56 protein-coding genes (1 of these 56 only partly in view) are annotated in these 54,429 nt (G+C 72.0%); 30 read left to right on the top strand and 26 right to left on the bottom strand.

What is annotated here, in order from left to right:
• Window positions 1-3,909: the 5' portion of a glutamate synthase large subunit gene (gltB, locus tag AMY39116_RS0332360; RefSeq protein ID WP_027936412.1), read on the bottom strand. It extends 621 nt beyond the left edge of the window; the window shows 3,909 of its 4,530 coding nt (coding positions 1-3,909); its start codon is at window positions 3,907-3,909; the stop codon falls past the left edge of the window.
• A 487-nt stretch (window positions 3,910-4,396) separates the two neighbouring features.
• On the opposite strand from gltB, the gene AMY39116_RS0332355 reads away from it, so the two are divergent.
• From AMY39116_RS0332355 to AMY39116_RS0332345, 3 genes are all read left to right on the top strand, one after another.
• On the top strand, window positions 4,397-5,182 hold the full coding sequence (locus tag AMY39116_RS0332355) for an MBL fold metallo-hydrolase (RefSeq protein WP_020421755.1): 786 nt from the start codon (window positions 4,397-4,399) through the stop codon (window positions 5,180-5,182).
• A 118-nt stretch (window positions 5,183-5,300) separates the two neighbouring features.
• Window positions 5,301-5,885, top strand: coding sequence for a DedA family protein (locus tag AMY39116_RS0332350; RefSeq protein WP_020421754.1), 585 nt, complete (start codon window positions 5,301-5,303; stop codon window positions 5,883-5,885).
• Window positions 5,882-7,888 (top strand): phage holin family protein, encoded by a 2,007-nt coding sequence (locus AMY39116_RS0332345; protein WP_020421753.1) that lies wholly within the window; start codon window positions 5,882-5,884, stop codon window positions 7,886-7,888. The genes AMY39116_RS0332350 and AMY39116_RS0332345 overlap by 4 nt, the downstream gene beginning before the upstream one ends.
• Before the next feature lie 173 nt (window positions 7,889-8,061).
• Here AMY39116_RS0332345 and AMY39116_RS0332340 read toward each other — a convergent pair whose 3' ends face one another.
• The 3 genes from AMY39116_RS0332340 to AMY39116_RS0332330 all read right to left on the bottom strand — a co-directional run bounded on the left by AMY39116_RS0332340 (window position 8,062) and on the right by AMY39116_RS0332330 (window position 10,235).
• A complete protein-coding gene (locus tag AMY39116_RS0332340; protein WP_020421752.1) occupies window positions 8,062-8,835 on the bottom strand; it encodes a 2-keto-4-pentenoate hydratase in 774 nt (257 codons plus the stop codon).
• Window positions 8,832-9,629 carry a 2-keto-4-pentenoate hydratase gene (locus AMY39116_RS0332335; protein WP_027936411.1) on the bottom strand — a complete coding sequence of 266 codons (798 nt, stop codon included), beginning with the start codon at window positions 9,627-9,629 and terminating at the stop codon, window positions 8,832-8,834. The genes AMY39116_RS0332340 and AMY39116_RS0332335 overlap by 4 nt, the downstream gene beginning before the upstream one ends.
• Before the next feature lie 63 nt (window positions 9,630-9,692).
• Window positions 9,693-10,235, bottom strand: a complete 543-nt coding sequence (locus AMY39116_RS0332330; protein ID WP_020421750.1) for a TetR/AcrR family transcriptional regulator — start codon at window positions 10,233-10,235, stop codon at window positions 9,693-9,695.
• 67 nt (window positions 10,236-10,302) lie between these two features.
• Here AMY39116_RS0332330 and AMY39116_RS0332325 point away from each other — a divergent pair, with 67 nt between their 5' ends.
• Both AMY39116_RS0332325 and AMY39116_RS0332320 read left to right on the top strand, forming a co-directional pair.
• Complete coding sequence (locus AMY39116_RS0332325; RefSeq protein WP_039791884.1) at window positions 10,303-11,061, top strand: ABC transporter ATP-binding protein; 759 nt, start codon at window positions 10,303-10,305, stop codon at window positions 11,059-11,061.
• Window positions 11,062-11,065: 4 nt separating this feature from the next.
• Window positions 11,066-12,382: an FtsX-like permease family protein gene (locus tag AMY39116_RS0332320; RefSeq protein ID WP_202961473.1), complete on the top strand. Its 1,317-nt coding sequence runs from the start codon at window positions 11,066-11,068 to the stop codon at window positions 12,380-12,382.
• 39 nt (window positions 12,383-12,421) lie between these two features.
• On the opposite strand, the gene AMY39116_RS0332315 is transcribed toward AMY39116_RS0332320, so the two are convergent.
• Genes AMY39116_RS0332315 through AMY39116_RS0332295 form a run of 5 tightly spaced genes read right to left on the bottom strand, consistent with a single transcriptional unit; the run spans window position 12,422 to window position 17,250 of the window.
• Window positions 12,422-13,672, bottom strand: coding sequence for an ABC transporter substrate-binding protein (locus AMY39116_RS0332315; protein ID WP_020421747.1), 1,251 nt, complete (start codon window positions 13,670-13,672; stop codon window positions 12,422-12,424).
• Window positions 13,669-14,808 (bottom strand): branched-chain amino acid ABC transporter permease, encoded by a 1,140-nt coding sequence (locus tag AMY39116_RS0332310; RefSeq protein WP_020421746.1) that lies wholly within the window; start codon window positions 14,806-14,808, stop codon window positions 13,669-13,671. The genes AMY39116_RS0332315 and AMY39116_RS0332310 overlap by 4 nt, the downstream gene beginning before the upstream one ends.
• 7 nt (window positions 14,809-14,815) lie before the next feature.
• Complete coding sequence (locus AMY39116_RS0332305) at window positions 14,816-15,694, bottom strand: branched-chain amino acid ABC transporter permease (RefSeq protein ID WP_020421745.1); 879 nt, start codon at window positions 15,692-15,694, stop codon at window positions 14,816-14,818.
• Window positions 15,695-16,465, bottom strand: coding sequence for an ABC transporter ATP-binding protein (locus tag AMY39116_RS0332300; RefSeq protein ID WP_020421744.1), 771 nt, complete (start codon window positions 16,463-16,465; stop codon window positions 15,695-15,697). It abuts the gene before it with no gap.
• A complete protein-coding gene (locus AMY39116_RS0332295) occupies window positions 16,462-17,250 on the bottom strand; it encodes an ABC transporter ATP-binding protein (RefSeq protein WP_020421743.1) in 789 nt (262 codons plus the stop codon). The genes AMY39116_RS0332300 and AMY39116_RS0332295 overlap by 4 nt, the downstream gene beginning before the upstream one ends.
• Window positions 17,251-17,408: 158 nt before the next feature.
• On the opposite strand from AMY39116_RS0332295, the gene AMY39116_RS0332290 reads away from it, so the two are divergent.
• Together AMY39116_RS0332290 and AMY39116_RS0332285 are read left to right on the top strand one after the other, a co-directional pair.
• The gene (locus AMY39116_RS0332290) at window positions 17,409-18,596 is read left to right on the top strand and encodes a GAF domain-containing protein (protein WP_369794372.1); all 1,188 of its coding nucleotides are present in this window, start codon (window positions 17,409-17,411) and stop codon (window positions 18,594-18,596) included.
• Window positions 18,593-19,213 carry a response regulator transcription factor gene (locus AMY39116_RS0332285; protein WP_020421741.1) on the top strand — a complete coding sequence of 207 codons (621 nt, stop codon included), beginning with the start codon at window positions 18,593-18,595 and terminating at the stop codon, window positions 19,211-19,213. Before AMY39116_RS0332290 ends, AMY39116_RS0332285 begins: the two co-directional genes overlap by 4 nt.
• On the opposite strand, the gene AMY39116_RS44885 is transcribed toward AMY39116_RS0332285, so the two are convergent.
• Entirely contained in the window at window positions 19,214-19,756 is a 543-nt protein-coding gene (locus tag AMY39116_RS44885) for a helix-turn-helix transcriptional regulator (RefSeq protein ID WP_020421740.1), read from the bottom strand.
• Window positions 19,757-19,859: 103 nt separating this feature from the next.
• Between AMY39116_RS44885 and AMY39116_RS0332275 the strand changes: the two genes are divergently transcribed.
• Complete coding sequence (locus tag AMY39116_RS0332275) at window positions 19,860-20,231, top strand: alpha/beta fold hydrolase (protein ID WP_157358772.1); 372 nt, start codon at window positions 19,860-19,862, stop codon at window positions 20,229-20,231.
• Here AMY39116_RS0332275 and AMY39116_RS43995 read toward each other — a convergent pair.
• The 3 genes from AMY39116_RS43995 to mtnA form a co-directional block, all read right to left on the bottom strand.
• Complete coding sequence (locus AMY39116_RS43995; protein WP_020421738.1) at window positions 20,191-21,120, bottom strand: phosphotransferase; 930 nt, start codon at window positions 21,118-21,120, stop codon at window positions 20,191-20,193. The two genes, AMY39116_RS0332275 and AMY39116_RS43995, sit on opposite strands and share 41 nt — an antisense overlap.
• Window positions 21,121-21,302: 182 nt before the next feature.
• Window positions 21,303-23,219 carry a protease pro-enzyme activation domain-containing protein gene (locus AMY39116_RS0332265; RefSeq protein WP_027936409.1) on the bottom strand — a complete coding sequence of 639 codons (1,917 nt, stop codon included), beginning with the start codon at window positions 23,217-23,219 and terminating at the stop codon, window positions 21,303-21,305.
• Between the two features lie 95 nt (window positions 23,220-23,314).
• The gene (gene mtnA, locus AMY39116_RS0332260; protein WP_020421736.1) at window positions 23,315-24,298 is read right to left on the bottom strand and encodes an S-methyl-5-thioribose-1-phosphate isomerase; all 984 of its coding nucleotides are present in this window, start codon (window positions 24,296-24,298) and stop codon (window positions 23,315-23,317) included.
• A 53-nt stretch (window positions 24,299-24,351) separates the two neighbouring features.
• On the opposite strand from mtnA, the gene AMY39116_RS0332255 reads away from it, so the two are divergent.
• Complete coding sequence (locus AMY39116_RS0332255; RefSeq protein WP_020421735.1) at window positions 24,352-25,704, top strand: TrpB-like pyridoxal phosphate-dependent enzyme; 1,353 nt, start codon at window positions 24,352-24,354, stop codon at window positions 25,702-25,704.
• Window positions 25,701-26,450 carry a tryptophan 2,3-dioxygenase gene (locus tag AMY39116_RS0332250; RefSeq protein WP_020421734.1) on the top strand — a complete coding sequence of 250 codons (750 nt, stop codon included), beginning with the start codon at window positions 25,701-25,703 and terminating at the stop codon, window positions 26,448-26,450. Before AMY39116_RS0332255 ends, AMY39116_RS0332250 begins: the two co-directional genes overlap by 4 nt.
• 133 nt (window positions 26,451-26,583) lie before the next feature.
• Here the strand turns inward: AMY39116_RS0332250 and AMY39116_RS0332245 are convergent, their stop codons facing one another.
• Window positions 26,584-27,381, bottom strand: a complete 798-nt coding sequence (locus tag AMY39116_RS0332245) for an alpha/beta fold hydrolase (RefSeq protein ID WP_020421733.1) — start codon at window positions 27,379-27,381, stop codon at window positions 26,584-26,586.
• A 154-nt stretch (window positions 27,382-27,535) separates the two neighbouring features.
• On the opposite strand from AMY39116_RS0332245, the gene AMY39116_RS0332240 reads away from it, so the two are divergent.
• Entirely contained in the window at window positions 27,536-28,609 is a 1,074-nt protein-coding gene (locus tag AMY39116_RS0332240; RefSeq protein WP_027936407.1) for a Glu/Leu/Phe/Val dehydrogenase, read from the top strand.
• Window positions 28,606-29,514 carry a serine hydrolase gene (locus tag AMY39116_RS0332235; RefSeq protein WP_020421731.1) on the top strand — a complete coding sequence of 303 codons (909 nt, stop codon included), beginning with the start codon at window positions 28,606-28,608 and terminating at the stop codon, window positions 29,512-29,514. The genes AMY39116_RS0332240 and AMY39116_RS0332235 overlap by 4 nt, the downstream gene beginning before the upstream one ends.
• On the opposite strand, the gene AMY39116_RS0332230 is transcribed toward AMY39116_RS0332235, so the two are convergent.
• Entirely contained in the window at window positions 29,466-30,422 is a 957-nt protein-coding gene (locus tag AMY39116_RS0332230) for a LysR family transcriptional regulator (RefSeq protein ID WP_020421730.1), read from the bottom strand. The genes AMY39116_RS0332235 and AMY39116_RS0332230 overlap by 49 nt on opposite strands.
• An 83-nt stretch (window positions 30,423-30,505) precedes the next feature.
• Here AMY39116_RS0332230 and AMY39116_RS0332225 point away from each other — a divergent pair, with 83 nt between their 5' ends.
• Window positions 30,506-31,471 carry an MBL fold metallo-hydrolase gene (locus tag AMY39116_RS0332225; protein ID WP_027936406.1) on the top strand — a complete coding sequence of 322 codons (966 nt, stop codon included), beginning with the start codon at window positions 30,506-30,508 and terminating at the stop codon, window positions 31,469-31,471.
• A 44-nt stretch (window positions 31,472-31,515) separates the two neighbouring features.
• Here the strand turns inward: AMY39116_RS0332225 and AMY39116_RS0332220 are convergent, their stop codons facing one another.
• On the bottom strand, window positions 31,516-31,704 hold the full coding sequence (locus AMY39116_RS0332220; protein ID WP_020421728.1) for a DUF5302 domain-containing protein: 189 nt from the start codon (window positions 31,702-31,704) through the stop codon (window positions 31,516-31,518).
• A 129-nt stretch (window positions 31,705-31,833) separates the two neighbouring features.
• Between AMY39116_RS0332220 and AMY39116_RS0332215 the strand changes: the two genes are divergently transcribed.
• A complete protein-coding gene (locus AMY39116_RS0332215; RefSeq protein WP_027936405.1) occupies window positions 31,834-32,556 on the top strand; it encodes a TetR/AcrR family transcriptional regulator in 723 nt (240 codons plus the stop codon).
• A gap of 54 nt (window positions 32,557-32,610) precedes the next feature.
• On the opposite strand, the gene AMY39116_RS0332210 is transcribed toward AMY39116_RS0332215, so the two are convergent.
• On the bottom strand, window positions 32,611-34,395 hold the full coding sequence (locus AMY39116_RS0332210) for a VanW family protein (RefSeq protein ID WP_020421726.1): 1,785 nt from the start codon (window positions 34,393-34,395) through the stop codon (window positions 32,611-32,613).
• 96 nt (window positions 34,396-34,491) lie between these two features.
• Between AMY39116_RS0332210 and AMY39116_RS0332205 the strand changes: the two genes are divergently transcribed.
• Entirely contained in the window at window positions 34,492-34,992 is a 501-nt protein-coding gene (locus AMY39116_RS0332205; RefSeq protein ID WP_027936404.1) for a metallophosphoesterase, read from the top strand.
• A gap of 450 nt (window positions 34,993-35,442) precedes the next feature.
• Here the strand turns inward: AMY39116_RS0332205 and AMY39116_RS0332200 are convergent, their stop codons facing one another.
• Window positions 35,443-36,108 carry a TetR/AcrR family transcriptional regulator gene (locus AMY39116_RS0332200; RefSeq protein ID WP_020421724.1) on the bottom strand — a complete coding sequence of 222 codons (666 nt, stop codon included), beginning with the start codon at window positions 36,106-36,108 and terminating at the stop codon, window positions 35,443-35,445.
• Window positions 36,109-36,188: 80 nt separating this feature from the next.
• Complete coding sequence (locus AMY39116_RS0332195) at window positions 36,189-37,343, bottom strand: trans-acting enoyl reductase family protein (RefSeq protein ID WP_020421723.1); 1,155 nt, start codon at window positions 37,341-37,343, stop codon at window positions 36,189-36,191.
• Between the two features lie 268 nt (window positions 37,344-37,611).
• Between AMY39116_RS0332195 and AMY39116_RS0332190 the strand changes: the two genes are divergently transcribed.
• Genes AMY39116_RS0332190 through AMY39116_RS0332180 form a run of 3 tightly spaced genes read left to right on the top strand, consistent with a single transcriptional unit; the run spans window position 37,612 to window position 39,458 of the window.
• Window positions 37,612-38,103, top strand: coding sequence for a GNAT family N-acetyltransferase (locus tag AMY39116_RS0332190; RefSeq protein WP_020421722.1), 492 nt, complete (start codon window positions 37,612-37,614; stop codon window positions 38,101-38,103).
• 60 nt (window positions 38,104-38,163) lie between these two features.
• Window positions 38,164-38,493, top strand: a complete 330-nt coding sequence (locus AMY39116_RS0332185; RefSeq protein ID WP_020421721.1) for a WhiB family transcriptional regulator — start codon at window positions 38,164-38,166, stop codon at window positions 38,491-38,493.
• Entirely contained in the window at window positions 38,472-39,458 is a 987-nt protein-coding gene (locus AMY39116_RS0332180) for a TIGR03557 family F420-dependent LLM class oxidoreductase (protein WP_027936402.1), read from the top strand. Before AMY39116_RS0332185 ends, AMY39116_RS0332180 begins: the two co-directional genes overlap by 22 nt.
• A gap of 162 nt (window positions 39,459-39,620) precedes the next feature.
• Here the strand turns inward: AMY39116_RS0332180 and shbA are convergent, their stop codons facing one another.
• Both shbA and AMY39116_RS0332170 read right to left on the bottom strand, forming a co-directional pair.
• Window positions 39,621-40,286, bottom strand: coding sequence for an RNA polymerase sigma factor ShbA (gene shbA / locus AMY39116_RS43990; protein ID WP_026153409.1), 666 nt, complete (start codon window positions 40,284-40,286; stop codon window positions 39,621-39,623).
• Between the two features lie 296 nt (window positions 40,287-40,582).
• A complete protein-coding gene (locus tag AMY39116_RS0332170) occupies window positions 40,583-41,026 on the bottom strand; it encodes a GtrA family protein (RefSeq protein ID WP_020421719.1) in 444 nt (147 codons plus the stop codon).
• Between the two features lie 122 nt (window positions 41,027-41,148).
• Here AMY39116_RS0332170 and AMY39116_RS0332165 point away from each other — a divergent pair, with 122 nt between their 5' ends.
• Both AMY39116_RS0332165 and AMY39116_RS0332160 read left to right on the top strand, forming a co-directional pair.
• Window positions 41,149-41,538 (top strand): hypothetical protein, encoded by a 390-nt coding sequence (locus tag AMY39116_RS0332165; protein WP_039791883.1) that lies wholly within the window; start codon window positions 41,149-41,151, stop codon window positions 41,536-41,538.
• A gap of 133 nt (window positions 41,539-41,671) precedes the next feature.
• Window positions 41,672-41,986, top strand: coding sequence for an iron-sulfur cluster assembly accessory protein (locus AMY39116_RS0332160; protein ID WP_017984337.1), 315 nt, complete (start codon window positions 41,672-41,674; stop codon window positions 41,984-41,986).
• A gap of 46 nt (window positions 41,987-42,032) precedes the next feature.
• On the opposite strand, the gene AMY39116_RS0332155 is transcribed toward AMY39116_RS0332160, so the two are convergent.
• From AMY39116_RS0332155 to AMY39116_RS46875, 5 genes are all read right to left on the bottom strand, one after another.
• Window positions 42,033-43,481, bottom strand: coding sequence for an FAD-dependent monooxygenase (locus AMY39116_RS0332155; RefSeq protein ID WP_020421717.1), 1,449 nt, complete (start codon window positions 43,479-43,481; stop codon window positions 42,033-42,035).
• Window positions 43,482-43,543: 62 nt separating this feature from the next.
• The gene (locus AMY39116_RS0332150; RefSeq protein ID WP_020421716.1) at window positions 43,544-44,137 is read right to left on the bottom strand and encodes a TetR family transcriptional regulator; all 594 of its coding nucleotides are present in this window, start codon (window positions 44,135-44,137) and stop codon (window positions 43,544-43,546) included.
• A gap of 54 nt (window positions 44,138-44,191) precedes the next feature.
• A complete protein-coding gene (locus tag AMY39116_RS0332145; protein ID WP_020421715.1) occupies window positions 44,192-44,884 on the bottom strand; it encodes an HAD family hydrolase in 693 nt (230 codons plus the stop codon).
• Window positions 44,885-44,894: 10 nt separating this feature from the next.
• Complete coding sequence (locus AMY39116_RS0332140) at window positions 44,895-45,869, bottom strand: D-glycerate dehydrogenase (protein ID WP_039791882.1); 975 nt, start codon at window positions 45,867-45,869, stop codon at window positions 44,895-44,897.
• A gap of 35 nt (window positions 45,870-45,904) precedes the next feature.
• Window positions 45,905-46,072 (bottom strand): hypothetical protein, encoded by a 168-nt coding sequence (locus tag AMY39116_RS46875; RefSeq protein WP_020421713.1) that lies wholly within the window; start codon window positions 46,070-46,072, stop codon window positions 45,905-45,907.
• Window positions 46,073-46,158: 86 nt separating this feature from the next.
• Between AMY39116_RS46875 and AMY39116_RS0332130 the strand changes: the two genes are divergently transcribed.
• The 10 genes from AMY39116_RS0332130 to AMY39116_RS0332085 all read left to right on the top strand — a co-directional run bounded on the left by AMY39116_RS0332130 (window position 46,159) and on the right by AMY39116_RS0332085 (window position 54,180).
• Window positions 46,159-46,977: a CoA transferase subunit A gene (locus AMY39116_RS0332130; protein WP_020421712.1), complete on the top strand. Its 819-nt coding sequence runs from the start codon at window positions 46,159-46,161 to the stop codon at window positions 46,975-46,977.
• A 32-nt stretch (window positions 46,978-47,009) separates the two neighbouring features.
• Window positions 47,010-47,738, top strand: a complete 729-nt coding sequence (locus AMY39116_RS0332125) for a CoA-transferase subunit beta (protein WP_051123640.1) — start codon at window positions 47,010-47,012, stop codon at window positions 47,736-47,738.
• Entirely contained in the window at window positions 47,735-48,910 is a 1,176-nt protein-coding gene (locus AMY39116_RS0332120) for a thiolase family protein (protein ID WP_020421710.1), read from the top strand. The genes AMY39116_RS0332125 and AMY39116_RS0332120 overlap by 4 nt, the downstream gene beginning before the upstream one ends.
• Window positions 48,911-48,929: 19 nt before the next feature.
• On the top strand, window positions 48,930-49,673 hold the full coding sequence (gene pcaH / locus AMY39116_RS0332115; RefSeq protein WP_020421709.1) for a protocatechuate 3,4-dioxygenase subunit beta: 744 nt from the start codon (window positions 48,930-48,932) through the stop codon (window positions 49,671-49,673).
• 73 nt (window positions 49,674-49,746) lie between these two features.
• Window positions 49,747-50,292, top strand: coding sequence for a protocatechuate 3,4-dioxygenase subunit alpha (gene pcaG / locus AMY39116_RS0332110; protein ID WP_020421708.1), 546 nt, complete (start codon window positions 49,747-49,749; stop codon window positions 50,290-50,292).
• A complete protein-coding gene (pcaB, locus tag AMY39116_RS0332105) occupies window positions 50,285-51,610 on the top strand; it encodes a 3-carboxy-cis,cis-muconate cycloisomerase (protein WP_020421707.1) in 1,326 nt (441 codons plus the stop codon). The genes pcaG and pcaB overlap by 8 nt, the downstream gene beginning before the upstream one ends.
• The gene (gene pcaD, locus AMY39116_RS0332100; RefSeq protein ID WP_020421706.1) at window positions 51,607-52,368 is read left to right on the top strand and encodes a 3-oxoadipate enol-lactonase; all 762 of its coding nucleotides are present in this window, start codon (window positions 51,607-51,609) and stop codon (window positions 52,366-52,368) included. Before pcaB ends, pcaD begins: the two co-directional genes overlap by 4 nt.
• Window positions 52,365-52,766 carry a 4-carboxymuconolactone decarboxylase gene (gene pcaC, locus AMY39116_RS0332095; RefSeq protein WP_020421705.1) on the top strand — a complete coding sequence of 134 codons (402 nt, stop codon included), beginning with the start codon at window positions 52,365-52,367 and terminating at the stop codon, window positions 52,764-52,766. Before pcaD ends, pcaC begins: the two co-directional genes overlap by 4 nt.
• A 63-nt stretch (window positions 52,767-52,829) precedes the next feature.
• A complete protein-coding gene (locus AMY39116_RS0332090; RefSeq protein WP_020421704.1) occupies window positions 52,830-53,624 on the top strand; it encodes an IclR family transcriptional regulator in 795 nt (264 codons plus the stop codon).
• Entirely contained in the window at window positions 53,617-54,180 is a 564-nt protein-coding gene (locus AMY39116_RS0332085; protein WP_020421703.1) for an NTP transferase domain-containing protein, read from the top strand. Before AMY39116_RS0332090 ends, AMY39116_RS0332085 begins: the two co-directional genes overlap by 8 nt.
• Window positions 54,181-54,429: the final 249 nt, after the last annotated feature.

Below are 54,429 nucleotides of genomic sequence, written 5' to 3'. Positions count from 1 at the left end.
GAACGCGCCGAACGACTGCCCGGCGGTGCCGGTGAAGGTCACGTCGATCGTGTCGTCCGGCAGGCCCTCGCCGCCCCAGCGCTTGGTCAGCTCCGACCCGAGCATGGTGCCGACGGTCCGGTTCACGTTGCGCACCGGCAGTTCCAGCCGCACCTTGTCCCCGGAGTTCAGCGCGCCCTCGGCGAGCTGGATCAGCGTGTTGTCCAGCGCCTTCTCCAGGCCGTGGTCCTGCTTGACCACCTGGTGCCGCGCGGCACGCGGCTCCAGCTCGGGCACGTGGAAGATCGGCGACAGGTCCAGCCCGCGCGCCTTCCAGTGGTCGACCGCGGGACGGGTGTCGAGCACCTCGGCGTGCCCGACGGCCTCCTCGATCGAGCGGAAGCCCAGCCGCGCCAGGTACTCGCGCACCTCCTGCGCGATGAACTCGAAGAAGTTCACCACGTACTCGGCCTTGCCGCTGAACTTCTCGCGCAGCTTCGGGTTCTGCGTCGCCACGCCGACCGGGCAGGTGTCCAGGTGGCAGACGCGCATCATGATGCAGCCGGACACCACCAGCGGCGCGGTTGCGAAGCCGAACTCCTCGGCGCCGAGCAGCGCGGCGATCACCACGTCGCGGCCGGTCTTGAGCTGGCCGTCGGTCTGCACCACGATCCGGTCGCGCAGCCGGTTGGCCAGCAAGGTCTGCTGCGTCTCGGCCAGGCCCAGCTCCCACGGGCCGCCCGCGTGCTTGATCGAGGACAGCGGCGAGGCGCCGGTGCCGCCGTCGTGGCCGGAGATCAGCACGACGTCCGCGTGCGCCTTCGACACACCGGCCGCGACCGTGCCGACGCCGACCTCGGACACCAGCTTCACGTGGATGCGGGCGGCCGGGTTGGCGTTCTTCAGGTCGTGGATCAGCTGCGCCAGGTCCTCGATCGAGTAGATGTCGTGGTGCGGCGGCGGGGAAATCAGGCCCACACCCGGCGTGGAGTGCCGCGTCTTCGCGATCCACGGGTACACCTTCGCGCCGGGCAGCTGACCGCCCTCGCCGGGCTTCGCGCCCTGCGCCATCTTGATCTGGATGTCGTCGGCGTTGACCAGGTACTCGCTGGTGACGCCGAACCGGCCGCTCGCGACCTGCTTCACGGCGCTGCGCCGCTCCGGGTCGTACAGCCGCTCCGGGTCCTCGCCGCCCTCACCGGTGTTGGACTTGCCGCCCAGCCGGTTCATCGCGATCGCCAGCGTCTCGTGCATCTCCTGCGAGATCGAGCCGTAGGAGATGGCGCCGGTGGCGAACCGCTTGACGATCTCGGAGACCGGCTCGACCTCCTCGATCGGCACCGGCGGGCGCACGCCCTCCTTCAGCTCGAACAGGCCGCGCAGGGTGAACAGCTTCTTCGACTGCTCGTCGACGGCGTTCGTGTACTCCTTGAACACCTCGTAGCGGCCGGTGCGCGTGGAGTGCTGCAGCTTGAAGACCGTGTGCGGGTTGAACAGGTGCGGCTCGCCCTCGCGGCGCCACTGGTAGTCCGAGCCGATCTCCAGCTCGCGGTGGTTCGGGCGGAACCCGTCGCGCGGGAACGCGCGGGCGTGCCGCTGCCGGACCTCCTCGTGCAGCACGTCGAAGCCGACGCCGCCCAGCCGCGAGGTGGTGCCGGTGAAGCAGGTGTCGATGACCTCCTGCGACAGGCCGAGCGCCTCGAAGATCTGCGCGCCGGTGTAGGAGGCCACAGTGGACACTCCCATCTTCGACATGGTCTTGCGTACGCCCTTGCCCAGCGCTTTGATCAGGTTGCGGGTCGCCTGCTGCGCGGTGACGCCCGGGATCTTGCCGTCGCGGGCCAGCTCCTCGACCGTGGCCATCGCCAGGTAGGGGTTGACCGCGGCGGCGCCGTAACCCAGCAGCAGCGCGATGTGGTGCACCTCGCGGGCGTCGGCGGTCTCGGCGATGATGCCGACCTGCGTGCGGGTCTTCTGCCGCACCAGGTGGTGGTGCACCGCGCCGGTGAGCAGCAGCGACGGGATCGCCGCGTGGTCGGCGTCGACCCCGCGGTCGGACAGCACGATCAGCCGCGCGCCCTCGGAGATCGCGTTGGACACCTCGGTGCGGATTTCCTCCAGGCGCGCCAGCAGCGCGTCGCCGCCGCCGTGCACGTCGTAGAGGCCGTGGATGGTGACCGCGGTGAACTCCGGCAGGTCGCCGTCGTCGTTGATGTGCACCAGCTTGGCCAGCTCGTCGTTGTCCAGCACCGGGAACGGCAGGACGACGCGGCGGCACGACTCGCCGGTGGCCTCCAGCAGGTTCGGCTGCGCGCCGAGCTGGGTGCCCAGCGACGTCACCAGCTCCTCGCGGATGGCGTCCAGCGGCGGGTTGGTGACCTGGGCGAACAGCTGGATGAAGTAGTCGAAGATCGGCCGCGGGCCGGACGACAGCGGCGCGAGCGGCGAGTCGTTGCCCATCGAGCCGATCGGCTCCGCGCCACTGCGCGCCATCGGCGACAGCAGGGTGTCGAGCTCTTCTTCGGTGTAGCCGAAGGCCTGCTGGCGGCGCACCAGCGAGGCGTGCGTGGGCACCTCGCGCTCGCGCTCGGGCAGTTCTTCCAGGCGCACCAGGCCCTGGTCGACCCAGTCGCCGTAGGGGTGCTCGGCGGCCAGCTGCCCCTTGATCTCCTCGTCGTCGATGATGCGGCCCTCGGCCGTGTCGACGAGGAACATGCGGCCCGGCTCCAGCCGGCCCTTCTTCACGATCGTCGACTGGTCCAGCTCCAGCACGCCGACCTCGCTGGCGAGCACGACCAGGCCGTCCTCGGTGACCCAGTACCGCGCGGGGCGCAGGCCGTTGCGGTCCAGCACCGCGCCGATCTGGGTGCCGTCGGTGAACGACACGAGCGCCGGCCCGTCCCACGGCTCCATCAGCGTGGAGTGGAACTCGTAGAACGCCCGCCGCGCCTCGTCCATCTCCTCGTGGTTCTCCCACGCCTCCGGGATCATCATGAGGACGGCGTGCGGCAGGCTGCGGCCGCCGAGGTGCAGCAGTTCGAGGACCTCGTCGAAGCTCGCCGAGTCGCTCGCGCCGCGGGTGATGATCGGGTAGATCCGCTTGAGGTCACCGGGGATCAGGTCGGTGGACAGCATCGACTCGCGCGCGTCCATCCAGTTCCGGTTGCCGCGCAGCGTGTTGATCTCGCCGTTGTGCGCCACGTACCGGTACGGGTGGGCCAGCGGCCACGACGGGAACGTGTTGGTCGAGAAGCGGGAGTGCACCAGCCCGATCGCGCTCGTCACGCGCTCGTCGGTCAGGTCCGGGAAGAACCGCGGCACCTGCGGCTCGGTGAGCATTCCCTTGTAGACGATGGTGCGGGCGGACAGGCTCGGGAAGTACACGTCCTCGTCGGCCAGCAGGTGCTCGGCGCGCTTGCGCACGCAGAACGCGGCGCGTTCCAGGTCCAGCCCGGTGCGCAGCCCTTCCCGCGAGGCCAGGAACAGCTGCGCGAAGTGCGGCATGGTCGAGGCCGCCGTCGGCCCGACGTGCTCGGTGTCCACCGGGACCTCGCGCCAGCCCAGGACACGCAGGCCCTCCTCGGCGACGAGGCCCTCGATCGCGCTCATCGCGCGGCCGCGGGCGGTCTCGTCGACCGGCAGGAACGCGGTGCCCACGGCGTAGTGACCCGCCTCGGGCAGTTCGAAGTCGACGACCTCGCGGAAGAACGCGTCCGGGACCTGGATCAGGATGCCCGCGCCGTCGCCGGTCTCCGGTTCCGCTCCTCTGGCGCCACGGTGTTCGAGGTTGCGCAGGGCCGTCAGGGCCTTGGTCACGATGTCGTGGCTGCGTCGGCCGGACATATCGGCGACGAACGCGACACCGCAGGCATCGTGCTCGTATTGCGCGTCGTACAAGCCTTCCGGCTTGCGAACACTGTGGCGGGTCACGGCTGGCCGTCTCCTCACACGTGGGCGCGGCACGGGCTGTTGTTAACGCAACAGCCCTCCTGCGCGATGGTCAGTCGAGAGCAGAAGTCCGAGTCGCCTGAACGAGGGCAGGACTCGGCACACCGGCCACACGTCGTTGGGTGGCCGCCGGTCGGCACGTCTTCGGGCCGCTGGCGCGCATCAGCGAGATCCCCGGGTCGTGGTGGGCGGGTTCCCGCGGCGCGCCAGTTACCCCCGGGTTCGCCGGGTCTTATGACAGTAGTGTGAACTCGCCGTTATCGACATACGTCGAGCGGACCTCGTGGCATATGCCATACGGACGTTGACGCGACAGCCTCCGGTGTGGAAGTACCGTTGCACCAGCGTTGACCAGCGCAAAGTGCCGTCGACGGGGTGCCGTGATCGATTCACCGGTTCGAGTGAGTGTCCGATTAAGTAATCAAGGTGTTACGGACGCGGAGCGCCTTCCGGCCGGGATACTCGGGGTGTGGACGGCCTGGCGATGCGTTTCCTCGGGCACTCGACGGTCCGGCTGGAGATCGCCGGCCGGGTCGTGCTGACCGATCCGGTGCTGACGCGCACGGTGGGCGGGCTGGTGCGGGTCGCGCCACCGCTGGATCCCGCTGCCTACGCCGACGTCGACCTCGTGCTGATTTCCCACCTGCACGGCGACCACCTGCACGTGCCGTCGCTGCGGCTGCTGGGGCAGGACGTGCGGATCGTGGTGCCGCGCGGGGCCGGCGGGTGGTTGCGGCGGCGGGGGTTTCCGGCGGTGGCGGAACTGGACATCGGGGAGCGGCTGGAGCTCGGCGACCTCCGGGTGACCGCGGTGCCTGCGGACCACTCCGGGCACCGCTGGGGGCCGCGCTTCACGCACGGCCCGCAGGCGCCCGCGAGCGGTCACGTCGTGGAGGGGCCGGGGGCGCGGGTGTACGTCGCCGGGGACACTGACCTGTACCCGGGAATGGCCGAACTCGGCCCGGTGGACGTGGCGCTGCTGCCGGTGTGGGGGTGGGGGCCGAATCTGGGGCCGGGGCACCTGGACCCGGCGCGGGCCGCGGAGGCGGTCTCACTGGCGCGGCCGCGCGTGGCGGTGCCCGTGCACTGGGGCACGCTGGCCGTCCCCGGCCTGGCGCGAACCCGCCGCATGCGGCGGTTGCTGGTCTCACCGCCACGGACGTTCGCGGCGGAGGTGGCGGATCGCGGCCTGCCGACCACGGTGGCCCTCACGGAGCCCGGCGAGCCGGTGCGGCTGCACAGGTCGCCCCGATGAGGCCACCCGGAGAGCCCACGACCGCGGGCTTCGCCAGTCCCGTGCTCGTCGGTGTGAGATCGGCGATCGTCGGCGCGGCGGTCACCGGGCCGGGGCGGGTGCGTGATGGGGTGGCTGGGTGAACTGGACCGACCTCTCCAGCGTCGGCTATCCGACCCTCTTCCTGGGCGTCCTCGTCGGCTCGATCGTGCCGATCGTCCCGACCGGGGCCGTCGTCGGTGCGGCGGCCGCGATCGCCATGACCACCGGGCACCTGTCGTTGCCCTTGGTGCTGCTGCTGGCCGCCGCGGGGGCGATGGTGGGTGACGTCGTGACCTTCGCGGTCGCGCGCCTGGGCAGCGACGCGGCGGTCCGCTGGCTGGCGCGCGGGCAGAAGCCGGAACGCCTCGTCGCGGCGCGGCGGCGGTTCGCGCGGCAGGGGTGGCAGCTCGTGGTCGTCGGGCGGCTGCTGCCTGCCGGGCGCATCCCCGTGCTGCTCGCCGCGGGCGCGATCGCCTACCCGTGGCGGCGGCTGTTGCCCGCCACGGCCGTGGCGTGCGTGCTGTGGGCGGTCGCGTACGCGTTGCTCGGCGTGCTCAGCGGCGGCCTGTTCGACTCGCCGCTCGTCGCGACGTTGCTGGCCGCCGTGCTGGTGTTGCTGGTCACCGGGGTGATCAACCTGGTGGCGAAGCGCCGCAGGGAAAGGGTGGGGAACCGGGGATGACAACGGCGGAGAGGGGCCGGCTGTTCCGGCGTGGACGGTCGCTCGCGCGGTTCGCCCTGGTGTGGCTGACCACGTCGCTCGCGCTCGTCGGCATGGACGACCTGCTCGACGGCTTCGCGATGCCGGAGGAGTGGCAGCCGCTGGTGTGCGGCCTGCTGCTGAGCCTGCTGACCGCCGTGGTGTGGCCGCAGGTGCTGCGGGTCGCGTTGCCGCTGGCGCTGTTCACGCTGGGCATCGGCAGCTTCCTCATGCTCGGCGCGGGCGCGGTGGCCGCGTTCGCGGTGGTGCCCGGGGTCGAGGTCAACGGGCTGCGCACCGGGTTCCTCGTCGTGGTCGGGGTGTCCGCGGTCAGCGGCGTGGTGTCGAGCGTGCTGGCCATCGACGAGGACGAGGTGTTCTTCCGCCGCGCCCGCCGCCGGTCGCGCCGCTGCCCGGACCCCGGACCGGACCTCCCGCCCGGGCTGATCTTCCTGCAGGTCGACGGCCTCGGGTACGACGTCGTGCGCCGCGCGGTGCGGGACGGCGACATGCCGACCCTGGCGCGCTGGCTCGCCGAGGACAGCCACGCGCTGGTGCGCTGGCAGACCGACTGGAGCTCGCAGACCGGCGCGAGCGTGTGCGGCATCCTGCACGGCTCCAACCACGACATCCTCGGGTTCCGCTGGTACGAAAAGGACCGCGACCACGTGATGGCGTGCGCCCACCCGCGCGACGCGGCCGAGATCGAGCGGCGGCACTCGAACGGCCGCGGCCTGCTCGCCGTCGACGGCGCCAGCCACGGCAACCTCTTCACCGGCGACGCGCCGCACGTCAGCCTCACCATGAGCGCCGTGTCCGTGCTGCTGCCCAGAGGCCTGCGCCGACGCCGCGCGGACCGGGTCGGCGCAGGTTACTACGCCTACTTCGCCAACCCGGTGAACGCGTTGCGCACCTTGGGTTCCGCACTGGTCGACATCGTCCGCGAGGTCTCGGCGTCGGCGCGGCAGCGGCGGGCGGGCGTCGTGCCGCGGGTGCCGCGCGGCGGGATCTACCCGATCGCCCGGACCGGCACCACCGTCATCTCCCGGGACGTCGTGGTGTCCGCGGTGCTGGAGGACATGCTCAACGGCCGCCCGGTGGTCTACGCGGACTTCCTCGGCTACGACGAGGTCGCCCACCACTCCGGCATCGAACGGTTCGACACGCTCGCCGTGCTGCGGGCGATCGACCAGCAGATCGGGCGGCTGCACCGCGCGTCCCGGCTCGGACCGCGGCCGTACCACCTGGTGGTGCTGTCCGACCACGGGCAGACGCAGGGGTGGGCGTTCGCGCACCGGTTCGGCGAGTCGCTGGAGGAGCTCGTCGGGCGGCTGTGCGGCGGACCGGCCCCGGAAGCGGTTTCCGGCGGGCCGGTCGCCACGCGACTGCGGGAGCGGGTGACCGGGGCGCGGCGCATCGAGCACCGGCCACGGGAGGACGAGCGGCACGAGGTGACGCGCGTGGCGCCCGGCGTGGTCGTCGTGGTGTCCGGGCACGTCGGGATGGTGTCGTTCACCGAGCACGAAGGCAGGGTCTCGCTGGAGACGATCGAGCGCGAGTACCCGGACCTGCTGCCCGCGCTGGTCGACCACCCGGGGATCGGGTTCATGCTGGTGCGCAGCGACGTCCACGGTCCGGTCGTGCTCGGCCGCGACGGGGTCCACCGGCTGGCGTCCGGCGAGGTGCTCGGGGAGGACCCGCTGGCGCTGTACGGGGAACACGCCCCGGACCTGATCCGGCGCGTGGACACCTTCCCGCACTGCGCCGACATCATGATCAACAGCCGGTGGGACCCGGAGACCGGGGAGGCCTCACCGTTCGAGATCCACGTCGGCTCACACGGCGGGCTCGGTGGGGAGCAGGAGCGCGGGTTCCTCATCCACCCCAAGGAGTTCGAGCCGCCCGGGGAGCTGGTGGGGGCCGAGTCGCTGCACCGGTTGTTCCGGGTGTGGCTGACCAAGCTGGGGCACCCGGAGCCCGAATAGCCCCTTCCGAACCCGATCTTTCAGTGTTCGGTCGCCGAGACACCGCGTCAAGGCGGGAAAGCGTGCCTTGACCCGGCGGCTCGGCAACCGATTGGGCTGGGGATCGGCTTGCGGGAGGGGAGTGGTTCGGAGGGTGAGGCGCTTTCGTTGCCGGGCGGCGGTTTTGTGGTTGGTCAGCCGGCCAGGGTGATTGAGCCCAGGCTTGTGAAGTGTGCGGCGATGCGGGCGCCCGATGAGATGGGCACGGCGTCGGTCAGGCCGCCGGTCAGCACGATCCACCCCTCCTCCAACGCCAGGCCCCGTTCCGCCAGTGCGTTGGCTGCCAGCGCGAGCGCCTCGCCGGGGTGCCCGAGCACCGCGGCGCCGGTCGCGCTGTCCACGATCGCTCCGTCGGCCTCCAGCAGGCACGCCTCCAGCGTCAGGTCCAGCCCGGCGGGCGCGACCCCCACCGAGCCGACCCGGAAGACGCTCGACGAGGCGTTGTCGGCGATGGTGTCGGGCGCGGCGAACCGGAAGTCGGCGTACCGCGAGTCGATCACCTCGATCCCGCCGTACACCCGGTCCACCGCCGCCATCGCGGTGGCCGCCGTGACGCCGGGGCCCGCCAGGCGCGAGCCCAGCACGAACACGATCTCCGGCTCGGCCCGCGGGTGGATCAGCTTCGGCAGCGGGTCCGCGGCGGGCAGCACCATGGCGTCGGTCAGCCAGGCCATCACCGGGCGGTCCACGCCCATGCGCTCCTGCTTCGCCTTCGACGTCAGGCCCAGCTTCAGCCCGATCAGCTTTTCGCCGCGCGCGAGCCGCAACCGCAACGCCTCGTCCTGCACCGCATACGCCGTGCGCACGTCCAGGCCGGGCCACTCCTCGGTGATCGGGCCGCGCGCCGTTCCCGCGTCCTCCGCCGCCAGCAGCACCCGCGCCGCCTCGGCGATGCTCCACCCGGTCACGCGTCCTCCTTCGACCCGAACACAGCCGTCACACTGCCCAGCCCCGCCACCGTCGACACCACGGTGTCACCCGGGCGCAGCGGGATCGCCTTCGTCATCGACCCGGGCAGCACCACGTGCCCCGGCTCCAGGTCGATCCCCAGCGGGCCCACGGTGTTCGCCAGCCACACCAGCGCGTTCAGCGGCGACCCGAGCACCGCGCCGCCCGCCCCGGTCGCCACCAGCTCACCGCCCGAGTGCAGGGTGCAGCCGGCCAGGCGCAGGTCCACCGAGGACAGTGCGGTCGGCCTGCTGCCCAGCACCACTCCGCCGGAAGAGGCGTTGTCGGCGATGGTGTCGACGATCGAGATGCGCCAGTCCTCGATGCGCGAGTCCACGATCTCCAGCGCGGGCACCACGAAGTCGACGGCGCGCACCGCGTCGGCCACCGTCACCCCGGGCCCGGACAGCTTCCGCCCGAGCACGAACGCGATCTCCGGCTCGATGCGCGGCTGCAGGAAGCTGCCGACCGGGATCGGCTGGTGCTCCAGGTGGAACATGGTGCCGGTGAGGTGCCCGTAGTCGGGCTGGTCGACGCCCATCTGACGCTGCATCGCGGCCGAGGCCAGGCCCACCTTGTGGCCCTTGATCTCGTCGCCGCCCTCGGTCCACACACGCACCTGGTCGAGCTGGATCCGGTAGGCGTCCTCGACGGTCGCGCCCGGGTAGGTCTCGATCAGGGGCGCGATGGGCTTGCCCGCCGCGTAGGCCTGCAGCAGGAGGTCGGCCGCCTCCCGCACCGCTGTCGCATCCATGGCCTGAACTCTCGTGGCCGCCCCCGCGGATCGCAACAACCGCGTCCCGCTGGGCGGCACGCGTCAGACCCGCGCGCCTTGGTCCGCCGCGACGATCTCGGCCGCGTTCGGGGCGTTGTCCGGATCGGTGAGCCACTGCAGCGCGACCCCCACCAGCAGCGAGTAGTAGTGCGAGCCGACGATCCGCACCCGGTCCGGGTCCGCGTCCGGCCCCAGCCCGGCGAACGCCTGCGCCAGCGCCGTGCGGGCGGCCTGCTGGCCACGCGCGTTCATGTCGCGGATCTTCTCGTCGTGCTGCAGGTAGGCGACACCCTCGAAGTTCACGAACCACAGCTGCCGGTTCGCCTGGATCGACTCGATGATCCGGCCCCAGCGCGCCTCGTTCGTGTCGCCCTCGCCGAGCGCCTGGAACAGCAGCTCGCCCCACTCGGCGTTCAGGTCGTTCAGCGCCCGCGTGAGCAGGCCCTCCTTCGACCCGAAGTGGTAGTTGATCGACGCCAGGTTCGCGCCGGAAGCGGCGGCCAGGTCACGCGCGGTGGTGCGCGCGTACCCGGCTCGGAGGAGGCATTCCCGCGCCGCGATCAGCAAGTTCTCCCGGTGTCCCATGTGTGCTACCGTATCATATAAACGTTCGTTTAAAACGTTCGTTCAAGGGTTGGAGAAGGGATCTGACATGGGGACTCCTGCTGTGCGCATCCGGGACTTGCGCTGCAGATTCGAGGGGGAAGCGGGGCCGGTCGACGCTCTGCGTGGCATCGACCTGGACGTGCCGAGGGGCTCGTTCACGGCGATCATGGGCCCGTCGGGGTCAGGCAAGACCACGTTGCTGCACTGCGCGGCCGGGCTGCGGACGCCGACCGCGGGCACGGCCGAGCTCGACGGCGTGAGCCTCGCCGGGCTCGACGAGACCAAGCTGGCCGAGCTGCGCCGCCGGCGCGTCGGCTTCGTGTTCCAGGCGTTCAACCTGCTGCCGGCGTTGACCGCGAAGGAGAACGTCGAACTGCCGCTGCGGCTGGACGGGCGCAAGCCCGACCCGCGCCGGACCGCCGCGCTGCTCGAGCGCGTCGGGCTGGGCAACCGCGGCACCCACCGGCCGGACCAGCTCTCCGGCGGCCAGAAGCAGCGCGTCGCGGTGGCGCGCGCGTTGATCACCGACCCGGAGGTCGTCTTCGCCGACGAGCCGACCGGCGCGCTGGACATCCGCAGCGCCCGCGAGGTCCTGAGCCTGCTGCGCGCGCTCGCCGACCAGGGCCAGACGATCATCATGGTGACGCACGACCCGGTCGCGGCGTCCTTTTCGGACCGGGTGCTGTTCCTGGCCGACGGCCTGATCGTCGACCAGATGGCCCGCCCCGCGGCGGCCGCGGTCGCCAACCGCATGGCGACCCTGATCGAGTCGGCCGAGCGGGCCGCCGCGATGGGGGTGAACTGACGTGGTGAGCCTCGCCCTGCGGCTGTTCCGCCACCACCGCGGCGCGGCGATCGCCACCGGCCTGATCGCGTTGATCGGGATGGCGCTGGTGTCGACGATGACCACGCTGCTCGCCACCGGGGTCGCGGACGGCACGGCCGGGGCGGACCGGTCGTTCCTGACCCAGTTCCCGATGATCATGGGCGGCTGGGTGGTGGCGATCGTCGTCTTCGCGATGGTGTCGACGATCGGCGTGACGCTCGGCGGCCGCGCCACGGAGATCGGCGGGCTGCGCCTGATCGGGGCGACGCCGCGGCAGATCCAGGTGATGGTCTCGGCGGAGACGCTCGCCGTCTCGGCGGTCGCCGCGCTGCCCGGTCTGCTGCTGGGTTACCTGCTCGGCTGGATCGTGCTGGCCGCGGTCCGGTCGTCGGGGTTGGTCGCCGGTTCCACGGCCTACGCGCCGGGTCTGGCGCTGCCGGTCGCCGGTGTCGTCGTCGTGCTGCTCGCGAGCATCGTGGCCGCGTGGATCGGCAGCCGCAGGATCGCCGGGCGGAGTCCGATCGAGGGGCCCGCGCCGGTGCTGAGCAAGCGGTCCCGCCGGTCGCCGCGCCGCATCCTCGCGGCCGTGATGCTGGTCGCGGGGATCGGGTCGTCCTCGGCCGTCCTCGCCATGGACGCGGACGACATCGCGACCACCGCGATGACCGGGCCCGCCACCGTGCTCGTCGCGATCGGGCTCGCGGTGCTCGCGCCGGAGCTGGTCGTCCTGGTGAACCGGGTCCTGAAGGTCCTGTCACCGCGCGGCGCGGCGGGGCACCTGGCGGCCGTAAACCTGTCCGCGGCGCCGGAACGGGTGCGGCCAGCGGTCACCTTCCTGACGCTGCTCGTCGGCGTGTCCGCCGGGACGCTCAGCATGCAGGGCATCGAGAACCGGCACTCGGCCGAGGGCAGCACCGCGCAGGTCCTGGCGTCGATCAACTACCTGGTGGTGGTCCTGATCGCGGTGTTCATGGCGATCGCGCTGACCAACAACCTGGTGGCGGCGCTGGGCAGGCGGCAGGAGGAGTTCACGACCATGTCGCTGATCGGGTCGACCTCCGGGCAGACCCGCGGGATGCTGCTGCGGGAGATCGTCGCCGCGACGCTCGTCAGCGTGATCGCGGCCGGCGTCGGCGCGCTGGTGTGCGTCATCCCGTTCGCCGTCGTCAAGACGGGCAGCCCGGCGGCGGCGTTCGCCGCCGGGCCGTACCTGCTGAGCATCGTGCTCGGCGCGGTGATCGCGCTCGGCGTCACCACGGTCGCGGGCAACCGCGTGGTCCGCACGGCCGCCGTGCACTGACCTGGTGGCCCGCCAACGGGGACGGGCCACCAGGCGCGCTCACTTCTGGTGCGGTGCCACGTAGTCCTTGGCGTCCGCGGCCTCGAACAGCGGCTTCACGTACTTGATGCCGCCTTCGACGCCCGCGTCGGGCTGCGCAACGTAGACCTCGCGGGTCGGCGGCGCGCCGGGCTTCGAGAAGTCCAGCGCCGCGACCAGGTCACCGGTGTCGGCGGAGGTCGTCTGCTGCAGCGCGGTGAGGATGCCGTCGCGGGTCAGGTCCTTGTTGTCGCAGGCCTTCCTCAGCACCGCGCCCCACACCTCGGCCACCGCGTAGCCGTAGGGGACACCGGCGTTCGGCGCCTCCGGGAACTTCGCGGCCTTGTACTTCGCCAGTACGTCCTTCGCCTTCGGCACGTCCGCGGCCACCGGCACGCTGCTGGCCACGACGTAGAGCCGGTCCAGCGCGTTCGCGGCCGGGCTGCTCAGCAGCACCGGGTCGAACGTCGGGTTGTTGCCCAGCAGCGGCACGTTCAGCCCGAGCGCCTTGTTCGCCGCCGCCACCGAACCGGTCTGCGCCGGCGTGGTGGTCAGCATGATCGCCTTGACGCCCTCGCCACGCAGACCCGTGACGATGTTGGTCAGGTCGTTGTCCGAGGAGGTGATCTTGACTTCGCGCAGGTTCATGCCGTGCTTCTGCGCGTAGTAGCGGGCGCCGCGCAGGCCGTTCGCGCCGTACTCGCCGTCGATGTAGATGTGCCCGACCGTGTCGCCGTCTTTGATCATGCCCTGTTCCTGCAGGTAGGACATGCCGTCGATCATCTCGACGTCGTAGGTGGTGCCGACGATCATCACGTACGGGTTGTCCAGCAGCTCCGACGACCAGGACGCCGGGGTCGCGGTCGTCTTGTCGGACTTGATGTTCTGCTTCAGCGCCGCCATGATCGGCGACCCGACGATCTGGACGAACCCGAGCACCTTCGGCTCCAGCTGCGGGTACAGGGTCTTCGCGGTGTCGGCCTTGTAGGCGTGGTCGACGATCTCCAGCTTGACCTGCCGCCCGCACACGCCGCCTGCCGCGTTGAAGTCGTTGACCCACAACTGGTTGCCGTGCGTGATGCCGATCGAGAGGTTCTTGAACGGGCCCGTCATGTCGGTCATGACGCCGAGGGTGATCTCGTTGGCGGTGACGCCGAGATCGGTCTTGACGCCGGAGGCGTCCGAGCCGGACGATCCCTGATCGCCCGCCTTGGTGCCGCACGCGGCGATGGCCAGCATCGCCGCGAGGACCAGGGAAAGCCGTCGCTTCATCGGGACGTTCCTTCCTTCTTCCGTTCCCTGTGCAGGCCGCCGGTGATCCGGCGCCCGATCGCCGCGAGCCCGCCCGGCTCGAAGAGCACGACGAGGATGATCGCGGCGCCGTAGACGAAGGTGCTGACGAGGATCGGGGTGAACGCGCCCTCGCCGCTCCCGGTGAAGATCCCCAGCTGTGTCGAGTAGAGCGAGAGCACCTGCGGCAGGCCGAACACGATGAGCGCGCCGACCAGCGCGCCCCCGATCGAGCCGAGGCCGCCGATGATGACCATCGCCAGGTAGGCGATGGAGACGTTGATGCCGTACGTGCCGAACTCGTTCTCATCCGGCTTGAGGATGTCGAACCACAGCACGGTCATCACGCCGGCCAGCCCGGCGTAGGCGGAGGACACCGCGAACGCGCCGGCCTTCGCCCGGGCGACGCTGACCCCCATCGCGGCCGCGGAGGCCTCGTGGTCGCGCACCGCGCGCCAGGACCGCCCGACCCGGCTGTTGACCGCGCCGCGCGCCAGCACGAACGCGATCACCGTGAGGGCCAGGTACAGGTACCACATCTTCTCGGCCTGCCGGAACGGCACACCGAGGATCACCAGTCCGCCCGAACTGTCGAAGGTGAACCCGAACAGCTCGAACGGCGCCGGGGTGCGGCCGGTGGACGTGCCGCCGGTCAGCCGCTCCGCCGACTGTCCGAAGTAGAGCCCGATGAACACCAGCGACAATGACGCGACCCCGAGGTAGATGCCGCGCAGCCGCCCGGACACCGGCGCGAACGCCAGGCCCAGCACGGCGGTGAACGCGACCGCGGCCAGCAGCGACAGCAGCGGGTCCACGCCGAAGCCGATCACCCGGCCGTCCTCGGTGCCGCTCGCCAGCACCGTGTACGTGGTGCCGCCGGCGAGCAGGAAGAACGCGTGCGCCAGCGACAGCTGACCGGCCTGCCCGACCAGCATGGTCAGCCCGATCGCGCCGACCGCGCCGGTCATCATCCACTGGCCGGCCTTGAGCCACTCCGCGCCGAGGTACAGCGGCAGCACCAGCAGCACGGCCAGCAGCACCAGCCAGGCGAGCAGCCGCAGCCAGCGCACCGACTTCGCCGGGGCCTTCGCGGGCGCGTCCGCGACCGTGGCCCGCATCGCCAGCTCAGACACGGGTTATCTCCCTCGTTCCGAACAGCCCGGACGGCCGGAGCACCAGCACCAGCAGCATCACCAGGAACACCGCGCTCTTGGAGAAGTCGAACGAGATGTACTCCGCGGACAGGGCCTCGACGAGCCCCACGACCAGCCCGCCGACGATCGCGCCCGCGGTCGAGTCGAGCCCGCCGAGGATGGCGGCGGGGAACGCGGCGAGCGCGATCGAGTGCGTACCGCGGGACAGGCCGGCGCCGGAGAAGTCCTGGGTGGCCAGGAACAGCACCGCGACCCCGGCGAGCAGGCCGGCCACCAGCCACGCGGTGGCGGTCACCTGGCGGCTGCGGATGCCCATCAACGCGGCCGCCTCGCGGTTCTCCGCCTGGGCGCGCATCGCGACACCCCAGTTGGAGAACTTGAACGCCAGGTAGAACGCGGTGATCAGCACCGCGGCCACGAGCATCGCGACCAGGTGCGTGCGGAAGAGCGTGATGCCGGCGACCTGGATCGGCTTGGCGTCCCACGCCTCGCCGAGGAACGGCACGCCGACCCCGAGGCGCCGCACGATCTCCTCGGTCACGATCACGTCGATCCCGATCGTGAGCAGCGCGAGGCTGTTCGGATCGGCCAGCTTCGTGCGGGACAGCAGCAGCCGCTCCACCACCAGTGCCAGCAGCCCGGCGCTGACGATGCCGACCAGCGACGCGCCCACCCAGCCCAGCGATTCGCGCGTGGCGACGACCAGGTAGCCGCCGAACAGCACCAGCGAGCCGTGCGCGAAGTTGATCACCTCGGTGGACTTGAAGATGATCACGAACCCCAGCGCGAGGAGCGCGTAGACCGCGCCCTTGCCGAGGCCGTTCACCGCCAGTTGCAGGAACGTGTCCATCTACGCGGCCTCCGTTCCCAGGTATGCCCGGATGACCTCCGGATCGTTCTGCACTTGGTTCGGCGGGCCGTCGGCGATGCGGCGGCCGAAGTCGAGCACCGTGACCCGGTCCGCGATGCCCATCACCAGGCCCATGTCGTGCTCCACCAGCAGGATCGAGATGCCCAGCTCGTCACGCACGTCGTGGATCGTGGCCGCCAGGTCGGCGGTCTCCGCCGCGTTCATGCCCGCGGCCGGCTCGTCCAGCAGGAGCAGCACCGGTTCCACGGCCAGGGCGCGGGCGATGTCCACGCGCTTGACCTGGCCGTAGGGCAGCGCGGCCACCGGCGTGTGCAGCAGCCTGCCGATGCCGAGGAAGTCGCAGATCTCCTTGGCCCGTTCGGTGTGCTTGCGCTCGGCCCGCACCGTCCACGGCGCGCGCAGGGCGCACTCCAGGAACCCGCCGCGGGTGAGGGCGTGCCTGCCGAGCATCACGTTGTCCAGCACGGTCGATCCGGGCGAGAGCGCCGCGTTCTGGAAGGCCCGGCCGATGCCGAGCTTCGCCATCTTGTGCGGCCGCATGCCGGTGAGCTCCGTGTCGCCGAGCAGCACGCGGCCCTCGGTGGCGCGGTACAGGCCGCTGATCACGTTGAAGCAGCTGGACTTCCCGGCGCCGTTGGGCCCGATGAGGGCGTGCAGCGAGCCGGGCACCACGGTGAAGGAGACGTCGTCCAGCGCGGTCAGCCCGCCGAAGCGGAGCGTGAGGTGCTCGACGCGCAGTTCCGGGATCATCCGCCCCACCTCGACAGGAAGTGCTTGCGCGGCCCGGCGTCGGCCTCGGCGACTTGGGTTTCCGCGTGCCCGCCCAGGTACAGGCGCTGGACGTCCTCGCTGCGGGACAGCTCGTCGGAGCGCCCGGCGAGCGCGACGGTGCCGACCTCCAGCACCACGGCGTGGTCGGCGACGTTCAGCGCCATCACCGCGTTCTGCTCGACCAGCACCACCGAGGTGCCCTGGGCGTGGATCTCGCGGATGATGCCGCTGATCTGCTCGACCACCTTCGGCGCGAGGCCGAGCGACGGCTCGTCGAGCAGCAGCACCTGCGGGGTGGACATCAGCGCCCGTCCGATCGCGAGCATCTGCTGCTCGCCGCCGGAGAGCAGCCCGGCGCGCTGCCGGGCGCGCTCGCCCAGCACCGGGAACAGCTCGTGCACGCGTTTGCGGGCCTTGACCCGCTGCTCCGGCGACACGGCGATGCCGCCGGCGCGCAGGTTCTCGTCGACCGACATGCGGGTGAAGATCTGGCGGCCCTCCGGCACGCCGACCACGCCGAGCCGGACGATGGCCGCCGGGTCGAGCCGGTCGATCCGCGTTTCGCCCAGCCGGACCTCACCGCGCGTGACGACGCCGCGGTGCAGCTTGAGCGTGCCGGAGATCGTCCGGAGCAGGGTGGACTTGCCCGCGCCGTTGCTGCCCAGGACGGCGAGGACCCCGTCGTCGGGGACCGCCAGGTCGACGCCGTGCAGCGCGGCGACCGAGCGGCCGTAGCGGACGTGCAGGTCTCGGACGTTCAACACCGGGGGCGCACACCTCCTCCGATCGCGTGACGGGCGTCACTCTCGGTGGCGGCAATCCTTGATCGGCCCTCGCCGGTCCGACACCCCCACTTGGAGAGGTATGCCGGACTTTTGCCCAACCGTGCCCTCTCCAAGAGGGGATGTCCGGATTGGAGCGGATGTGCGATCGTGGGCGCGTGACCGCAGAGCAGCGCGTCGCCGCGGACCGTGCCGTCGAGCACAGCAACGTGCTCGACGAGCTGCTGCGCGAGCGCGAGGGCCTGCTCGGGACCCTCGACCGGGTGATAGCCCTGCAGGGCACCGCGCACCTCATCCGTGAGTCACTGGGCGTGCACGCCGCGTTCGTGGGTGAGCTGGAGCGGCCCGGCACCGCCGTCATCCGGTGGATGGCAGGCAACCGGACCGACGCGATCCAGAACCTCGTGGTGCCCACCGGCCAGGGCGTCGGCGGCCGGGTGCTGGCGTCCGGCAAGCCGGTGAAGGTGTCGGACTACCTGCGGGCGCCGACGATCACGCACCAGTTCGACGCCCAGGTCGCGGGCGAGGGGCTCGCCGCGTTGCTGACCGTCCCGATCATCAGCCGGGTGCGCGGCAAACCGGAGACGCTCGCCATCGCCTACGCCGCGATGCGCGAGCCCGCCGACTTCGGCGACGACGCGGTGCGGCGGCTGGAGGGCATCGCCGACCAGGCCGCGTTCGCGCTGAAACTGGCCGGCGTCGCCGAGTCCGACCGCGCCGACGCGATCTCCGCCGAGCGGCGCCGGATGCAGAGCGCGCTGCACGATTCGGTCGGGGCGCTGCTGTTCTCGATCGGCGTGCAGGTGCGGAACCTGCACCAGGACGTGGCGGGCGATCCGGTGCTGGAGGGCCGGTTGTGCCGCCTGGAAGGTGACGTGTCGGCGGCGTCGCGAGCGCTGCGCGAGTCGTTGCTGTCGCTGTCGGAGTCCACACCGGAACGGGCGCTGCCGGTCGAGCTGGCCGAGCACTGCCGCTCGTTCGAGGCGCGCTGCGGGCTGCCGGCCCGGTTCGTGCAGCTCGCCCCGGTGCGGCCGCTGGACGCCGAGCGCACCGCGCTGCTGGTGTGCGCGGTGCGGGAGGGGCTGCTCAACGTCGAAAAGCACGCGCGGGCCTGCTCGGTCGTGGTGAGCCTCGGGCCGAGCGGGGGCGGCGTGCAGGTCGTGGTCGCCGACGACGGCACCGGCGAGGACGCCGAGGACTCGCCCGGCACCGGGATGGGCTTGCGCTCGCTGGCGGAGCGGGCCGCGCGGCTGGGCGGGCGGGTGAGCCTCGTCCGTGACGAGGACGGCGGCTGCACCCTGCGGGCCTGGGTGCCCGAAGTGCCATGACGGCGACGGTGCTGGTGGTCGACGACCACCCCGTGGTCCGCGACGGGGTCACCCTGCTGCTGCGGGCCGAGCCGTCGCTGAAGCTGATCGGCAGCGCGGAGTCCGGGCGGGTCGCGCTGCTGCGGGTCGGCGAGCTGCGGCCCGACCTGATCCTGCTCGACCTGCGGCTGCCGGACATGCTCGCGCCGGAGGTGATCGCCGGGCTGCGCCAGGTGCACCCGGCCGGGCGCATCGTGGTGTTCACCGCGCACGGCGACCACCAGGGGCTGCTGGCCGCGCTGGACGCGGGCGCCAACGGGTGCCTGCTCAAGGACGTGGCGGGCACCGACCTGGTGTCCGCGCTGCGGCGGGTGCTGCGCGGGGAGCGCGTGGTCGACCCGCGGATCATGCCGGACCACTCGTCGCGCTCGGACGCGCTGGCGCGCAGCGGCCTGACCCGGCGCGAGTACGAGGTGCTGCGGCTGGCCGCGCAGGGGCAGACGAACCCGGAGATCGCGGAGACGACCGGGCTGACGCGGAACACGGTGAAGACGTACCTGCAGTCCGCGCTGCACAAGCTGGGGGCGCGCAACCGCGTGGAGGCGATCGGGAAGGCGTCCGAGGCCGGGCTGCTGTGATCAGGCGGCGCGCGGGGTGGTGCTGGTCAGGCGACGGTGGAACTTCACGAAGTTCGTCGCCTCGGTGAAGCCGAGTTGGGCGGCCAGCGCGGCGACCGTGGTGTCGGTCGTGGCCAGCCGCCGCGCTTCGAGGACGAACCGCTTGGCGCTCATGCCCCTGGCCCGCCGGACCGCCCGGTCGATGGTGCGCGCGCTGGCGTGGACCGCCTGCTCGTAGTCGCGCACGTGGTGCCGCCGGGCGTGGTCTGCCTCCACGGCCGCCGCGAACCGCTGGAATACCGCCGAAGCCGGGCCGGGGACGGCTGGCGCGGCGGCGACGAGCGGGGCGACCGGGGTGCCGGGGGCGAGGGCGGCCCCGGTGAACAGCAGCAGCACGCCGTGCAGGTCCGACGCTGCCAGGACGTGGTGGACCTGGCCGGGGCGCAGCCAGAACACGCTGCCCTCGCTGAGCGCCTCCGCACGGAAGTCCACGGCGTGCCGCCCGGTGCCGCGGGTGACCAGCCCGGCGACGTGGAAGAACGGGCGGACCGGCTGGCGGCGCACCGGCGCTTCACCGCGCTACGGGCCGCGTTGCTCGCCGGGGAGCGGGTGTCGAGCTTGACCTTGGTCGACACCGCCGCGGACGCGTTCCCCGGTGCTGGCGCAGATGGCGCAGATCCGGGACGGTTTCGCCGCCGGTTCGGCGGTGCTGGAACTGCTCCTGGGTTCGCGCGCAGCGGAAGCACACTGGCTGCCCCGCCTGGGACGGCAGCCGGCGGAGCGGTTGAGCCGTGCGGTGGGGGCGCTGATGGGCGCGGACAGCGTGGCGCGCCGGCTCGGCGAGATCACCGCGCCGGCGCTGGTGGTGCACGGCAGCGCGGACCTGCCGATCCCGCCGGAGTCCGGGGTGGCTCTCGCCGCCGCGCTGCCGGCCGCCGAGCCGGTCGAGGTCCTGGACGGCGTGGCGCACACCCCGCCGGTCACGCACGCCGCCGGGTTCAGCGCGCTGTTGCACCGGTTTTTGAAGGCGCACCGCTGACCGGCCACCAGGCGTGAGCCAGCGCCTCCAGCGTCGGTTCCGCCGGTGCCGGGAGGCCCTTGAAGTAGGAGGCGAGGTTCGAGTAGCGGTGCAGCAGCAGGTAGGCGAGGCACCGCGCGGGGAAGTCGTCGTCCGGGACGAGGCCGTACCCGTCCAGGAGGGCGCGCAGGTACTCGGGCGAGCCGCGGGTCACGAAGATCCCGATCGCCGCGAACTCGTACTCGGGGGCGCCGCGCATGGCGGGCTCGAAGTCGAACAACCCGGACAGCCGCCACCCGCCGCCGTCGGGGACGGCCAGCACGTGCTCGGCCATCACCTCGGTGTGCAGCAGCACCGGCGACGGCGATCCCAGGTCGACGGAGTCCAGGAAGGACGGTATCTGCCGGGCCCACACCTGGTCGAGCGCCGGCTGCCGCGTCACCGCCGACGCCGCCTGCTCGGTGACGAACCCGGCCCAGCTGGAGGGCCCCAGGTCCGGGACGTCCACTGCGTGCAGCGCCGCCAGTGCCGCGCCGAGCGCGGGCGCGAGCCGGATCTGCTCGGCGACCGGCACCTCGCCGAGCGGCACGCCAGGCAGGCGGGTCATCAGCAGGTACCGCCAGCCGTCCAGTTCGCCGGTGTCCAGCACGCGCGGCGTCGCGACCGGCAACCGCCCGTCGACCACCCGCAGCACCCGGCTCTCGGTGGCGAAGTCGGCCGGGTAGACGGGCGGGTAGAGCTTGAGGACCAGCCCGTCGCCACACGCGTAGACCGGCAGCGACCCGGTCGCGAACCGGCTCACCTCGCCGCGGATCCCGAGCCGCCGGGCCAGCGCATCGACGCCGGTGGCGAGGTCTTGGGGGTTCAGTGCCTCGAACTGCTCTTCGGTCTCCGCTGTCGGTAGTCCCACGCAGCGAAGATAACCGTGGCGGCCACCGGTTTTCGGTCACTGGCTGGGGTGTGGTCAAGCCTCGGCGCCCCGAGCCGTCGGGCCAGTGCTTCGAACTGCTCCTCGGCCTCCGCCGTCGGTAGTCCCACCAGCGAAGATAACCATGGCGGCCACCGCCTTCCGGTGGCCGCCACGGGCACCCGCTAGGGCAGGAGCAGGAACGCCAAGCCGTTCGGCACGCCCAGCCCGGTCACGTTGTCGTACCCGGGTGTCGTGTGGATCGTCAGGCCCGGCCAGTCCAGCTCACGCGCCGACGTGATCAGGCCGCCGCTCGCGTCCACCGAGTTCGCGTAGTCGACCCGCATCACCGCCCCGTCCACGTGGCGCACGTCCTTGATCGCCGGGGTGCCACCGGCCCGGTAGATCACCGGGTTGACGAACCCGTGGTGGAACCCGGTCAGGCTGTCCGACACCGCCATGATCCCGGCCACCAGCGGCGACGACAGGCTGGTGCCGCCGATCCGGTACTGGTCGTAGTACACGCCGTCGGGGAAGGTCTGCGTCTGCCCGACCAGGAAACCGGTGTTCGGGTCGCCCAGCGCGGAGATGTCGGGCACCACGCGGCCCTTCGCCTTGCCATGCTGGTTCTGCGCCGCGAGCGCGTCCGGCACGACACCCCGCTGGTAGAACGGCTCGTCGAACAGCACACTGGTGCCGCCGCCCGAACCGGACGTGTACGCGGCGGGGCCGTACGTCCCGCCGGTCAGCGTGCTCTTGCCGGTCTCCCAACCGGTTTCGAACAACGTCCGGCCGTCCTTGCCGACCGCGAGGCTCGTCCCGCCGACCGCGGTCACCCAGGCGTCCGACGCCGGGAAGTCCGCCGACGGGCTGCCCAGCCGGGCCGCCTCGTCACCGTTGTCGCCGGAGGAGAAGTAGACGCCGATGCCCTCCATCGCCGCCTGCTGCGCGATCTGCGTCCACACCCGCACCTCGGCGGCCGGGATGTCCTCGCCCGCGTCGCCGTAGGAGTTGGAGATGATGTCGGCCTCGTGCCCGGCGACGATCCAGTTCAGGGCCTCGTCGAGCGAGGAGTCCTGGCAGTCGGACCCGCCGACGTACAGGATCTTCGCGCCGGGCGCCATCGCGTGCACGGCCTCGACGTCCAGGGTCTGCTCGCCGTACCAGCCGGCCGCGTCGCACTGGTCCGGCGGTTCCTGGTCGACGTTGGCGGGGAACACCTTCTCCGCGAACTGCGACCGCCGCAGCGGGTGCGCCGGGTCGTTGCGCCGGGCGTACTCGGCGGCGTCGGCGTAGAGCGTGGGCGAGGCGAAAGCGTCCACAATGGCCACCGTGGTGCCGCTGCCGTCCGCCCGCACCCCGTCCAGCCCGTAGGCCGACCGCAGCTGCGCGGGCGTGTAGCCGCACGGCGCGTACGGCCGCTGCTGCCCGTTGTAGGCCGGGTCGGTGGTGTCGGTCTTCTCGCCGTAGTAGGCGCCGCACGGCTGCGCGTTGCGGAAACCGTCGGACGGCGGCACGTCCGCGGGCGATCCGTCCGTCGTGTCCGGCTTCATCAGCGCGCCGGCCTGGTCGACGCCGATCACGCCGAGCACGTCCCCCGACAACGCGGCGGGCACCGACAGTTCCCGGTCCGCGGCCCGTAGCACCTGTCCGTCGACGCGGTAGCGCGCCAGGTCCACGCCGAACGCCTGCTCGACCTGGCCGGTGGTGCCGGTCGCCTCGACGTAGGCGCGGTTGGCGGGGACCTCGCCGATGCTGAACCCGCTGCCGGACAACCAGTTCCGCACCGCGCCGAGCGTCTCGTCGGTCGCGGCGAACCGGTCGCGCACCTGGTCCGGCGTCAGGTACCGGCGGAACGACGGGCTGGACGGATCGGACACGGCGCGGGCGGTGGCGTCCGCGCCGGCCTGGTCGCGCGTGGTCAGGTACACCCGGAAGCTGAGCTTCGCGGACGGGGCGGACTCGGCGACCTTGGCCTGCGGGGTCGCCCACAGCGGGTGGGACAGCGGGATCACCGCGCGTCCCTGCGCGGCGGCGGTGCCCGGCACGAGCACACCACCCGCCAGCGCCAGCGACGCGACAACAGTCAATGCTCTTCGCATTGCGCAGACATTAGAACCGCGTCCGGGAAAAGCCAGCGCGTCAGCGAATTCGTTACCAGGTTACCGAAGAAAGTCGGGAACCCGGCAAACGGAATTCAGGGCGCCATCGGCCCCTTTTCGGTGACCACAGCGGTGATCAGCTCCGCCGGAGTCACGTCGAACGCCGGGTTGAACACATTCGTCCCGGGCGGTGCGACCGGAATGCCGGAAATGGTGGTGATCTCCTCCGGCGCCCGTTCTTCGATGACGATGGATTCGCCCGATTCCAATTCCGGGTCCACTGTGGACGATGGCGCCACGACGACGAAGGGCAGCCCGTGCCGCGCGGCGGCGATCGCCAGGCCGTAGGTGCCGATCTTGTTCGCCACATCGCCGTTGGCCGCGATCCGGTCCGCGCCCACCACGACGCAGTCGACCATCCCGCGCGCCATCGCCGCGGCCGCCGCGGAATCCGGCAGGACCCGGTGCGGCACGCCGGCCTCGGCGAGCTCCCACGCCGTCAGCCGCGCGCCCTGGAGCAGCGGGCGGGTTTCGTCGGCGAGCACGTATTCCAGGCGCCCGGCGGCCTGCAGGTGCCACACCACACCGAGCGCGGTGCCCCACCCGACCGTCGCCAGCCGCCCGGCGTTGCAGTGCGTGAGCAGGCGCAGCGGGCGGCGCGGGCACTTCTCCAGGATGAGCTCGGCGGCGCGGGCGGAGGCCTCGTGGTTGAGCCGCTCGTCCTCGTCGAGCAGGGCGAGCGCCTCGGCGAGGACGGCGTCGGGACCGTCGCCGAGCCGGGCCAGCGCGCGGGACACGCCCCAGCTCAGGTTGACCGCGGTGGGCCGGGCGGCGGCCAGCCGCTCGGCGTCCGCGCGCACCGCCGCCGGGTCGTCGGAGGCGAAGGCCGCCAGCGCGGTGCCCAGCGCCCCGGCGCCGCCGAGCGCGGGCGCGCCGCGCACGGCCAGCCTGCGGATCGCGTCGATCAGTTCGTCCACGGTGGTCAGCCGCAGCGTCCGGTACTCGCCCGGCAGGGCTACCTGGTCGATGATCTCGACGGCACCGTTCACCCAGTCGATGGTCCTGCGCACGTCTTCCATTGAACGCCATCGCGAGCCAAGCTGGGGGAGTCGCCACGAGGGAGGTGCATCCGATGACCGGTCGCACGAAGTACCTGCTCGACGAGTCGGACCTGCCCACGACCTGGTACAACGTGATCCCCGACCTGCCGGAGCCGCCGCCACCGCCGCTGCACCCCGGCACGCGCGAGCCGGTCGGGCCGGACGACCTCGCGCCGCTGTTCCCGCAGGCGATCATCGGCCAGGAAGTCACTCAAGATCGCTTTGTCGACATCCCCGGCGAGGTGCTGGACGTCTACCGGCTGTGGCGGCCATCGCCGCTGTACCGGGCGCGGCGCCTGGAGAAGGCGCTCGGCACGCCGGCCCGGATCTACTACAAGTACGAGGGCGTCAGCCCGGTCGGCTCGCACAAGCCGAACACCGCCGTGCCGCAGGCGTTCTACAACGCGGCGGAAGGCATCCGGCGGCTGACCACCGAGACCGGCGCCGGGCAGTGGGGCAGCGCGCTCGCGTTCGCGTCGGCGACGTTCGGGCTGGAGTGCGAGGTCTGGCAGGTGCGGGCCTCCTACGACCAGAAGCCCTACCGCAAGATCATGATGGAGACGTTCGGCGCCACGGTGCACCCGAGCCCGTCGAAGGAGACCGCGGCCGGGCGCGCCGTGCTGGACGCGGACCCGGACTCGACCGGCAGCCTGGGCATCGCGATCAGCGAGGCCGTCGAGCAGGCGGCCGCCGACCCGGACACCCGGTACGCGCTGGGCAGCGTGCTCAACCACGTCCTGCTGCACCAGACGGTGATCGGCGAGGAGGCTCTGCTGCAGTTCGCGCAGGCCGGCGACACGCCGGACGTGATCGTCGGCTGCACCGGCGGCGGGTCCAACTTCGGCGGGCTGGTGTTCCCGTTCCTGCGGGAGAAGCTGGCCGGGCGGATCGACCCGGTGATCCGCGCGGTCGAGCCCGCCGCGTGCCCGTCGCTGACGCGCGGCCGCTACGCCTACGACTTCGGCGACACGGCCGGGCTGACGCCGCTGCTGAAGATGCACACCCTGGGTCACGACTTCATCCCGGACCCGATCCACGCCGGCGGCCTGCGCTACCACGGGATGGCGCCGCTGCTGTCGCACATCTACGAGCTGGGCCTGGTCGAGGCGCTCGCGGTGGGGCAGCAGGAGTGCTTCGCCGCCGGGGTGCGGTTCGCCCGCGCCGAGGGCATCATCCCGGCGCCCGAGCCGACGCACGCGCTGGCGGCGTGCATCCAGGAAGCGTTGCGTTGCAAAGAAACCGGGGAGGAGAAGGCGATCCTGACCGCGTTGTGCGGGCACGCGCACCTCGACCTGCCGGCCTACGCCGCGTACCTGTCCGGGCGGATGACCGACAACGAGCTGCCCGAGTCGGCGCTCGCCGACTCGCTGGCGGGGCTGCCGTGACCTCGGGCGAGCACGCGTCCCTGACCTACACGTCGTACCTGGCGCTGGACGACCTGCTGGCCGCGCAGCACCCGCGGTCGGAGGAACACGACGAGCTGCTGTTCATCGTGATCCACCAGGTGTACGAGCTGTGGTTCAAGCAGATGCTGCACGAGCTGGCGCACCTGCAGGCCAGGCTCGAAGCCGGCGACACCGCGCACGCGATCCGCACCCTGCGGCGGGTGCTGACCATCCTGAAGGTCGTGGTCGCGCAGATCGACGTGCTGGAGACGATGACGCCGAGCCAGTTCACCAGTTTCCGCACCCGGCTGGACGCGGCGAGCGGGTTCCAGTCGGCGCAGTTCCGGGAGCTGGAGGCGGTGCTGGGCCGCCGCGACGCGGGGATGGTCGCGCACTACCCGGAGGACAGCCCGGCGCGGAAGCGGATCGCGGCGGCGATGGCGCGCCCGTCGCTGTTCGACTCGTTCCTGACCTACCTGTCGGTTCACGGCTACGACGTCAGCGGTGACCGCCGGAAGCTGCTGCTGGGGGTCTACACGGATGACGGCGGGCCGGCCACGGTGGCCGAGCACCTGGTCGACCTGGACGAGGGCGTGCAGGAGTGGCGGTACCGGCACGTGAAGATGGTGGAACGCACGATCGGCGACAAGGCGGGCACGGGCGGTTCGTCCGGCGCGAAGTACCTGCGGGGGACGCTGTTCAAGCCGCTGTTCCCGGACCTGTGGGCGGTGCGCGCCGACCTGTAGCGGCCGCGAACGACCAGCCCGGCGCGGCACCGGGGAACTCGCCGGGCTGGGGAACTCACCGGGCGCGGTACCGGGACTCGCCGGGCGCGGCGGGTTGGCTGTTCAACGTGGCGAGTTGGCCAGTCCCCGGCGGTCAGGCGTCGCGCAGGCGGGCCAGCAGCGGGTCCAGCGCGGCGGGGTCCTCGACGTGCGCGTTGTGCCCCAGCCCCGGCAGGATCACCGCGCCGTCCGGCAGGTGCTCGGCCGGGCACATCGGGTCGTGCTCGCCGGCCGCCAGGATCACCGGCGCTCGTGCCGCCGCCAGCAAGCCGTCCAGGTCCGGGGCGCCCACCCCGAACGCCGCCTGGTCCAGCGCCAGCCGCCAACCCTCGGTGCGCTCGCGGCCCCCGCCCGGCGCGCCCCCGCCCCGCGCGCCCCCGCCCGGCGCGTGTTCAGCCACCGCCGAGCCCTCCACCAGCCCGCTGTCCACGATCGGCGAGTCCGCGGGCACCAGGCCGTGCAGGCCGGACACCTTCAGCCACCGCGCCGCGGCCTCGTCGCGGGAGCCGAACACCTTCGCCGGCCGCCCGGCCTGGTCAGCGGCCCGCGCCAGCTCCTCGTCGCTCCAGCGCACCTTCATGCCGAGTCCGCAAGCCCCGCTCACCCGCACCCCGAACCAACCGCTCGCCAGGGTGAGGGCCACCACCCCGCCGAGGGAGTGCCCCAGCACCGCCACCGTCGTCCCGGCAGGCACGACCTCGGCGACCGCGGCGGCCAGCGCCCCGAACGAATACCGGGGGAGCGGTTCCGACCGGCCGTGGCCGGGCAGGTCGGGCACGATCCAGCGGCCCGGCCACCGCTCGACCAGCCCGTTCCACACCGCCCCCGTCGCGCCGAGGCCGTGCAGGGCGAGCAGGGTCGGTCCGTCGGAACCACCGGTGCGCACGTGCATCGCCCGATCTTCCCATGGCTTTTCGCCCGAAGAACGCTAAGTTTCTCCTCAGGAGCCGACGGGAACGACCTTCCCGGGAGCTCCACCCACAACCGGTACCCCTCCGCGGCGCCACGAACGTCGCCGGACGGGTCGCAGATGAGGAGTCACCACCGTGACGGATGGAGTGTTCGGCCGCGAAAGCGGTCACGAACAGGTCGTGTTCTGCCAGGACCAGGCGACCGGCCTGAAGGCGATCATCGCGATCTACTCGACCGCGCTCGGCCCCGCCCTCGGCGGCACGCGCTTCTACCCCTACAGCCGCGAAAGCGACGCGCTCGACGACGTCCTCGCGCTGTCCAAGGGCATGGCCTACAAGAACGCCCTCGCCGGGCTCGACCTCGGCGGTGGCAAGGCCGTCATCATCGGCGACCCGGCCACCACCAAGACCGAGGCGCTGCTGCGCGCCTACGGCCGGTTCGTCCAGTCGCTCGGCGGGCGGTACTACACCGCCTGCGACGTGGGCACCTACGTCGCCGACATGGACGTCATCGCCCGCGAGACCCGCTTCGTGACCGGCCGCTCCCGCGACGACGGCGGCGCGGGCGACTCCTCGGTGCTGACCGCGTTCGGCGTGTTCCAGGGCATGCGCGCCGCCGCCGAGTTCCGTTGGGGCAGCGCGGACCTGGCCGGCCGGCACGTCGGCGTCTCCGGCGTCGGCAAGGTGGGGCACATCCTCGTCGGGCACCTCGTCGAGGCCGGCGCCCGGGTGTCGGTCACGGACGTGTCGCAGGCCGCCGTCGAGCGCGTGAAGGCCGCCCACCCGGCGGTCGAGGTCGTCGAGGACAACGCCACGCTGCTGCGGATGCCGCTCGACGTCTTCGCGCCGTGCGCGCTCGGTGGCGCGCTCAACGACACCACGGTGCCCGAGCTGGGCGCCGAGATCGTGTGCGGCGCCGCGAACAACCAGCTCGCCCACCCCGGCATCGAGAAGTCGCTGGAGGACCGGGGCGTGCTGTACGCGCCGGACTACCTGGTCAACGCGGGCGGCGTGATCCAGGTGAGCGACGAGCTGCACGGCTTCGACTTCGAGCGGGCCAAGCGCAAGGCGGCAGGCATCTTCGAGACGACGAAGGCGGTGTTCGAGCTGGCCAAGGCCGAGGGCGTGCCCCCGGCGACGGCCGCCGACCGGCTGGCGGAGCGCCGCATGTCGGAGGTCGGCAGGCTGCGGTCCATCCTTACCGTGTGACACCAGGGAAGATCTTCGAAGCGGCGGGCGTGCGGGGTTGGCTGCACGCCCGCTGCCTCGACTGCGGCGGCGAAACCGGTCACCATCCGGACGAGCCGGTCGTGCTCGCCTCCGTCGTCAAGGTTCCGCTCGTCCTCGAACTGGCCCGCCAGGTCGCCGCGGGGCAGCTCGACCCGGCCGATCGCCTGCGGGTCACCGCGGCCGACCGGCTCGGCGGCACCGGCACCGCGGGCTGCGCCGACGACGTCGAGATGAGCCTGCGGGACGCGGCGTTCTTCGCCCTCTCGGTCAGCGACAACACCGCGGCCGACCTGCTCTTCGACCGCGTCGGCCTGGACAACGTGCGCTCGCTGCTGCGCGAGCTGGGGCTGGCGGACACCCGCGTCATCGGTTCGCCGCGCGACGTCGTCGCCACCATGGCCGAGGACATCGGCGCCCGCGACGCCGCCGATTTCGCCCGCCGCTTCCCGGCTCTGTCCGCCGAGGAGGTCTTCGCCACCCGCGCACTCGACCCGCTCCGGACCTCGGCGAGCACCCCGCGCGACATGACCACCCTGCTCGCCGCGATCACCGGCGACACCGCGGGACCGCCCGAGGCGTGCGGTTGGGTCCGGCAGCTGATGGGCCAGCAGGTCAACTGGCACCGCCTCACGGCCGCCTTCCCGCCCCAGGTCCGGGTGTGGGGGAAGACCGGTTCCCTGCTCGCGGTGCGCAACGAGATCGGCGTCGCCGAATACCCCGGGGGCGAGCGCTACGCCGTCGCGGTGTTCACGAAGGCCCCGACGCTCGAATCGCGCCTGCCGGACGTCGACCACGCCATCGGCGAGGCCGCGAAGGCGGCGATCGAGGAGATCGTTCACGAGCGCCCGAACACCACGCTCCACGGCCGCAGCACCGGGTCCTGAACCGGCGCGAGCGTGGTCACCCCGTCCCGTGCCAGCACGTCCGCCACCACGTCCGCCAGCCGCGCGGCCTCCGGGTGCGGGTTCACCGCCGGCCAGGCGACCGACATCCGCCACGACAGCGACCCCGCCGCCAGCGGCCGCCACACCACGCGCGGCTCCTTGCGCGCCACCAGACCCTGGTCGAACGCCACGCCCTGCCCGGACAACACGAGCCCCAGCAGGAACTCCGGGTTCCGCGCGTGCCGCACGTGCGACGGGCGGAACCCCTGCTCCCAGCACGTCCGCAGCGTCGCGTCGTACAGGCCGGGCGCGGCGGCCCGCGGGAACAGCACCAGCCCGTGCCCGGCCAGGTCGCCCAGCGCCAGCTCCGACCGGGCCGCCAGCGGCGAATCCCGCGGCAGGACGACCCCCAGCGGCGTCTGCACCGCCGGACCCAGTTCCAGCCCGGAGACGTCCACCGGGTGCTGCAGCAACCCGGCGTCCAGCTCGCGGTCGGCCAGGAGCCGCACCTGCTCGGTCGTCGTCAGCTCCTGCAGGTCCAGCCGCACGTCCGGGCACGCGCGGCCGAACTCGGTGAGCAGGTCGGCCAGCACGCGGCCGGCCAGCTCCGGCGGCACGCCGACCCGCAGCGCGTCGATCTCGCCGCGGTGCGCCTTCCCGACCAGCGTGCGCATCCGCTCCCACCGGGCCAGCAGGTCACGCGATTCGGCGAGCAGGATCTGCCCGGCCTCGGTCAGCTCGACGCGGCGGCTGTCGCGTTCGAACAGCCGCGCGCCGAGGTCGTCCTCGAGCCTGCGGATGCGCTGGCTCAGCGGCGGCTGGGCGATGCCCAACCGGTCCGCGGCACGTCCGAAGTGGAGTTCTTCGGCGACCACGACGAAGTAGCGCAACGCGCGCAGTGGGTCCACCCTGCGACGATATCCGCCGGCGTATCAGGGCAGGCCAGGACTGGTCTTGGACAGCCGTACCACTTCCGTGCTGGGCTGGCGCCATGACTGATCGACTGAGCAGGCGCGGGGTGTTCGGGGCGGGCCTGGGGGCCGCCGCCGTACTCGCCGGAGTGGCGCCCGCGGCCGCCCGTGCCGCGACCGGCGGGGGACTCACGCTGCGCTGGTGGGGCAACAACAGCTGGGAGATCCGGATGCCCAGCGCCGACGGCACGGCCACGAAGACCGTCCTGATCGACCCGTGGCTGACCCGCTTCCGCACCGGCACCTACTCGCCGGAGGGGGCGGATCCGAAGACCCGGCTGTCCGTGGACACCGGCCTCATCGACCACTACGTGGACAGCGGCGAGTTGCGGGCCGACCACATCCTGGTGACCCACGGCCACTACGACCACCTGACCGATGTCCCTTACCTGGCGCGCAAAACCGGGGCGACCGTGTACGGGACGGAAACGCACCTGAACCTGATGGCCGCGCTCGGCGCTCCGGAGGACCAGCTGGCGGTCGCGAGCGGCGGCGAGTTCCTCACCTTCGACGGCTACACGATCCGGATCCTGCGCTCACTGCACTCGGCGTCCGGCGCGCGGGCGGCGGTGCCGTTCCCGGGAACGCGGCCGGGTCTCGGGCTCGGCCACCTGCCGAAACCGAAATATATTCAGGATCTTGTGGAGGGCGGAACGCTCGCGTACCACGTGACCTCCGCCCGCGGCGGCAGCGTGATCGACTTCGGCGGATCGAACTACGTCGAGTCGGAACTGGACGGTCTGCGTCCGGATGTGGTGCTGCTTCCCGCCGGTGGCGGCAAGATCGCCGACTACGTGGGCCGCCTGCTGCGTGTGCTCGGGCAACCGCCCTATGTGATCCCCACGCACTGGGACGACTTCGACCACCCGCTGACCGAACCGGCCCGCGACTGGGGCGGCCTGGACGCGCTGCGGTCGGCGGTGGCGGCGGCGTCCCCGGCCTCGCGGTTCGTCGTGGTCGACCACCTGCGGACCTTCGCGCTCTGACCCGGGGCGGCGTGGGTGCCGGTCAGGGCACCCACGCCGTCCGGTCAGCCGCTCTTGCGGCGGAAGGTGCGCTTGCTGGCCGCTGGGCCGTGTCCGTGGACGTGGCCGCCCTTGCCGCCCCCGCTGTCGTGCTTGCCGGACGACTGGGCGTTCGCCTGCTTGCGTTCGAGGGCTTCGCGGAACCTGCGCTTGACGTCGTCTTCCGAATCATTCGGTGAACTGTTCTCGGACATACGACCTCCTGGGTGTCACGCGCTTGCTCGTCCAGCCTCCCAGGCCCGGTCCACCTTGGCGAGCTGTTTTCGTCACGATTCACGGCGGTGTTGACTGGCGCGCCAACACGAGGGAGCTACTGTTACGCCATGGCGAAGTCTGCTCCCGTGCCCGGCCGTCCGCGCTCCCGTGACGCGGCGGGGCTGCCCGCGGTCACCCCGGATCGCATCATCGACGCGGCGCTCGAGCTGACGGCCAGGCACGGGGTGGAGTCGTGGACGCTGCGCCAGCTCGCCGGCGCGGTCGACGCCTACCCGGCGGTGATCTACCACCACGTCGGCGACCGGGACACGGTCGTGACGGCGGTCGTCGACCGCGTCATAGCCATGTACGAGCTGCCGCCTGCCGAGATGGAGTGGCGCGCCTGGTGGCGCCAGTTCCTCACCAACCTGCGGCTGGTGTTCATGCGCTACCCCGGCGTGGCCCGGCGGGTCGCGCTCAACGGCCCCTCGGTCGAGGCGGGCGGGCCCACTGTGGACCGTGCGATGAGGACACTGCTGGGCGCCGGGTTCGAGCAGGACGAGGCCGCCATGGTGTGCCGCCTGCTGGTCAGCCAGGCCTGCCTGTTCATCTCGCTGGAGGACGACCAGCGCAAGGCCGGCGAGGTGAAGGCCCAGATCTCGAGCGGGTGGGGCGAGCCGACGGCGGACCCGGACCTGGCCGGTCTGGCCACGCTCAGCGAATCGGTCCACGAGCGCCTCGCCGACCCGGAGAAGAACCGCGACTACTTCGGCGAGCTGTTCGACTACGCCGTGGACCGCGTGCTGGACGGCGTCCAGGTGCGGCTCGATGAGATCAAGCGGGGCTCCTGACCGACGCGAAACGGGGCCGCACCGGATCGGTGCGGCCCCGTTTTCACGTCCCCGTCAGGGGCAGACGATCTTCGGCTGCGGGTTGTAGTGCACGGTGCGGGTCTCGCGCTTGACCTCGCGGCCGGTCTTCGCGTCCCGCAGCACCCGGGTGTCGCTGGTGGTGAAGCCCTGCGCGCCGTTGGAGGCGTGGCAGTTCTCCGCCGGGCCGGGCTTCTCCTGCGGCGGGACGAAGTTCGACCGCGGCCCCGGGATCGACTCGACGGTGTACCGCTTGGTGCCCCACAGCTTCACCGTGATGGACGACGGCGTCCAGATCGTCTGGATCGCCACGCCGGTGTCGGAGTCGTTGGTGAACTTCAGGTCGATCACGCTGCTGCCGCTGGCGCTCTGGAACACCGTCGCCTCCCGCGCGGCGGGGTAGCGGCTGATGTAGTAGCTGTGCTCCTTGTGCCCGGCGTCCTTCAGTCCGGCGAAGTAGGCCGCGTTGTACAGCGTGGTGGCGAACTGCGAGATGCCGCCGCCGACCTCGCGGGCCGGGGCGCCGTTCTCGATCACGCCGGCCTCGACGTAGCCCTGTGCCTTGCCGCGCGGACCGGTGAACCCGTTGAGGCTGAACGTCTCGCCCGGCTTCACGATCGCGCCGTTCACCTTCTGCGCGACGGTCCTGATGTTCACGCCGGAGTCGGCGGCGAACCCGCCGGTGGTGAACTCGCCGATGACCTCGGTGATGCCGAGCTGGTTGGCCTGCTCGGTGGTCACCTTCGCCGGGGTGGTGTGGTACTTCGCGACCAGTTCGTGCGCGCCCGGCGCCTTGAGCAGGTCGAACAGCGGCTGCAGGGTCGGGTTCCAGTCGACGCCCTTGCCGTCCACCGACGGCTGCACCGTGGGTCGGCCGCCCTCGAACACGATCTGGGCGTCCTTGCCCTCCTTCTCGGAGGACTTGAGCTGCGGGCCGGCCGCCTCGACGATCTTGTTGTGGTCGACCTTCGGCACCAGCGTGCCGCCCTCGCCCGGCTCGAACGACAGCGCGGCGGCCACGGCCTCGGGGGAGAGCGTCGCGGTGGCGCCCTCGCCTCGGATGACCAGCGGCGTGGACACGGCGGGCTTGGCGAAGCCGTCCAGCGTGGCCTGCACGGCCTCGGCCGAGACCTGGACCGGCGTGGTCGTCACCGGGAGGTTCAGCGTCTGCCCGGTCGCCCAGTGGCGCAGCACCTCGTTCTTGGCGCCCTCGGCGTCGAGCTGCTGGCCGGGCTGCGGCGGCACCGCGACCGGCTGGGCCTCCTCGAACCGGATCGTGCCCTCGACGGGGAGGCGGTCCGTGCGGCCGCGCAGCTCCTCGATGGCCGCGGCGAGCTTGTTCTGGTCCGCGTGGGTGACCACGCCGACCTCGCGGTCGCTGAAGAACGACGCGATGCGGGTGAACGGGTTGAGCGGCTGGTCGCCTGCCTGGTCCAAAGTGGACGGCCAGTCGAGCGTGAGGCCGGCCGTGGACGGGTCGATCGCGGCGGTGGCGTCACCGGCGCGCACCGGGATCGTCTGCGTCAGCCGCGGTTCGATCTCGTCCCGCAGCTTGTCCTCGGCCGCGGTGCGCTTGAGCCCGCCGACCTCGACCCCGGCGACGGTGACCCCGCGGGGCACGTTGCCCTGGCTCACCAGCAGGTCGACGGCGTAGAGCGCGGCGAGCACGCCGAGCACCGACCCGGCGATGATCGCGGCGCGCTTGGCGGACTTCTTCTTCCGCGGCGGCTCCTGCGTCACCTTCGGCAGCACGTCGGTGACCGGGGTCATGACCTCGGTCCGCTCGTCGTCGGACGTGGGCCACGCGGGTTCCTGCGTCAAGGCTCACCCCTCCTGATCCGGACAACCCGGATGAAGGTTACGGGCGAGGGGATTCGCGCCCTGCTCCGGGTGGCCCAGCGTGATACACCGGTGACCATGCAGCTCCTCGTCATGTCCGACACCCACGTGCCGAAGCGGGCGCGTGATCTGCCGGAACAGCTGTGGCAAGAGGTCGGGCGCGCCGACGTGGTGGTGCACGCGGGCGACTGGGTGGAGGTCGCGCTGCTGGACGAGCTGGAGAAGCGCAGCAAGCGGCTGATCGGCGTGTACGGCAACAACGACGGCCCGGAGCTGCGCGCACGGCTGCCCGAGGTGGCCAGGGCGTCGCTGGACGGCCTGCGGCTGGCGGTGGTGCACGAAACGGGCCCGGCGAAGGGCCGGGAGGCGCGGTGCGCGCGGGACTACCCGGATGCCGACGTCCTGGTGTTCGGGCACAGCCACATCCCGTGGGACACGGTGGCGCCCAACGGGTTGCGCCTGCTCAACCCCGGCTCGCCGACCGACCGGCGCCGCCAGCCGGAGCACACGTACCTGACGGCGCGAGTGCGCGCGGGGCGGTTGGAGCAGGTGAAGCTGCACGCGCTGCCGCCCCGCTGATTCCGGTCTCGCGCGGGGCCGTGCCGCCGCGGTCCCGCTGGTCCCGGCGCCGCTGGCGCTCCGGCGCTGCTGGCGGTGCTGGCGCTGCTGGCAGTGCTTGCTCCCGCTCCGCGGGGCGCCGTTGGTGTCCCGGCGCTGCTGGCAGTGCTGGCTCCCGCTTCGCGGGGGACGTGCCGCTGCGGTCCCGCTGATTCCGGCGCTGCTGGTCCCCGGCGCTGCTGACAGTACGAGCCCCCGCTCCGCGGGGCGGTGCCGCCGCGGTCCCGGCGTCGCTGGCATTGCTGGCTCCCGCTTCGCGGGGGCGATGCCGTCGGCTGGGCCGCCGCATCCGGTAACCCCGCCGGCCCTGGCACCCCGCGGGGCTTGCACCCGCTTCGCGGGGTGCCGCGGGCCGGACCGCGGCAACTGGCAGCCGCGGCGCTGGGCCCGCAGCCACGGGGCGGGTCGTGGTCAGTCGCGGCTCGCGGCCGAGTCCGCCCCGTCTGCCGGTTCGCGGCTCGCCGAACGCGCCTCCGGCACCTTCACCTCCGCCGGCTGCGCCAGCAGCCGCACGATCGAGGTGAACGAATCCACCCCGATGCCGGGGTCCACCGAGCGCAGCAGGCCCAGCCCGAGCGTGATGCTGAACAGTGCGTAAGCCGCCTGCCGGGCGTCCATCGGCAGCCGCACGCCCAGGCGCCGCGCGTTGGTGTTCAGCAGGCCGGTCACCAGGTCGGCGATCTCGGCGTTGCTCTTGGCCAGCCGCCCGAGGAGCTCCGGGTCGCGGCGGCAGTTGAGCAGGTACTCCGCCTCCAAGCGGATCCACTCCTGGTCGCCGCCGGTGCCCGCGGCCCACACGGCGAAAGCCGCCAGGAGTTCCTCGAGGCTGTCGGTGCCGGCCAGGGTCGCGTCCACCGACGCCGCCTTCTCCGCGCGCACCCCCTCCAGAACGGCCAGGCACAGCTCGTCCTTGTTGCGGAAGTTGGAGTAGACGGCGCCCTTCGAGTACCCCGCCTCCTCGGCCACCCGCTCCAGCGACGTGCCGGTGTAGCCCTCGCGCAGGAACAGCTCCGTGGCCGTGTCCAGGAGGCGGCGGCGCGTGTGCGCCTGACTTTCAGCGCGCGTCAGTCGAGCCATGCGATCACTGTAAGGCTCGGCTTGAACTGTGTTTAAGCCTGGTCGGGGTTTCGGTTTTGGGTATCCCCCGTCCGGGTGGTTCAGGACGGCAGCGTCCGGAACGCCAGCCCCGCGTTCTTCAGCCGCGTCAGCAGCGCGTCGCCCATCGCGGCGGCCGGGGAGAGCTGCCCGGCGCGGGGCGGCAGGTCGTCGTGCGCCAGGCAGAGCGCGGACTCGGCCAGCATCTTCGCCGTCTCGTCGTAGCCGGGGTCGCCGCCGGAGACCTCGGTGACCACGCGCTTGCCACCGCCGTCGGCGACGAACCGGACCTTGAACCAGGACTTCGCGCGGCGCTGCTCGCTCGGGCCCTGACCGGGCTTGCGCAGGTTGCCCAGCGCCTTGCGCACCGGCGGCAGTTGCACGAGCGCGACCGCCGCGCCCAGCCCGGCGAGCCCGCCCGCCAGCACCGGCAGGTGCTTGACCGCGGCGTAGTGGCTGTAGGTGAAGTCCGGCCCGTACTCGGGCAGCTCCCGCGCCGAGCCGACGACGATCTGCGGGTCGATGGTCGGCAGCGGCACCAGCCAGTGGCCGGTCTCGCCGTCGCGCCGCGGGGTGCCGGTCACCGCGCGCACGCGGCGGCCCTCGGGGCGGTGCTGCACCTTCTTGCGTTCCCGCGCGGCCTGGGCCATCGGCAGCAGCCGGGACGCGGCGCCGAGCGCGGAGGCGTAGGTGCCGCCGGAGAACGTCGCCCCGACGCGGACCTGGCCGCGCACCCGGATCGGCACGTCGTCCGGCAGCTGCTTGACCGTGTAGTAGACGCCCAGGTCGTGCGGGATCGAGTCGAAGCCGCACGCGTGCACGATTCGCGCCCCCGTTTCGGCGGCGCGGGCGTGGTGGCGGACGTACATCAGGTCGGTGAACTCGGGCTCGCCGCACAGGTCCACGTAGTCGGTACCGGCTTCGGCGCACGCGGCCACCAGCGGCTCGCCGTACTCCACGTAGGGGCCCACCGTGGTGATCACGACCGTCGCCGATTCGGCAACCGCTTTCAGCGAGGCGGGGTCGGTGACGTCGGCGTAGAGGAGCGGCAGCTGGGCGAACTTCGGCCCGAGGCCGTCGCGCACGGCCTCCAGCTTGGCGCGGCTGCGACCGGCGAGGGCCCACCGGCAGTCGTCGGGGGCGTGCCGGGCCAGGTACTCCGCGGTGAGCCGGCCGGTGAAGCCGGTCGCGCCGAACAGGACCACGTCGTAAGCCATGCGGGCCACCCTAACGGCTGCCTAGGCTCGATGGATGATCAATGGCGCTCACGTGATCCTGTACAGCCACGACGCGGAAGCCGACCGCGCCTTCCTGCGTGACGTGCTCGGACAGCCGCACGTCGACGCGGGCGGCGGCTGGCTCATCGTGAAACTGTCCCCCCGCCGAGCTCCGCCTGCCCGGCGGGGAGGTCGACCTGTACGAGGCCCGCCACCAGCGGGCCGCCGATCTCTGAAATCCGCTGGACGGTCCCGCCACGATGGACCCGTGTGGACGATCAACCCGGTCCCCGTGACCGACGCCGCCGCGCAAGCCGTTCTGCGCGCCTACTTCGACGACGTCGCCAGCCGCTACTACGGCCGCCCCGCGACGGTGGCCGAACTGGACGCCGCGATGGCCGACGACCCCAGCGACGACCTCGTCCCGCCGACGGGCCTGTTCCTGCTCGCGCGGTCGCACGATGAGGTGACCGGCTGCGTCGGCATCCGCGTGCTCGACGTCACGACCGCGGAGCTGACCCGGATGTTCGTCCTTCCCGCAGCGCGTGGCCGGGGAGGTGGTGACCAACTGCTCCGCGCGGCCGAAACCGCAGCTCAGGCACTGGGTTGCGAGCGGATGAGGCTGGACACGCGGCACGATCTGGTGGAGGCTCGTGGGCTCTACGCCAAACACGGCTACCGCGAGATCGAAGCTCCTGAACAACGCTTGTACGCCGATCACTGGTTCGAGAAGCGGCTGGCGCTCGGCCGACAGGTGTAGTGGCCGAAAAACCGGGGTAGTCCTGCGCGCAACTGAGATGGTCGCGGAGGTGAGGTCGAGATGGCGGACACGTCACGGCTCCCGGTGCCTGTTGCCGAAACGTGGGAGTGGCAGAGGCACGGCAACTGCCGGAACTTGGACAGCTCGGTGTTCTTCCACCCGGACGGCGAACGGGGTTTCGCGCGGGCGGACCGGGTCGCGCGGGCGAAGCAGATCTGCATGTCCTGCCCGGTGATCGTCGAATGCCGGCACCACGCGCTCACCGCCGAAGAGCCCTTCGGCGTCTGGGGTGGGCTCGACGAGACCGAGCGGCGAGCGATGATCTCGCGGCGCAAGCAGCTGCTGGCCGGCGCTGAGAAGGAGCAGGAGTGCGTTTCGGTTACACCCTGATGACCGAACAGGCCGGGCCGAGGGAGCTGGTCCGGCACGCGGCGGCCGCCGAGCAGGCGGGGTTCGCGTTCGAGGTGTGCAGTGACCACTACTCGCCCTGGCTCGACGAACAAGGGCACGCCCCGTACGCGTGGAGCGTGCTGGGCGCGGTCACCCAGGTGACCGAACGCGTCGAGCTGCTGAGCTTCGTGACCTGTCCGCTCATGCGGTACCACCCGGCGGTGGTGGCGCAGAAGGCGGCGACCATCTCCCTGCTGTCGGGCGACCGGTTCACGCTCGGGCTGGGCGCGGGCGAGAACCTGAACGAGCACGTCGTCGGCCGCGGGTGGCCGCCGGTGAACGTGCGGCACGAGATGCTGAGCGAGGCGCTCGCGATCATCGGCGACCTGTTCGACGGCGGGTACGTCAACTACTCGGGTCAGCACTATCGGGTCGACTCGGCGAAGTTGTGGGACCTGCCGGAGCGGCGCACGCCGATCGGCGTCGCGGTGTCCGGCAAGCAGTCGGTGACGCGCTTCGCTCCGGTGGCCGACGCGCTGATCGCCACCGAGCCGAAGCCCGAGCTGGTGCACGCCTGGGACGAGGAGCGCGCCCAGCTGGGACAGGACTCTTCGCGCAAGTACGCGCAGCTGCCGGTGTGCTGGGACGCCGACCCGGAGGCGGCCAAGCAGCGGGCGCACGAGCAGTTCCGCTGGTTCGGCGGCGGCTGGAAGGTCAACGCCGAGCTGCCCGGCACGTCCGGGTTCGCCGGTGCGACCCAGTTCATCACCCCCGACGAGGTCGCACAGGCCATCCCGTGCGGCCCGGACGCCGAGCCGATCGTGAAGAGCGCCCAGGCCTTCGCCGACGCCGGCTTCACGGATCTGGCGCTGGTCCAGATCGGCGGCGACCACCAGGACGGGTTCTTCGAGTTCGCGTCGCGCGAACTCCTGCCCGCCCTGAACGAGGCCTACGGCACGGCCTAGTTCGTCTTGACGCGGCGGTGCCGCCTCACCACCCGTGCAGCTCGCATCGCCGCGGGTTTCCAAGACGGCTCCAGCCACGCGCAGCGTGCCCGTTGAGGGTGGTGGTGGGCTGGCGGGAGGGGTCGCTACCCGCACCGCCAGGCCAGCCGGTTGTCGATTGGTTCAGTCGAGCAGGTCGCCGTCGCGGGTGATCATGGCTCGCAGCTTGCCCAGGGCGCGGTGCTGCGTGACGCGGACGTTGCCTGCCGAGATGCCCAGCGCCTCGGCCGTCTCGTTCGCCGACAGGCCGACCGCGATCCGCAGCGTCAGGATCTCCTGCTGCAGCTGCGGGAGGGTGGCCAGCAGCTTGGTCATCCGGTCGCCGAGGTCGACGTCGAGCGCGTGCTTCTCCGGCTCGTTGTCGGCCAGCGGGCGTTCCGGCAGCTCGGCGACCGGGTCCGACCGGTCTCGCGAGACCAGGCGGTAGGCGTCGGCGACCTTGTTGGACGCGATGGCGTGCACCAGGTAGAGGAACGATCCGCCTCGGTCCTGGTACTGCGGCAGCGCGTGCAGGACGGCCAGGCAGACCTCCTGCGCGACGTCGTCCGCCGAGAGGTAGGACAGGTCGCGTCCGCCCAGCCGCGCCCGGCAGTACCGGACGGCGACCGGGGTGATCATCTGGATCAAGCGGTCCACGGCTCCGCGTTCACCGGTGGCGGCTTCGCGGACGACCGGGTCGAGCTCTTCTTTCGTGAGCCGCTGTGATGCCCGAGGAAAGGCCTGGGGCGTCAGCCCCGGCGCCTCGGGCTCGGCTCTTCCGGCAGTGACAGGCGGGACACTCGTTCGCATGGTCGGCTCCCCAACGACAACAACGATGACCCGTCGACCGGTCGCCGTCGGGGGCCCGCGTTTCTTGTTACTCTCGGTGAACGGGTACTCCCTCTAGGTCCCTGCCGACCCGTTCCCGATGAAACTGTGCGTAATCGTATGTGGTGGTCGCCCGGCAGTCCAGATTTCAACTAGACATACCCCATTCGCAGCAACAGCCCGCTCGATGGAGTTCTCCAGGTGCGCGAACCGAGCACCCATGAACAATCAAGCGCAAAAGTGACACACTTCTTGGCTATGTGACAACACGCAGGTCATCAGCGTGCGAAGACCCACCAACGCAGTACCGCGAACCGGACGATCCCGCCCAGACCGCTCGCCACCGCGAGTGCGACCGCCTGGAGGGTGGCCGACGGATTGGTGGTGAACAGGTGTAGCGAAAGCAGCACGAGTGATCCGTAGCCCGCGTAGAAGGCGAATGTCCCCGCCGACTGCAGGTGCAATCGAACGGGTGACGCGGAATGGCCGGCGAACGTTACGCGGCGCTGGAACTCGGTGTTGGCGAGCGTGGTCAGCGCGATGGCGAGCACGTTCGCGGTCACGGCGCCCAGCAGCGGGCGGCCGCCGAGGAAGAGGAGTTCCTGCAGGCCGGTCGTCAGCACTCCGGCGACGACGTACCAGGCGACCGGGTGGTGTTCGGCCGGACGGTGCGCGGCGGGAGCCTCCCGTGCCACCGGCCCGCTGATCCACGTTGCGGTCATACCCAAAACTTACCTACGCTCAGCAATTATTTGTACTGTACAACCACGTGAGCTTGATCTCGGGTTTGCCCGTTCCGCCGCTCGGGTATCGCCACCGCTAGGACAGCAGGTGAGGAGGACCGATGAGTGAGGCTCATGGCCATCCCGTGCCGGACGCGGTGGAGACCGATCCGGCCGCGTTGAACAGCGCGGAGGACCTCGACGAGGACCGGTTGCGCGTCGACCCGCTCGAGGAGGGCGTCGAGCCGCCGGAGCGGTACATGGCCTCCGACCGGTTCGGCACGACCCCGAACGAGGTGCGCGAGGGCGAGAGCCTCGACGGGCGGCTGGCGCAGGAGCGTCCGGACGTCCAGCCGGAGGACGTGCCCGCCGACGAGACCGAAACCCGCGACGGCCTGGACGTCGCCGACGCCGGGCAGAACCTCGGCGACGCGGTCGACCAGAAGGCGGACAACCCGCCCGGCTCGGTGCCGGACGCCATCCGGACACCGCCGGACGAAGACCCTGTGTGAAATCGGTCACATCGGCGCTGACCTGGCGAAACCCAGGGTGAACGGCGATGACGGCCGGTGCAGGACAGCGCTCGCGCGGGGGTGCCCCTACGGTCAGAGGTACGAGTGCACGTGACGCGAAGGGACTGACACGATGCTCGCTTTGACCGATGCCGCCGCCGAGGCCATCAGCGCCCTGACGGCACAGGAGGGCCAGACCGACAGTGGTGGCCTGCGCTTCGCCGTGCAGGCCCAGCAGGACAGCGGCGCGCAGCTGGCGCTGTCCGTGGCACCGGCTCCGGAGGACGGGGACCAGGTCGTTGGCGCGGACGGGGGCGCGAAGGTGTTCCTGGAGCCGCAGGCCGCGATCTTCCTGGACGACAAGGTGCTGGACGTCCAGCAGGACGAGCAGGGACAGCTGAACTTCGCCGTCCTGCCGCAGCCGGACGCGCAGCAGCCGGGCCTGTAGAACAAGGGACTTCCGCTGAGGGAGGGCGCCCGTGCGGCGTCCTCCCTCAGTGCGTTCCGGGGCCGAACCACCTCGTGAGCGCCTCGTGCAGGCCGTCGCCGTCGGAGCCGGTCCAGGCGATGAAGCAGTCCGGCCGCAGCAGGTACGCGGTCTCCAGCCCGGGCGCCTCGACGACGTCGACGGAGTTCCGCCACGGCCCGGCGTCCAGCGTCCCGGTCGGATCGAACAACAACGCCCGCCCGCCGCGGGCGAGCGCGGGCAGGTCCGGCAGGTCCGGTGCGAACCGCCCGGCCGGTTCACCGGGGCCGCCGACGTCGTAGCGGATGTCCGCGCCGGCCATCAGGTCGGCGATGTGCTGCCGGGTGCCGCGCAGTGCGAGCAGTTCCCCGAACAGCTCCCGCAGCGCGGTCACGTCGCCACCCGGCCGGATGAGCAGCGACTGCGCCTGCGTGTGCATCGCGACCCGTTGCGCGACCGGGCGCCGCTCGGACTCGTAGGTGTCCAGCACGTCCACCTCGCCGCGGGCCGCCGCCGCGAGCTTCCAGCCCAGGTTGACCGCGTCCTGCAGGCCGAGGTTGAGGCCGGGGCCGCCGATCGCGGAGTGCACGTGCGCCGCGTCGCCGAGCAGGAACACGCGGCGGTCCCGGTAGCGCTCGGCGATCCGGGTGTTCCCGCCGAACAGGCGGCGCACCAGGTGCGGCCCCGCGCCGGGTGGCGGCCCGAGCGGCAGGTCCGCGCCGAGCACGCGGGCGGCGCTGGCGCGCACTTCCGCCAGTGACGCTTCGCCGTCCGCGGGCAGGCCCCACTCCACGGTGCTGACCATCGGGTTCCGGTCGGGGAACGGCGCCCAGGTGATCAGCCCGCGTGCGGTCCGCAGGTGCTGGAACGGCGGCACGGCGCCGAACCCCGGGACCTCCAGCTCGCCGCCAGGGCCGATGAGCCCGGGTGGGACGCTGACCTCCGCCGAGTACGACACGGACTCGTCGGAGGTCACGCCGGGGAACCCGATCCCGGCCAGCTTGCGGACCACGCTGTGCCCGCCGTCCGCGCCGACGAGGAACCGCGCGCGGACCGGCTCGTGTCCGTCGACCTCGACGGTCACCGCGTCCGCGTCCTGGGTCAGACCGGTGACCTCGTGCCCGCGACGGACCTCGACGCCGAGTTCGGCCGCGCGTTCGGCGAGCACCTCCTCGATGCGCCGCTGGGGCACCATCAGCGTGTAGAGGTGGTGGGTGAGGTCGGCCAGCGGCAACGGGAAGGCGCCGAACACGAACCCGCGCGCGGGTTCGGGAGCGCCGGGCGCGCCGGTCAGCCGTTCGTACAGGCCGCGCCGGTCCAGCATCCGCACGACCTCGCCGACCAGGCCGTTGGCGCGGGGTTCGGTGCGGGGTCCGTCGAGACGTTCCAGGACGACCGCGCGGGTGCCGGACAGTGCGAGTTCGCAGGCGAGCATGAGGCCGTTCGGCCCGCCGCCCGCGATGACGACGTCGATCATGGAAAATCCTTCCGGGCAGGGGGAATCGGCCCGGGCACCCGCCCGGGCTGTCCACAGTGGAGTTACCGGCCCGTGGAGAGCAGGCCGAATGCTTCGGTGAGCAGGTCCGCCACCGGGCGATCGGTCCGGAGGTGGTGGCCGATCGCGGTGTGCACGGCGGCCACGACCGCGGCCGCCACCAGGTGCGGGTGCAGGTCCCGCTCGAGCGAGGCGCCGGTGCGCTCGGCGACCGCCGCGGCGATCTCGGCTTCCGCCACCGCGCCCGCCTTGAGCAGATCGCCCTGCAGGGCGGGGTCGGCGAGCATCAAGCGCACGCCGGCCGTCCAGGTCACCGGGTCGGGCACCGGGTGCTCGGCCGCGGCGAGGTCCGGGGTGAACTGGGCCGCGGCGGAGGCGCTGATCGCGTCCCACAACGGCTCGTCGGCCGGCCGCTCGCGGAGCACGACGGCGAGGTTGCGGAGGCGGTCGGTGTGGCGAGCCACGATCGCCTCGCCTTTGCTGGAGAAGTAGTTGTTGAACGTGCGCGGGGAGACCCCGGCCGCCTCGGCGATGTCCTCGACCTTGACGTTGCCGAACCCGCGCTCAACGGCCAGCCGGATGGCCGCCCAGCTGATCGCCGAGCGCGTCTCGGCTTTCTTCCGCTCCCGCAGGCCCATGGCTCCACGGTAGCAGAACTTGCGTGCCGCGCAAACATGCGTGACACGCAAGATTCAGAAGTGGCGCACGAGCTCCCGGAACGAACCCAGCGTCAGCACCCGATCGTCGGTCTCGTCCAGCTCGTCGTGCTCCAGCACCCAGGTGTTCGCGTTGGGGATGAACACCGCGTTCATGCCGGCCGCGCGGGCGGGGCGGATGTCCGACTTCGGCGAGTTGCCGATCATCCACGTCGACTCCGGCGCGAGCATCCGCGCCGACGCCAGGCCGCGGTACACCTCGACGTGCTTCTCCGGCACGATGTGCACCTCGCGGAAGTGGTGGGCCACCCCGGACGCGTCGATCTTGCGTTGCTGCTCCTCGCGGTCGCCCTTGGTCAGCAGCATCAGCTCGTGCCGCGAGCCCAGCTCGACGAGCGTCTCGGCGACGCCGGGGATCAGCTCGACCTCGTGGTTGATCAGCGCCGCCGCCAGCTCCTCGATGCGGGCACGCTCCGCCGCGGTCGCGGGACGCTCACGCAACTTCTCGAAGCACTCGCCGAGGCTGTGCAGGAACACCTTGGTCCCGTAGCCGTGTGACACCGCGTTCGCCCGCTCGATGTCGTCGAGGATCTCCCGCACCGCGGCGCGCTCCAGTGTGGGATGCGCGATCCAGTCCAGGTAGTCGTCGATGACCCGCTCGAAGATCACGTTGTTCTCCCACAACGTGTCGTCGGCGTCGAGGATCAGGACCTGCCCGTTCAGTCGCACGCTGCGCAGACTAGGAGCGGCCGCCGTCCGGGCGCACCTCATTAACGGCGCCATCGCCCGCCAGCACGGCAGCGACGTTGCGCGCCGCGAGCAGGGCCATCTCGGTCCGGGTTTCGACCGTGGCGGAGCCGAGGTGCGGTGTCACGACCACGTTGTCCATCTCCAGCAGCCGCGGCTCGACCTCGGGCTCCTTTTCGAACACGTCCAGCCCGGCGCCGGCGATCTCCCGCCGCAGCAGCGCGTCGGCCAGCGCGGCCTCGTCCACGACCGGTCCGCGCGTGGTGTTGATCAGGAACGCGCTGTGCTTCATCACGCCCAGCGCCTCGGCGTCGATCAGGTGCCGCGTCTCCGGCGTCAGCGGGCAGTGCAGCGACACCACGTCGGCGGTGCGCAGCAGCTCCAGGAACGACAGGTGCTCCGCGTGCAGCGCCGACTCCACCTCCGGCTTCGCGCGGGACCGTCCGCTGTAGACGATCCGCATGCCGAACGCGCGGGCCCGGTGGGCCACCGCCTGCCCGATCTGGCCGAGGCCGACGATGCCGAGGGTCTTGCCCTGCAGGCCGGAGCCGAGCATGAACCCGAGGTGGAACGACCAGGGTGTGCGGGACCGCAGCAGTCGTTCGCCCTCGCCGATGCGCCGCGTCACCGCGAGCAGCAGGCCGAACGCGAGGTCCGCGGTGGCGTCGGTCAGCACGCCGGGCGTGTTGGTGACCGTCACGCCCCGCGCGGCCAGCGCGGGCACGTCGATGTTGTCGTAGCCGACCGCGACGTTGGCCACGACCTTCAGCTGCGACCCGGCCGCGTCGGCCACCGCGCCGTCGACGCGGTCGTGCAGCATGCACACCACCGCGTCCGCGCCGCGCACCGCTTCGCGCAGCTCGTCGGGGCCGAGTGGCCGGTCCTCGCCGGACACCCAGACCTCGCCCGCCTCGCGGAGCACCACCATCGCTGCTTCCGGAACCCGCCGCGTCACCACGATTCGCATGGGCTCCAGCTTCGCAGGATCGGCGGCCGCTCGCGCTATTCGGGGTCCATGCCCCCGGGGCCGCCCTCGCCCTCCGGCTCGGCCTCGTCGGTGCCGACCTCGGGGTCCTGGTCGCGGTAGGTGGGCTCGGTGTGCTCGCCGCCGATGTCGGCGTCCTGCTGCTCACTCTCGGCCGTCACCGGATCGATTTCGGGTCCGCTCATGCGTCCACCCTTCCTTGCGTGGCTCCGGACGGCCAGCTATGTTCATATGTAGAACTTGTGTGCGGAATGCGAACGGAAGCAGCTCAATGGCCGAGATAACGTCGCTCCGTGACGCCGTCGCCCAGCTGGTGCGCGACGGGGACACGGTCGCCCTCGAAGGATTCACCCACCTGATCCCGCACGCGGCGGGGCAGGAGATCATCCGCCAGCGGCGCAGGGACCTCACGCTGGTCCGGATGACCCCGGACATCGTCTACGACCAGCTCATCGGCGCCGGGTGCGCGAAGAAGCTGATCTTCTCCTGGGGCGGCAACCCGGGCGTCGGGTCGCTGCACCGCTTCCGGGACGCCGTGCAGAACTCGTGGCCGGTGCCGCTGGAGATCGAGGAGCACAGCCACGCCGGCATGGCCAACCGCTACGTCGCCGGCGCGTCCGGGCTGCCGTTCGCGGTGCTGCGCGGCTACCGCGGCACGGACCTGCCCAAGCACACGGACACGATCAAGACGATCACCTGCCCGTTCACCGGCGAGGAACTGGCCGCGGTGCCGGCCATCAACCCGGACGTGTCGATCATCCACGCGCAGCGGGCCGACCGGGCGGGCAACGTCCAGATGTGGGGCCTGGTCGGGGTGCAGAGGGAGGCCGTGCTGGCCGCCAAGCGCAGCCTGGTCACGGTCGAGGAGGTCGTCGACGAGCTGACCCCGGTGCCCGGCCAGGTCATCCTGCCGACCTGGGCCGTCACGGCGGTCGCCGAAGTGCCCAACGGCGCGCACCCGTCCTACGCGGCTGGGTACTCCGAGCGCGACAACGAGTATTACGCGTATTGGGATTCCATTGGGCGGGAGAGGGACTCGTTCCAGCGCTGGCTGGACGAGAAGGTGTTCGGCGTGGAGGTGGCTCAGTGACGACGGTCGAACGGACGTACACGTCCGACGAGATGATGTCGATCGCCGCGGCCCGCGCGCTGACCGGTGGTCAGCGGGTGTTCGTCGGCATCGGCCTGCCCTCCACCGCGGCCAACCTCGCCCGCCGCACCCACGCCGAAGACCTGGTGCTCATCTACGAGTCCGGCACGCTCGGCTCGAAGCCCACCCGGCTGCCCGCGTCGATCGGTGACGGCATCCTCGCCGACACCGCCGACGCCGTGATCAGCGTGCCGGAGGTGTTCAACTACTGGCTGCAGCCCGGCCGGATCGACGTCGGCTTCCTCGGCGCGGCGCAGCTGGACAAGTTCGGCAACATCAACACCACGGTCATCGGCGCCGACTACGCCGACCCGAAGGTCCGCCTGCCGGGCGCCGGTGGCGCGCCGGAGATCGCCGCGAACTGCCACGAGGTCTACGTCGTGGTGCGGCAGAGCAAGCGCAGCTTCGTCGAGCAGGTCGACTTCATCACCTCCTTCGGCCACGGCCGCGGCAAGGGCGAGCGGGAGAAGCTGGGCCTGCCCGGCGCCGGCCCGACCCTGGTGATCACCGACCTCGGCGTGATGCGCCCCGACCCGGAGACCGCGGAGCTGGTGCTGACCCAGATCCACGAGGGCGTCACGGTGGAGCAGGTCAAGGAGGCGACCGGCTGGGACCTGAAGGTCGCGCCGGAGCTGGAGACCACGCCGCCGCCGACCGAGGCCGAGCTGAAGGCCCTGCGGGAGTTGAAGGCCGCCAAATGAGTGACGCATACGTTCTCGACGCCATCCGGACCCCGTTCGGCCGCTACGGCGGCGCCCTGGCGGGAGTCCGCCCCGACGACCTCGCCGCGCACGTGCTGCGTGAGCTGGCCTCCCGCAACGACCTCGACCCGGGCACGGTCGACGAGGTCGTGCTGGGCGACGCCAACCAGGCGGGGGAGGACAACCGCAACGTGGCGCGCATGGCCGCGCTGCTCGCGGGCTGGCCGACCTCGGTGCCCGGCACCACCGTGAACCGGCTGTGCGGCTCCGGCCTGGACGCGGTCATGCAGGCCAGCCGCACCATCGCGACCGGCGACGCGTCGCTGGTCGTCGCGGGCGGCGTGGAGTCGATGACCCGCGCGCCGATGATCCTGCTCAAGCCGGAGAAGGCGTACTCCCCGGCGACGCAGACCCTGCATTCGAGCACGCTCGGCTGGCGCATGGTCAACCCGGAGATGCCCGAGCAGTGGACGATCTCACTGGGCGAGAGCACCGAGCGGCTGGCCGAGCAGTACGGCATCACCCGCGAGGCACAGGACGAGTTCGCGCTGCGCAGCCACCTCAACGCGGCGAAGGCGTGGGACGCCGGCTTCTACGACGACCACGTCGTGCCCGTCCCTGGCACCGACCTGACCCGCGACGAGGGCATCCGCGCCGACTCGACCCTGGAGAAGCTGGGCAAGCTCAAGCCCGCGTTCCGCAAGAACGGCACCATCACCGCGGGCAACGCCTCGCCGCTCAACGACGGCGCGTCCGCCGTCCTGCTGGGCGACCAGGCCGCGGCTGACCGGCTCGGCACGACACCGCTGGCACGCATCGCGGGTCGCGGCGCGGCGGGTGTCGATCCGGACGTGTTCGGCATCGGCCCGGTGCGGGCCGCGGAGATCGCGCTGGAGCGCGCCGGGATCGGCTGGGAGCAGCTGGCCGCGGTCGAGCTGAACGAGGCGTTCGCCGCGCAGTGCCTGTCCTGCTTCGCCGACTGGCCCAAGCTCGACCCGTCGATCGTGAACGTCAACGGCGGCGCGATCGCGATCGGGCACCCGCTGGGCGCCTCCGGTGGCCGCATTCTCGCGTCGCTGGCCTACGAGCTGCGCCGCCGCGGCGGTGGCTACGGGCTGGCCGCGATCTGCATCGGCGTGGGCCAGGGGCTCGCGGTCGTGCTGGAAGCGTGAGGAGAAAGGAAACCGTGCTATGGCAGCACCGACGAGTAACAAGCTGATCCTGCCGCGCTACCGGCGGGACCCGGAGGGCACGCACCCGCCGCTGGACTCACCGGGCTACCGGTCGACGGCCCTGCGGCACCCGAAGCAGCCGCTCGTTCTGCTGCCGCAGATGCTCACCGAGGTGACCGGCCCACTGCTCGGCCCCGGCCGCCTCGGTGAGTTCGACAACGACCTGACCCGCCAGCACGCGGAAGAGCCGCAGGGGCAGCGCATCCTGGTGCACGGCCGCCTGCTCGACGGCGACGGCCGGGGCATCCCGAACTCGCTGATCGAGATCTGGCAGGCCAACGCGGGCGGCCGCTACCGGCACATCGGTGACAACTGGCCCGCGCCCCTGGACCCGAACTTCGACGGCGTCGGCCGCACCATCACCGACTCGGAAGGCCGCTACGAGTTCACCACCATCAAGCCGGGCGCGTACCCGTGGAAGAACCACGACAACGCCTGGCGGCCCGCGCACATCCACTTCTCGGTGTTCGGGCAGGCGTTCACGCAGCGCCTGGTGACGCAGATGTACTTCCCGGACGACCCGCTGTTCTTCCAGGACCCGATCTTCAACTCGATCCCGGACGAGAAGGCGCGGCAGCGGATGATCTCGCGGTTCGACTACAGCCGAACCACCGATCACTGGGCGCTGGCGTTCGAGTTCGACATCGTGGTGCGCGGGCGCGAGCAGTCGGTTTTCGAGAACGAGGAGGAGGAGGACGAGTGAGCGACACTTGGCCCTTTTCGCGCTTGCTCGTCCGACCGGGTGCGGGTGTCCCGCAGAACACAGAGGAAGACGAATGACGACCCCTTCGCAGACCGTCGGCCCCTACCTCGCGATCGGCCTGCCCTGGGAGGACGGCCCGACCGTGGTGCCCGAGGGCACCGAGGGCGCGGTGTGGATCCGCGGCACCGTCACCGACGGCGAGGGCAACCCGGTCCCGGACGCGATGATCGAGACCTGGCAGGCCGATCCGCAGGGCCGCTTCGACCACCCGGACGACCCGCGCGGCCGCGTTCCCGGGTTCCGCGGGTTCGGCCGTTGCCCGACCAAGCCGGACGGCAGCTACGAGATCCTCACCCTGCTGCCGGGCGCGATCCCGGGCGAGAACGGCGCGACGCAGGCCCCGCACATCGACGTGTCGGTGTTCGCGCGCGGGCTGCTGCACCGGGTCGTCACGCGCATCTACTTCCCGGAGAACACCGAGGCCAACGCCGCCGACGCGGTGCTGAACTCGGTGCCGGAAGACCGGCGCGGCACGCTGATCGCGGCCAAGACCGACGACGGGTACCGCTTCGACGTGCGTCTCCAGGGTGAGGCTGAGACAGTGTTCTTCGATGTCTGACCTGTTCGACCCGATTCTCGCCGCCGGGCCGGTCCGCGACGAGGTCTCCGACGCCGCCTGGCTGCGGGGACTGCTCGACGCGGAAGCGGCGCTGGCGGAGGCGGAGGCGGACGCGGGCGTGATCCCGCGCGAGCACGCCGACCGGATCGCCGCCGTGGCTCGTGACGGGAAGTTCGACCCCGCCGCGATCGGTGCGAAGTCCGTCGGCGTCGGCAACCCCGCCGCGCCGCTCGTGCGGGAGCTGACCGCGCAGGTCGGCGGCGAGGCGGGCCGCGTCGTGCACCTCGGCGCGACCAGCCAGGACATCGTGGACACCGCGGCGATGCTGGTGTCCACGCGTGCGGTGGACGTGCTGCTCGGCGAGGTCGAGGCGTGCGCGGACCGGCTCGCCGAGCTGGCGCGGGAGCACGCCGGCACTGTCCAAGCGGGACGGACGTTGCTGCAGCAGGCGCTGCCGGTGACGTTCGGGTTCCAGCTCGCAGGCTGGCTCTCCGGGCTGGACGCGGCCGCGGACCGGTTGCGGGCACAGCGGTTCGCGGTGCAGCTCGGCGGGGCGACCGGCACGCTGGCGTCGCTGGGCGAGCAGGGGCCGGCGGTGCTGGCGGCCTTCGCGCGCAGGCTCGGGCTGGCGGAACCCGCGATGCCGTGGCACACCGAGCGGACGCGCATCGCGGAACTCGCCGGGGCGCTCGGTTCGTTGGCGGGTGTGGTCGCCGGTGCGTCGCGGTCGCTGGTGCTGCTCGCGCAGACCGAGGTCGGGGAGATCGCCGAGGTCGCCGAGGGCAGCGGCGGCTCGTCCACCATGCCGCACAAGCGGAACCCGGTCGCCGCGGTGGCGGCCGGGGCGGCCGCGCAGCAGGCGCCCGGACTGGTCGCGACCCTGCTCGGCGCGATGGCGCAGGAGCACCAGCGCGCCGCCGGGTCCTGGCACGCCGAGTGGCGCCCGCTGACGGAACTGTTCCGCAGCACCGGATCCGCCGTGCACTGGCTGCGCACGAGCCTGGACCGGCTCCAGGTCGACGCGGACCGGATGCGCGCGAACTTGGACATCACGCGCGGTGCGCTGCTGTCCGAACGGATCACGACCGCGTTGGCGGCCGAGACCGGGCGGCTCGAAGCACACGACGCGGTGAGCGCGTGCACTCGCCGCGCTTTGGCCGGCGAGGGCGAGCTGGCCGATCTGCTGGCCGAGGACGCCTTGGTGGGCAAGCACCTGTCGCGCGAGCGCATCGGCGAACTGCTGGACCCGGCCGGTTACCTGGGGAGCGCGCGGGTCTTCGTCGAACGGGTGCTGGAGAAGCGAAAGGGGACTTCGTGAAGGTCCACTACGAGACCGCGGGCGACGGCGAACTCGTCGTCCTGAGCAACTCCATCGGCAGCAACCTGCGCATGTGGGAGCCGCAGGTGAAGCCGTTGGTGGACAACGGTTTCCGCGTCGTCCGCTACGACACGCGGGGTCACGGGCAGTCGCCGGTGCCGCCAGGGCCGTACTCGATCGCCGACCTCGGGCGTGACGTCGTCGAGCTGCTGGACACGCTCGGCGTCGAGTCCGCGCACTTCGTCGGCCTGTCGCTGGGCGGGATGACCGGCGCCTGGCTCGGGCAGCACGCGCCGTCGCGGATCCGGTCGCTGGCCCTGACGTTCACCTCGGTCAAGCCCGGCAACGTCGACATGTGGACCGGGCGCGCGAAGCAGGTGCGTGCCGAGGGCATGGCGACGATCGCCGAGGGCAGCATCGGCCGGTGGTTCACGCGGGACTGGATCGACGCGAACCCCGAACTGGCCGAGGAGCTGCGGCAGATGACGGCCACGACCCCGGCCGAGGGCTACGCGTCGTGCTGCGAGGCCATCGCCGGGCTCGACCTGACCGCCGGGCTGGGCACGATCACCGCGCCGACCCTGGTGATCTCGGGAGCCGACGACGCCGCGCTGCCGCCCGCGCACGGGCAGGTCATCGCCGACGGCATCCCGGGCGCGAAGTTCGAGTTGATCGACCACGCCGCCCACCTGGGCAGCTACCAGCAGCCAGGCAAGTTCACCGAACTGCTCCTGGAGCACCTGAAGGGGGCGCGATGAGCGACGAGCTGTACGACGCGGGCATGAAGGTCCGGCGCGAGGTGCTGGGCGACGCGCACGTCGACCGTGCCACCGCCAACGCGACCGAGTTCACGCAGAAGTTCCAGGACTACATCACCCGCGCCGCGTGGGGCTCGATCTGGACCCGCGAGGGCCTGGACCGCAAGACCCGCAGCTGCATCACGCTGGCCGTGCTCACCGCGCTGCACTGCCACGGCGAGATCGCGATGCACGTCCGCGCCGCCGTCGGCAACGGGCTGACCGCCGACGAGATCGGCGAGGTGCTGCTGCACGCCGGCGTGTACGCGGGGGTGCCGGCGGCCAACGAGGCGTTCGCCATCGCGCAGAAGACACTGGCCGAGATGGGAGAGCCCACCGCCCAGCCGCGCGCCCACTAATCCCGCCCGTCGCCCGCCACCACCCTCAACGGAGGCGCTTCGCGCCGCAGTTAGATTGGGAATATGGAACCGACCGAGCGCGGCGCGCACCACGTCCAGTCGCTGGAACGCGGCCTGGCCGTGATCCGCGCGTTCGGCGCCGGGGCGCCCGAGCTGACGCTGTCCGACGTGGCGCGCTCGACCGGCCTGACCCGCGCCGCGGCCCGGCGGTTCCTGCTGACGCTCGTCGACCTCGGGTACGTGCGCACGGACGGGAAGTACTTCTCGCTGACCGCGCGTGTGCTGGAGCTCGGCTACGCGTTCCTGTCCAGCATGACGCTGCCCGAGGTCGCGCAGCCGCACCTGGAGCGGCTGTCCGCGGAGGTGCGCGAGTCGAGTTCGGTGTCCGTGCTGGAGGGCGCCGACATCGTCTACGTCGCGCGTGTCGCGGTGTCCCGGATCATGACGGTGAGCATCAACGTCGGCACCCGGTTCCCCGCCTACGCCACCTCGATGGGGCACGTGCTGCTCGCCGGGCTCGACGACGAGGGGTTCGCCCGGTACCTGGAGCAGGCCGAGTTGCAGCGGCTGACCTCGCACACGCTCACCTCGCCCGCCGCGTTGCGGGCCGAGCTGGCGGCGGTGCGGCAGCAGGGCTGGGCGCTGGTGGACCAGGAGCTGGAGGAAGGGCTGCGGTCGGTCGCGGCGCCGATCCGGGACCGGCAGGGCCGCGTCGTGGCGGCGGTGAACGTGTCCACCCATGCCAGCCGCACGCCGCGGGAGACGGTGATCGAGGAGATGGTGCCGCCGCTGCTGGCCGCCGCGAAGCGCATCGAGGACGACCTGGCCGTCGCACCCGCGCAGGCGCGCCGTGGGTGAGTGCGCCGGGCTGCTGCTGGCGGCCGGCGCCGGGCGGCGGATGGGGCGTCCGAAGGCGCTGGTCGAACTGGACGGGGAACCGTTGCTGCGCCGGGCTTTGCGCGCGCTGACCGACGGTGGCTGTGCGCCGGTGCGGGTGGTGGTTGGCGCGCAGGCTTCGGATGTGCGGGCGTTGCTGCCGGATCCGTCGTGGTCGGTCGAGTCGCCGGACTGGGCCAGCGGAATGGGCGCGTCGCTGCGGGCCGGGCTGCGGGCACTGCCGGACGCGTCGGCCGTGCTGGTGCACCTGGTCGACCTGCCGGGGGTGGACGCCCGCATCGTGGCGCGGCTGCGGGCGCTGGCCTCGCCGGACGTGGTCGCGCGCGCCGCCTACGACGGGGTGCCGGGGCATCCGGTGCTGTTCGGCCACCGCTGGTGGGACGAGGTCGCGGAGAGCGCCTCGGGGGACCGCGGAGCCCGCGACTGGCTCCGCGGCCGCACCGATCTGCGGCTGGTGGAGTGCGCCGACCTGGGCGGCGGCCAGGACGTGGACACCCCAGCGGACCTGCGGCGCTGAGCGGCGCCGGCGCCGCGCAGGCTGGTCCGCCAGCAGGTGCACTTGGCCGGGATTCCGGCCCCGGACCGGCCGCGCTGACCGGCGACCACCCCGCCGACCCGGTTCGCCCGGCGGGTGTCCCGTGGAGTTCGGTGGTCACCCATGGCCGGACGTGGATACCCCTGCGGACCTGCCCCGCCAGGCGGCGACAACCCCGGGCCACGCCGGTTCACCGGCAGGCGCCCTTCGCCGGGATTCCGGCCCGCAGAT

Source organism: Amycolatopsis sp. ATCC 39116 (genome assembly GCF_000231075.2).
In the GTDB taxonomy this organism is placed as follows: Bacteria; Actinomycetota; Actinomycetes; order Mycobacteriales; family Pseudonocardiaceae; genus Amycolatopsis_E; species Amycolatopsis_E tucumanensis.
This window is presented reverse-complemented; position numbering and strand designations above follow the sequence as displayed.

Coding starts and splice junctions, on each gene's coding strand:
- AMY39116_RS0332345 (WP_020421753.1), top strand. CDS start 5,882: ATGACAACGGCGGAGAGGGGCCGGCTGTTCCGGCGTGGACGGTCGCTC.
- AMY39116_RS0332335 (WP_027936411.1), bottom strand. CDS start 9,629: ATGGATGCGACAGCGGTGCGGGAGGCGGCCGACCTCCTGCTGCAGGCC.
- AMY39116_RS0332330 (WP_020421750.1), bottom strand. CDS start 10,235: ATGGGACACCGGGAGAACTTGCTGATCGCGGCGCGGGAATGCCTCCTC.
- AMY39116_RS0332325 (WP_039791884.1), top strand. CDS start 10,303: ATGGGGACTCCTGCTGTGCGCATCCGGGACTTGCGCTGCAGATTCGAG.
- AMY39116_RS0332315 (WP_020421747.1), bottom strand. CDS start 13,672: ATGAAGCGACGGCTTTCCCTGGTCCTCGCGGCGATGCTGGCCATCGCC.
- AMY39116_RS0332310 (WP_020421746.1), bottom strand. CDS start 14,808: ATGCGGGCCACGGTCGCGGACGCGCCCGCGAAGGCCCCGGCGAAGTCG.
- AMY39116_RS0332305 (WP_020421745.1), bottom strand. CDS start 15,694: ATGGACACGTTCCTGCAACTGGCGGTGAACGGCCTCGGCAAGGGCGCG.
- AMY39116_RS0332300 (WP_020421744.1), bottom strand. CDS start 16,465: ATGATCCCGGAACTGCGCGTCGAGCACCTCACGCTCCGCTTCGGCGGG.
- AMY39116_RS0332290 (WP_369794372.1), top strand. CDS start 17,409: ATGTGCGATCGTGGGCGCGTGACCGCAGAGCAGCGCGTCGCCGCGGAC.
- AMY39116_RS0332285 (WP_020421741.1), top strand. CDS start 18,593: ATGACGGCGACGGTGCTGGTGGTCGACGACCACCCCGTGGTCCGCGAC.
- AMY39116_RS0332275 (WP_157358772.1), top strand. CDS start 19,860: ATGGCGCAGATCCGGGACGGTTTCGCCGCCGGTTCGGCGGTGCTGGAA.
- AMY39116_RS0332265 (WP_027936409.1), bottom strand. CDS start 23,219: ATGCGAAGAGCATTGACTGTTGTCGCGTCGCTGGCGCTGGCGGGTGGT.
- mtnA (WP_020421736.1), bottom strand. CDS start 24,298: ATGGAAGACGTGCGCAGGACCATCGACTGGGTGAACGGTGCCGTCGAG.
- AMY39116_RS0332255 (WP_020421735.1), top strand. CDS start 24,352: ATGACCGGTCGCACGAAGTACCTGCTCGACGAGTCGGACCTGCCCACG.
- AMY39116_RS0332245 (WP_020421733.1), bottom strand. CDS start 27,381: ATGCACGTGCGCACCGGTGGTTCCGACGGACCGACCCTGCTCGCCCTG.
- AMY39116_RS0332225 (WP_027936406.1), top strand. CDS start 30,506: ATGACTGATCGACTGAGCAGGCGCGGGGTGTTCGGGGCGGGCCTGGGG.
- AMY39116_RS0332220 (WP_020421728.1), bottom strand. CDS start 31,704: ATGTCCGAGAACAGTTCACCGAATGATTCGGAAGACGACGTCAAGCGC.
- AMY39116_RS0332215 (WP_027936405.1), top strand. CDS start 31,834: ATGGCGAAGTCTGCTCCCGTGCCCGGCCGTCCGCGCTCCCGTGACGCG.
- AMY39116_RS0332205 (WP_027936404.1), top strand. CDS start 34,492: ATGCAGCTCCTCGTCATGTCCGACACCCACGTGCCGAAGCGGGCGCGT.
- AMY39116_RS0332200 (WP_020421724.1), bottom strand. CDS start 36,108: ATGGCTCGACTGACGCGCGCTGAAAGTCAGGCGCACACGCGCCGCCGC.
- AMY39116_RS0332195 (WP_020421723.1), bottom strand. CDS start 37,343: ATGGCTTACGACGTGGTCCTGTTCGGCGCGACCGGCTTCACCGGCCGG.
- AMY39116_RS0332185 (WP_020421721.1), top strand. CDS start 38,164: ATGGCGGACACGTCACGGCTCCCGGTGCCTGTTGCCGAAACGTGGGAG.
- shbA (WP_026153409.1), bottom strand. CDS start 40,286: ATGCGAACGAGTGTCCCGCCTGTCACTGCCGGAAGAGCCGAGCCCGAG.
- AMY39116_RS0332170 (WP_020421719.1), bottom strand. CDS start 41,026: ATGACCGCAACGTGGATCAGCGGGCCGGTGGCACGGGAGGCTCCCGCC.
- AMY39116_RS0332165 (WP_039791883.1), top strand. CDS start 41,149: ATGAGTGAGGCTCATGGCCATCCCGTGCCGGACGCGGTGGAGACCGAT.
- AMY39116_RS0332160 (WP_017984337.1), top strand. CDS start 41,672: ATGCTCGCTTTGACCGATGCCGCCGCCGAGGCCATCAGCGCCCTGACG.
- AMY39116_RS0332155 (WP_020421717.1), bottom strand. CDS start 43,481: ATGATCGACGTCGTCATCGCGGGCGGCGGGCCGAACGGCCTCATGCTC.
- AMY39116_RS0332150 (WP_020421716.1), bottom strand. CDS start 44,137: ATGGGCCTGCGGGAGCGGAAGAAAGCCGAGACGCGCTCGGCGATCAGC.
- AMY39116_RS0332140 (WP_039791882.1), bottom strand. CDS start 45,869: ATGCGAATCGTGGTGACGCGGCGGGTTCCGGAAGCAGCGATGGTGGTG.
- AMY39116_RS46875 (WP_020421713.1), bottom strand. CDS start 46,072: ATGAGCGGACCCGAAATCGATCCGGTGACGGCCGAGAGTGAGCAGCAG.
- AMY39116_RS0332130 (WP_020421712.1), top strand. CDS start 46,159: ATGGCCGAGATAACGTCGCTCCGTGACGCCGTCGCCCAGCTGGTGCGC.
- AMY39116_RS0332125 (WP_051123640.1), top strand. CDS start 47,010: ATGATGTCGATCGCCGCGGCCCGCGCGCTGACCGGTGGTCAGCGGGTG.
- AMY39116_RS0332120 (WP_020421710.1), top strand. CDS start 47,735: ATGAGTGACGCATACGTTCTCGACGCCATCCGGACCCCGTTCGGCCGC.
- pcaH (WP_020421709.1), top strand. CDS start 48,930: ATGGCAGCACCGACGAGTAACAAGCTGATCCTGCCGCGCTACCGGCGG.
- pcaG (WP_020421708.1), top strand. CDS start 49,747: ATGACGACCCCTTCGCAGACCGTCGGCCCCTACCTCGCGATCGGCCTG.
- pcaB (WP_020421707.1), top strand. CDS start 50,285: ATGTCTGACCTGTTCGACCCGATTCTCGCCGCCGGGCCGGTCCGCGAC.
- pcaC (WP_020421705.1), top strand. CDS start 52,365: ATGAGCGACGAGCTGTACGACGCGGGCATGAAGGTCCGGCGCGAGGTG.
- AMY39116_RS0332090 (WP_020421704.1), top strand. CDS start 52,830: ATGGAACCGACCGAGCGCGGCGCGCACCACGTCCAGTCGCTGGAACGC.